Below are 56,461 nucleotides of genomic sequence, written 5' to 3' on the forward strand. Positions count from 1 at the left end.
TACTCGGAGCCATGATTCTCTGGCTCGGAAATACTGAACAGACCGAAAGCCTCTTGCGGACGTTACAACTGTGGGGACTTGTTCTTGTAATCGATGGTGTCATCTCGATGAGTTACACCGTATTTCCAGCTCGTTCCAAATAAAAACGAACCTTGGCTGTCAGCGGTCGACAGTGAAGGTTCGTTCCCGAATCGTATTCGTATGTACTTGTTTCCGGGCGTCGATCGAATCCCGAATGTGGATGATGTAGCGACGTCCTTTTTTGTATCCTGTGCGCGGTGGTTTGATTCGGATTTCTTTGCCGTCCAGAACTTCAATCTCTGTTTGCATCCGCTCACCATTTGAATCCGTCACGGTGACCGTACGGTTTGAGACCTGCTCCTTACGTAGTCCTTTCGCATATTCAATATCGAAGGTATGATACGAGGAGATCGAGCGGGCGCGGGATTTAAAGTGTGGCTCGTCCGTGCGTTCTTCAAGGGAGCAATAGCACCCCGTAAACAACAGACTCGCCGAGAGGAGTATCGAAAATAGATGTTTCACGAAAACGCTCCTTTATGTATTTGGTAATTTTAGTATAAGACAATTTTTAGGGTACGACAATCCTTCTTGAGACTGAATCATCACCTCTATTACATTTTAGGAGGTCCGTGCTATAATCGACCGAGAGAAAGGAAGCGATACACCATGCCAGTTCAACCAGACCAACGCGAGATCATCGTCTCGATTCGAACAAGCTATGACTTTAAAGCCGATACCGGTCGTGCGATCCGCGTCATCGAATTTCACGGACGCCGAACGACATTGTTCGATTCATTCGAAGCGTCATCACCGAAACGAATGATTTTGATTGAGATGATCCGTGCCGTTCAATCGTTTAAGGAGCCGTTCCATATCATCTTCAACGTTGAATGTAACTTCGGCTTCAAGTACTTGACGGATCAGCGGAAATGGGAAAACCGAGACGTCGGCAATACGTTCCTCGACTTGATCGAACAAGGCGGTCATACGTATGAATTACGCGATAGCTCATTTTATGAAGGTGGAAAAGCCCTCCAAAAATGGCTCGGTAACACATTGAAACAAAATAGCTAACAAAAAGGCTGATTCCATAGTGGAAATCAGCCTTTGTCTGTTGTATCGATCGTCTCACTCTCGAGATAACGATACAGTGTACTTTTACTAATGCCCGTCTGTTCACGTATGTCTGCGAGCGAATAGTTTTTACTTTGATACATCGCAATCGCGCGACGGACGTTCTCGTCTGCTTTCCGGGGACGCCCCGTCTGTTTCCCTTGTTCTTTCGCCTTTGTGATTCCGGCACGGGTCGACATACTGATGACGTCACTTTGTAACTGAACGAGATGCCTTGCTGTTTCAAGAAACGACAAGGATGCCCGCTCGTTCGTCCGAATCTGTTCGCGAAGTGACCAGATTGTTGCACCACGTGCCTCCATGTGCTCGAGCATCTCGATTAAATGCCGCGTCGAGTCTGCTAGGACATAGAGATGCGTGACGATGACTTCGTCGCCCGCCTGAAGCGTCTCAAGCATCTGTTCGAGTTCCGTTCGTCGTTTGGCCGAATCATGGGTCTCGATGACACGTGTCGTCACATCGATCCGGTCCGCTTCTGCTTGTTGCATAGAACAATCTGGATCATCCGGGTAGGGTCTCATGTAGAAATATTGCATGAAGTGAGCTCCTCTCTGTCGATCAAGATCGACGTCAGTTCCTCATCAGTATACCGTATTCTTGCCTTCGTGCCGCAAAAAACCGAAAACACGTCTTTCTTCTCATGTTCGGTTCGACTAATTTGTGGTAAATTGAGTGGAAGTATTGTTCTATCATTCATTCTTTTCTAAATGAGGTGCTCATCGTGAATAAAGAAGATCATCAACTCGCCCGTCAACTTTTGACGACGTATTTCATCGGTACACAGTTAGCAACGGTCCATGTCGCAGGATACGTCACGCTGGAGTTTATCAATCTATTCGATACGACAGCTCCTGAACTCCGACTCCGGATCGAGACGGATCGTTTGTTTTATGGGGATGTCGAGACGACGCAGGATTGGGTCGTCCGCCATGCAACGAAGGAAGAGATGTTGCACTTGATCGTCTCGCTTCACGCAGAACGGATCACAGGTGTCCGGATCGGAAAGACCGCACCGCATCTATTCTTGACGTTCAGCAACGGACAAACGCTCGTCTTGAATGGGTCGGATACATACTATGAATCGTGGGCAATTGATATCGGTCTCGCACCACACCGAGCTGACGCAACGATCGTTGCTGTGCCAGGTGACGAACTGGCCGTCTTCTCCGGCATTGGTGAACAAATTGAAGACTGAGTGGACACGTGATGAGTGGCAAGACTGGATCATGCAGCTCGTTGCGTCACGTTATCCGGATCACTGTGCCGTCTTATTCGCTGGAAGCCATGTAAGAGGGCAGGCGACCGCACAATCCGACGTCGATTTGATCATCTTTGAAGCAAGTCGACGACAAGCGTTTCGGGAGTCGTTCATCCATGACGGTGTACCGGTCGAAGCGTTCGTTCATTCGTTCGAGACAATCCAGCCTTTTTTCGAAAGTGACCGAGAGCGTGGACGCCCGTCATTGCAACGAATGATTGCGGACAGTTGGACGATCGAAGATCATCCGCACCTTGCGTTTATCCGCAAGGAAGCTGTTCAGCAATTGGCAGACGGACCAATCGCTTGGACGAATACAGAACAAGAGCGCGCACGGTATTTTTCAAGTGATTTGCTCGACGATTTCGAGAGTGTGACGAATCGCGCGGAAGGTCTTGCGATTGCGTCGCGTTTGTATGAACAAAGCATCGAATTCGTCCTTCGCGCCAATCGTCGCTACATCGGACAAGGGAAGTGGGCGATCCGTGCTCTTGCGGAGTTTGACGAAAACTATGCGAGTCGACACACAACAGCATTCGAGTTGTATTATCAATCGGGTGACCGAAGAGAAGTCGTCGCGTTAGTCGATGATTATCTCGCACCATTCGGCGGGCGTTATTTTGACGGCTTTACGCTAGGTAAAAGATAACAAGCACAAGCATTTAAAAGGAGGCACGCTTTCGGTCGTCAATCGAAAACGTGCCTCTTTATCATTCGTTGCTGTTTAACGCCAATGCGACGGACGGAGTAAGCGACGCGGTAACTGTGTCGCGGCATTGCCGATTGCCGAATTGATTTGTGCCTGTGTCAAAAAGAGCGCGTCTGTCAGATCCGCGTCTTTGACGTTACAGTCTCGCAAATCAGCTCCGAGAAAGTTGACCCCGCGCAGTCGGCTATTCGACAAGTTCGTCGCAAGCAACCACTGATTCTGAACACTGGCACCTGAGAAATCACGTCCTTGTAGCTGTTTTCCGACCCAGTCACGTGGTGTCTGATCGCGTCTTCCGCTATACTGAGCTTGAACACGCGATGCAATCGATTCAAGGAGCGGTCGGACGGTTTGACGAACAGACATTAAATCAATCCGTTCAAATTGATCGGCTGGTAATGCCGCATACCGGGTCATTGCGGCAAGCATCTCATCGAGTTGATCATGGATGTCACGCGTGATATCGCGTTTCCCGTCGGTTATGTACCACATCATTTCAAACAAATGAACCATCTTCGGGAAGGCAGCATAGATCGCTTGGCGTCGCTTGGGTGCATAATCGCCTTGAAACGTCTGCTGTGAGAGATGTTGTCCCGCACCGAAACAATCATAGACGGTACAGCCTTTGTAGCCGCTGTCACGTAACTGATCATGGATACGACAACTGTAATCCGCATCAAGATTACGACACGGTGTCGCTTCTGGTTTATCGTGACCAAAATCACTGGATTTCGAAAAAGCAAGTGCTGTACAACATAAACCAAAACACTTCGTACAATCAATCTGGAACGTGGGTTCCATCGTATTCACCTCCATTACTACTATATCAAGAAAGGAGTTTGGACATGCTGCAATTTCAACTTAAGGAAAATGAGGACGGACAGGATTGGCTCAGACAACAAGTCCGTCAATACAATGTCGAGCGTTCACCACTTCATGCGACAAAACGCTCTGAGGGAACACAAGCCGTCACATTACTTGCGACGCGTGACGATCAACCAATCGGTGGCATCTCAGGGGAAATGTACTGGGGCTGGTTACATATTGAATGGTTCTTCGTCGTCGAAGAGGAACGGGGAAGCGGGCTCGGTACTCAGTTACTCCGTCAACTGGAGGAATGGGCACGAGCAGCGGGTGTTCAGCGAATCCGCGTCGAGACGTTCTCATTTCAAGCGCTTCCGTTTTATGAGCGACAGGGATTCGTCGAAGTCGGACGAATCGATGACTATCCACCAGGGATGAGCAATCACCTGCTCGTCAAACAGGTCGACTGATGAAACGGCGTCTTTTCCTCATCTTATTGTTCGGTATCGTGCTCGGAACGCTGACGGGGATGCATCCACGTCAAGAGACCGTTTCCTTTACGGCGAAGCAAGTCGCCAAGTTATATACACAGATGACAAACACACCAGTCGAAGCGCGTGATGTCTACTTCGTCGAACGACTATCTGACCATTATGCCGTCGCATATCTTGAAGCGAAGCATGACCGCTTGTTTCTGCTCCTACAACAAACCGGTGAGGAACAGCGGATTGATCGAGTCATTCGCGCCAAGCAGACGACGGAGGCGGATTGGTTCGAGGGACGTTTACTTGCGACGCCGGAAGGTCGGTATCTCGTCGCCTACGGCATGAATGCCTCAAAACAAATGAAAACGATCCGGTTTGAGCCGTATAAGACGACGGCTGATGGGGAAGCACCATTGCGTCCGATGCAACGCTCATTGCCGGTAGCAGATCAGGAACGTTTCCATACCGTCCAACCGTTACCGGATGCCTTCCCGCATTCGCTCTATTTCGAGATGATCGCGACGAGCGTTGACGGAAAAGAGACGATCCAACGCTTGACGTTACCAAGCGATAACGCATCCGCGTTTTCAACGCGTGTTGACTTTTAGTATACTGAAGACGAAAAAAGGGGGAAGGTAACATGTGGATCGTCATGAACCAGTTACACGTCGTTAAAGGAGCTGCAGATCAGGTCGCAGCGCGTTTTAAGACAACGAAAGGAATCGAACGGATGGAAGGGTTCCACCGGATGCAAGTGCTCGTTGATATCAGTCAGGAGCATGAAGACATCGTCACGATCATGACGACATGGTCGAATCAAGCGGCGTTTCATGCATGGCAAGAGAGTCAAGCGTACAAAGGTGTGCACCATAAGCGGGATAACGGAACGTCCGAAGTCAAACCGCTCGTCACCTCAAATACCGTCACAGAATATGCGATCGTCGCCGATCACGGCGCCGTAACAGAATGAACACAACACCCCTTGGGAGGACGACTCTCAAGGGGTGTTGTATAGTACATTAAAATAGATTGTTTTTCCGTAATCTGGGTATATTCTAACAAACAGACGAAACGAGGTGGCACCGCATGGTATATCGTAAACCTGTCGTCTCTAGCCTATCCGTCCTCAGTGGCATGATCCTGCTCTTTGGTTTCTTGACGAGCGGTGGATTCATCTATCTCTACTTCTTCGTCTTACTGTTCGCTTGCGTTTCCTTCTTACGTGAACCGTTGACGCGTAAAGAATGGTTGCGCGAAGGGATTGCCTTCATCTTCTGGTGTTCCTTGATTTATTTGCTGCAACATCTCGTCTTCATGGCGTGAGTCATTTTTCGTATTGCTCGAACAAAGCAAGGAGGATGTCACGACCTGTCGCCGATAGGTGAATCGACACGTCACGCTTCGGATCTTTTAAATAAACATCGGTCTTTTTGACACGCTTATCGAGATAAACTTCGTATTGTTGTCCTTTCACTCCATCTCGGAATGTCAAGTATTTCCACTTCGCCCGTTTTCCTCGTACGTCAGCCTGTTCACTTGTCTTGATTGCTTTTTTTAATTTCCCGGATTCATCACTGGTCATCATGATCATATGGTCCCAATCGAGACCTTTCTCCGAAATACGATTTCCTTGATCATCTTCTTCAAAACGGACATGCGAGAACTGTCTTTGATGGATCAACGTCATTTCTTCATTATCCACAACAAGATCATCTGTTGTTTGATTCGGTTCTTGGAGTTCAGGTGGTTGTTCAGTCGTGTGTCGAATCGATAATTCGTAGCGGAATTCGCGTCCGTTTTTCTCCGTTGCGATGACCGTTCCATAATGCTCGGGTGTTCCGTCACCCGGAATGAACCGGACCTTTCCTGGATGTTTCATTGAATGGATCGGGTGTTCCGCACGCCGTCCACCATACAACTGTGGTATTCGAACCGAAACGTCGTATGTCGAACCGAATTGTTGATTGTAGACGAGATAGAGATTGACATCACGGGTGAACGGTGTCAGAGAATTCGCGTACGCAAAAGTCGTCGTCCGTGCCTCTTTTTTTGTGACATCCGTCGCCTCGATGACTAGGTAACCTGATCCTGGAAGTTCTAATGTTCGAGCAGAATGATCTGCGATCGTCTCATCAGGATTAAACCAGTCGTCTTTTTTTAATACAGTAGGCTTCATATTAAATTTCTTCCGCTGTGGAGTCAGAGCAGTCTTCTTGAAGACATCGTCTTTCTTTGGTAATGGATAGTACCCGCCTTTAAACGATGTCTGACAATATAAATACGTCTTTTTTCCAGCTTTCACGTAACGAACGGTTTGACCTTCATAATCCTCGAACGGATTCGTCATCATGACGGAATAGATATCGCCGACAGCGTAATCGGTAGGTGCATCGCTCACTTTAGACGCGCACGTTTTTTGGATGACAGTTCGTTCTTTAGCTGACAAGGTGCGAGATTCTTTTTCGTTGAATTGCCCTCCGTCATACATTTGCGATAAGTAATCCCATTTAAAATTTGGGGCGTCACTTTGGCAACCGCTTAATGCTAGTGTTGCTCCAAGTGTGAGTCCGATCCAGTAACGTTTGTTCATTTGTTAAGCACCTCACTGAGTGCTTCACTTGTCGTACCCGACAGCTTCGCACCGTTCTTTGATCCTGGTTTAACGACATAGATTTCAAGCTTTTTGGCGCGTTTGCGTTCAAATAGCTCGAACGTTTGGCTTTTTCCTTGGCGCATCAATGTTAATTTTTTCTGATTTAGTTTCGTGCCCTGTGGCTCCATGACGTCGGTCTCTTTTAATTCCTGAGCGATTTTTTTCGCTAATTTATCCGGTATTGCCGAGACAAACTTATAATCGCTCTCGACGAGCTGTTTCGGTGATTGATGGATAAAACCGACATAGCTGGTTGGCGATGTATCAAAGAATACGTATTTGTAATTCGCGGGTTTTTCGTAAGTCGGATTGAGACGCATATAAATCGATGTTTCCTGAATGATTTTGCCTTCTTCTTTCTTCCGAACAGTCGCAAAAGGAACCGTCTGTCCCACTGAAAGTGTATCAGGAAGTTGTTTTCGTTCGATTTGATACGATTGCCCCATCACATGATCTTGAATGACGGATGGAATTCCGATACGATCACCACTGGTCATTAGTTCGATTGATGTGTGCTGCAAACCACTATTCGGAATGACACGAAAAGCTAAATTCAATTCGGAACCGGATAGGGATTCGGTCGTCTCAAAAAGTGTTTGTTCGTCGTCCTTACTTTTGTCTTTCATGAAAAGAACGAATTGACCTTCCGGTGGTAAGGACAGCTGGTAGGACGGGAAGAGGTAATGTCCCATCTCTTTCGATTGCTTACTTTCTTCATTCTCCTGTTTTTGCTGATCCATTACTTTTTTTGGTACAGGTTTAAAGCGGACAATCGTCAATTTAGCTTTAACCGGTTGTTTTGACCAATCGACGAATGGATAATCACTTCGTTTAATCTGATGGACCGCATAATCCGCATGGCGTATCGGCTGACATGCCAGATAGTCTTTTTTTTCGTCTGATAGGAAACGAGCGTGTTGGAACTCACGCCCTTGGATATTTGCAGGTAGGAAATACAAATCGAATCCTTCGTGTTGCACGTATCGGTCAGGTAAGCGCTTCATGTCAGATTTTTGCTGACAACCCTTCAACAAAGCAGCAGTTTGTTTTTTCGGGATATCCGGTATCTCTTGACCATCAAAGGTAGTCGAAATACCGCCCCAGTAATTGGCATCGTATGTAAGATCTAAGTATTGTTCTTTACCGCATCCGGCAAGTAGGACTACGCCTGCGAGAATACCGGTATGTATATAGCGTCTCATGGAAAACCTCCTTTATCCTAGTGACTATATTTTACCATAATTTCTAGAATAGACAGAATTTTCTATAATACTTTAGCATCAAGATGTTTGACATCTCTTGACTCGGGAATAATAGATGCATGCACGGTCAATCTATTACTATGGGGGTTTTATGATGGGTACATTCATTCAATCAGTTGATGGCACGAAGATTTACGTCGAGGATGTCGGATCGGGTCAACCGGTCGTCTTTTTACACGGCTGGCCTGCAAACAACAACATGTTCGAGTATCAAAAGAATCTGCTCGTCGAAGAAGGGTACCGTTACGTTGGGATCGATTATCGTGGTTATGGCAAATCAGATGCACCAGCAACGGGATACGATTATAAGACGATGGCGTCCGATATCAATGAAGTCATCGAACAGCTGAAATTATCGAATGTCACGTTGCTCGGTTTCTCGATGGGAGGAGGAATTGCCTTGTCCTATCTCTTGCAATACGGGGATTCAAAAGTCAGCAAGCTTGTTCTCGCCGGAGCCGCAGCCCCTGTCTTTACACAACGCGACGGCTATCCATACGGGATGACAAAAGAAGAAGTTGATGCATTGATTGCCGACACGAAACAAGATCGTCCGTCGATGCTCAAAGGATTCGGGGAAATCTTCTTTGCGAAGGAACATCCAGAACCACTCCAACAATGGTTCCATGGTCTTAGCATTGCCGCTTCGTCACACGGTACGATTCAGTCAGCAATTGCATTACGTGATGAAGACTTACGTGGAAAACTCGGGAACATCAAAGTCGATACGTTGATCATCCACGGTAAAAAAGACCAAGTTTGTCCGTTCGAGTTCGCGGAAGAAATGCAAAAGGAAATTCCACATGCACGACTCGAAGTCTTCGAAGAGAGTGGGCACGGGATGTTGCTCGACGAACAAGACAAGTTCAACGAGACGTTGCTGTCGTATGTCAAAGGAAACCAAACGGTCTAATCCAAAAACAAGCAGTGGACAGTGTCCATTGCTTGTTTTTTGCATAAAAAAGTGTGCGCCGGCGCATACTTTTAAGAACGATACTTCCGCATGAACCGTTGATCAATCCAGCGCTTGAGGTACCAACCGAACGGATGAATTGAGAAATATTTGCCATACAGGGAAACCGCATGACGTGGTCCCATCGATAAAATCGTTAAATAGTGTTTCTGAGGACGATACGACTGAAGTGGTTCCTCCTGTAAGAAGTGAAGAAGATTTTTAAGTAATATCGGAGCTTGCCGGACCGCTGTGACGCCATTTTTCGGAATCTCGGGATAGGAGACAAGTGTTGCTGCGTCACCCGCTGCAAATAGACCCGGATGATCGAGCGCTTGCAACTGTTCATTGACGAGTAGGAATCCGTCTTCCGTGTAAAGATTGCTACCTGCAAATAATGCCGGTGCTTTGGCACCCGTTAAGCGGATGATCGCATCCGAATTAATTGGTGAGTGATGTGAAAAGTGAAGAGGAGACACCTCGTTCAGTGGTCGTTCCCGAATCCAGTACACATCGAGTTCTATTAACCGTCGTGAAACAGCTTTTGCTGATGGATGTCCTGAAAGTAACTCTGGATCCGTGATCAGAGTGATCGGTACACCCGCTGCTTTCAAGGACGCTGCCATCTCGACGGCAGCTGCGCCGCTTCCAATGACGACCGGACACTTTGCTTGTTGCAGACGCTTTAATGTATCCGGTAAGCGATAATTCGGCTTGATCGATAAACGCGTCGTATCTTCTGTCCAGTCAAACGAGCCAATGTTCGTTGAAGCGACATCATACGTGTAGTGTCTGCCAGATGCACCGAAGACAACTTTTTCAACAGGATCAATCTTTACGACAGTCTCTTCTATGAATTGTTTATCATGGGCATGACATAAAGCGGCAACGTCGACACGAATTTCATCGATATCGTATGTTCCGTCAGCAAGTCCTGAGTACATACCCGAGTAGTATTGATACGTCGATGCGTTCAAGATCAACCACTCGACGTCTTCTGTTGGTCCCTCTGTAATGCAATGCAGATGGGCATGACCTGCACCAATCAAGATGATTCGTTTCATGTCGTTCTCCTTCAGTCTGTCTTGCTAAAGTGTACCCGGATACGGGTGGTGGTAATCATAGCAAAAAGATGAGACAAATGAACGACACGATGGCGAGTAGATACATGATATCCCGACGACTAACCTCCGGAATTTCATAATACGTCCGCTCTGCTGAGAAGTGCCGTGCTTCCATGGCGATGGCCATCCGTTCTGCTCGCTGGATTGAACGTGTAAAGAGAGGTAAACCGATCGACAGAAAGGCGTCACCTGGGAAGCGACTGTGAACGTTGCGGATCATCCGGACTTGTCGTAAGACTCGCACCTCTTCGATTAATTGCGGAAGAAAGCGGATCCCAGCGAGAAAGCCATAGGCGAAGCGGGGCGATAACTTCGTCTGATGAATTAAGCTCATTACAAACTGTGTCGCATCAGTCGTTGTGACGAAGGCGAGGCTCAAGCAGACGAACGCTGCCATTCGTAAGGCGAGCAACCAGCCATGCATGGTGCTCTCTGTCGTGACATGGAACCAACCGAATGACCAGATGGTGTCTGTTCCTTTACCGAAAGCAGCCATCATCCAGAATGTCAGCACGAACAACAAACTGTAAGGCGCGAGCCGTTTCAAGAAATCGATGGGACCCCAGCCGGACAGAAGTAACAAACCAATTGCCAATCCAAGGAACACGAGCGTCTTGACCCAATCGGTTGTTGCAATCAGGGCAAACATGATCAAAAATAATCCGCTTCCTTTGATGACAGGATTGAGCTTAGCGAACAGGGATGCGTTCGTTTGCAATGTGATGCACCTCCTGACGTTGGTAACAAAGCGGACGTTGGAGCTGACAGCGCGTAAGTAAGGCAATATCAGCGAACAATTCGTTCGGACGACCATCAAAAACGATACGTCCTTGCTCCATGACGAGAACACGATGGGCGTAACGGGCGACGAGCTCCATATCATGCGTTGCCATGACGAGCGTCGTCCCATGCTGTTGTTCCGTTTGCAATTGCTCGATGAGACGCTCGGTCGTCAATCCGTCCTGTCCGAAGGTCGGCTCATCAAGTAATAACAAATCTTTCGCCTGTCCGAGCATCGTTGCGACACTGAGCCGTCTTTGTTGCCCGGTACTGAGAGCAAGCGGCGATTGTTGTTTGACAGATGTCAGTTCCAAGCGATCGAGTAACGCCTTCCGTTCGTCGCTCGTCGCTACCCGGTGACTCCAGTCGATTTCCGCTTCGACTGTCAGCTTGAGAAACTGCAGATCCGGTTGTTGAAAGATGTAGCCGACTTGTTCGTAAAAACGACGCTTGGAATACCGGTGAGCCGGACGATTGCGGAATTGATACGTTCCGCGCTGAGGTAGCAACCGACCGAGTGTCGCGAGTAGCGTACTTTTTCCGGAACCATTTGCTCCAAGTACCATGACCCATTCACCCGTTTGAAGTGAAAACGTCGCACGGGTCAGCGGATAAGGTGCTTTTGTCGACAATTCAGAAACGTGCAACAAGGGAGTTCCTGCTGTAACGACAGGGGGAGGCGCAAAAAGTCGTGCCGCTTGTGGTCCAGCTGGTAATGTCTCGATTGTATAAGGAAAGAGCGACGGAACGGCGATGCCTTTCGCTTGAAGCCGCACGTAGGCATGCGGGAACAGATCCCGTGGATGCGCTGTCTCGGTAATCGCTCCGTCTTCAAGTAAGACGACTTGGTCGACATACGGTAAACAGACATCGAGTTGGTGCTCGATTAAGACGATCGTTAAATCGTGTTCTTTCTGGATTTGAAAGATCAATGCCATCAGTTCGTGTTGCCCGATTGGATCAATCTGCGCCGTTGGTTCATCGAGCAGTAGAATGGTTGGTTCGAGTGCTAGGACTGCGGCGAGCGCGAGGCGCTGTTTCATCCCCCCGGATAGACTCGCGATCGGTGTCGAGAAGGGGAGAGGGAGACCGACGAGTGCGAGTAAGCGTTCAATTCGTTCCTCCATCTCCGCACTTGGAATCGACCGGTTTTCTAAACTAAAAGCGATTTCGCGTCCGATCGTTTCCATGCAGAACTGTTCTTCTGGATTTTGAAATAAGACTCCGACCGAACCGGACCGGGTAACGGTACCAGTCTGTTCGACTTCAATCGTCTCCGGTGTCAGTCCGGCTAGGGCATGAAGCAGTGTCGTCTTGCCACTCCCACTGCGTCCAAGCAAAAGGGTCGTTCCTTGTTCGATCGTCAGCGATACATGATCGAGCACCGATTTCATCTGACCCGGATAGCGGATGCTGAGGTCGTCGACAGTAATCATGCGACTTCCCGTTTCGCACGTCCGGCTGCAAAACCACTTAACACACCAGTCGCAACGAGGCGACGGACGAGAATCCATGCGAGTAAGCCCCCAAGTAACGCACCGCTGATCAATTGTAAGCCAATCGTCGCGAGTAACGTCGTCGTCGTATAATAACTGAATCCGTTTGCAATCAGACTGTAGACGATACTTCCGACGGCTGCTCCGACACCAGACAACATCAGTGTCCATGCGTCATAACGACGGTAACGCGTCATCGCAAAGACGAGTTCCGCACCAAGACCTTGGCAGACACCAATTAACAGTGCCGATAAACCGAAGTGACTCCCCGTGAACAGCTCAACGGCTGCCGCGACGACTTCCGCAATTAAAGCGGCTCCTGGCTTTTGGATGATCGCTGCGACAAGTGGACTTGCGATGATCCAAATTCCGAACATCCAGTTAGCACCGACGGGACCGAAGATCGCAGACATCGGTAACCACAGTGTCGACCAACCGAGATAGATGACACCGCAAGCGACGGCGAGCATCATCATGACCATGATTTCTTTCATTTTCCAGTGTTGCATTAGATACGTCCTCCTTAGAATGGGGGAGACAACAAAAAAGACCGCCCTCCGTAAAAAAGAGAGCGGTCCTCAGAAAAACTGCGCGCAGCAGGAGTCATTGGATGTGATCGCTCCACTTTCCTACGCTAGTATGAACTAGATCAGGTTCGAAGGGTCCGAAGTGAATCGTCTCAGCCAATGGGCTCCCCTAGTGGATATAGTGAATAGTTGATACGCTGTTCACTTTAGGCAATCTTCTGTCTATTGTCAAGACACAAAAAAACGATACGCCACGAGAGGCGTATCGTTGAAGAACTTATTTGTTGTCTTCGTTGTCTTCTTTTGTTTCTTCTGAAGACTCTTCTGGTGCTTCCGCTTCGTTGTCTGCGCCAGCTTCAGCTTGTGCCTCAGCTTCTGCTTCTTCGATTTCTTCAAGCTCTTGCTCAAGTGTCGACTCAACGACTGCTGCGACTTGAATGTCGCCTTCAGTGACGATACGGAAATCTTTTTGCTCTGGAAGATCGGCTACAGAGATCGAATCTCCGATTTCGAGGTTCGTGACGTCAACTTCGACGTTCTCTGGTAATTTATCTGGTGTAGCTGCAACTGTTACTTTAAAGAGTGTTTGTGAGAGGAATCCGCCAACTTTTGCACCGGCTGCTTCTCCAACGAGTACAACGTCTGCTTCCACTTCTGTTTCTTCATCCATTTTCACAGCGATGAATTCAACGTGATCGACGGTTGGTGTGAAGACATCCATGTCACGACGGTTAATCAAGACGTTGATGTTTTTACCGTCGAGTTTAAGTGAAATCAAGACGTTCTCACCGTTTTCTCGGACGATTTTAAGCAATTCTTTTTCTTCAAATGCGATTGGTGTACTTTCCACTTTGTAACCATACACGACACCAAGAGCTTTTCCTTCATGACGTAATTGTTTACGGAGTGAGCGTGGACGTACCTCGCGTTTTTCGGCTGTTAATTTAACTGACATGTTCATTTCCCCCTTGAATTTGGTATAGCCCTCAAAAGGTAATGAATGCTGGAGCAGGACAAGTCCTGAACAATTTAAGTATGCTAAGACAATCGGTTTCAGACTCTCTTGAATCTGACGCTTTCGTGACTTTGCATTTCTCTCCCAGGTCATTACGCTGATATTGAGAAACATGTGTGAGTAAGTCACCGGTTTGATGCGGTGCTAGTGAGTTTATACCCCTAAGTTTTAAAACCTTAAACATCTTTTTTTATTTTTTTAAAGTCGAAAGACCTCAAAACCCCTTGAAATCAAGGGTTGAGAGGTCTTTCGTTTTTTTCGTTTTTTATGGTGATTCGTTGATTTTCACGGACTAAAACACGAACGAGACGTTCAATTTGCCGCATCGTCGTCTGTCCCATCGTCGAAATTTGGAGCCACTGATTGCGAACAAGATAGTCGCTTTCGTATTGGACATGATAACCCTGAATCCGGAGAGTATCGCCTACATCAGTTGCTGACGGATGGACGATCGTTAGGATGCCTGGTGCTTGTGCTTCTTGTTGCGCGAGCAGTTGGAAGCCAGTTGCGCGGACGGCTTGTTCAAGATAGGTCATCTTGATTGCGGCTTGATCGAGATCGAGAGCATCCAGTGCTGCCTGACAAGCGAGCAACAGATTCGAGGACCCAGAAAAAGCAATCCCATCCGCATAGAGACCGAGATCCAGATAACGTGGAATAGAGGGAGAAGGTAAGACGCTATCTACGTGCCCGATGAACGCAAGACCTGGTAATCCCCCAATCGCTTTTCCAGAGACGGTCGTGACGAAAGTGCAGCCAGCGTATGAAAAACGCCCAGTCCCAACGGCGCTGATCGCATCGACGACGAGTTCAGTTCGTTGAGGTAACAACTCTTTTACTGCATCAAGGTCATAGAGGACACCCGTCGACGTCTCGCAATGCGTTAACCAGACCCAGTCATACGTCGTCTCATTCAATTGATGTGCAAGTTGTTCCACGTTGATTGGATGACCAAGCGGAAGTAGATGGATGTCAAATGACTTTCCGGCACGTGACGCGTGATCGATCAAGCGTTGACCAAACTCACCTCCGTTTAGGATTAACCCATGCCCGCTGAGTTGTTGCGCCACGATATCGTTCGCAAGGGTACCGCTACCGACAGCCATCGAGACATGCGGAAGATCCAGCAAGTGACACATACGACCTCGTAAGTCTCGATCAAGTTGTCGCATCGATGCTGTTCGGTGTGGGCGTGGTGCTTGTTGCGCCGCCTGGCGAACTGTCGGCGCGACTTCGACTGGTCCCGCTAGAAAATGCAAAGGACGTAAGACGTCCGCGATGACGGAGCGTTCGTATGTCGCGCGCGACAACAACATCGGTACGAATTGAGCTTCACCACTGCCGAGCGTCGGTGCAAATGGTATGAAACCGAACCGTGCATATAGTTTCGCTTCTCGTGTCGTCCCACTGATATAGACGTAGTCAATCGTTTCCCGCTCTAAGAAAACCATCAAAAAACGCATCAGTTGCATGAATGTACGGCTATTGCGGTATTCTGGTCGAACGCTGAGTAAGCGGATCTCTGCTGGGGCTGTCAGTGTCTCATCTAACGTCACGCCTTTTTCTTCAAGCGAAAAGGGACGATTCGTTCGAATGGCGATCATGGCAACGAGTCGATCGTCTTCCTTACCAATTAAGTAAGTGTTCTGATCATGGAAACGATCAATTCGCTTTCGTTCGATGTTCGGTTGATGCTGCGGAATCTCTTCCGTGAAGGTGAGGTAGTTCAATTCATGGATTGCTTCCGCGTCGTCCGCAGTTGCAATAGAAAAGTCGATCATCGAGACGTCCTCCTTATGTAATGACTGGCTTGTGAAGTGCATCATGAGCCCATAGGACAAGTAGACTCACAGCGACTGTACACAAGATATTGATTGGTCCCGCATTAAAGGAGACTGGTAGTAATGGGAATAGAATAACCGGAATCAGCCCCGCTTTGACGCTATCTTTCGTTACGAGATAAGAAAGTCCGAGTATGCCTAATCCACCTAGGTATGCCCATGGTGTAATGGAAAAGACGATTCCCGAAAAAACAGCGTACCCTTTGCCACCGCTTCGCGGATGAAACAGCGGAAACAAGTGACCGATGAGCACGGCAAGAGCGACGGGGTAAAACGCGTCGGTTAGATGCAAGGCAAGGACTGTCTTCGCAGCATCAAACAAGTAGACGAATAAAAAGGCCGGAATCCCACCGGCGCGATGGGCGTTACGGGCTCCGATGTTTCCCGAGCCGACTTGTGCCAAATCAGTGCGGCTGATGTACTTCCAAAGTGTCCCGCCAAGGATGCTGCCGATGAGATAACCAAGTAGGAGATCAAGGATCACCGTTGTTCCTCCTTTGTCGTTACGAGATGAACGAGTTCCTTAACGGTCAAAGCATCACTGTCCGGTGCCGTTAAGACAGCATCAATCATTTGTGCTTTTCGATCTTGTAATTCTGTCATTTTCTCTTCGATCGTACCGCGAGTCAGCAATTTGATGACCGTCACGTCAGACTGTTGTCCGAGACGATGAGCACGGTCAGCTGCCTGTTGTTCGACGGCCGGATTCCACCAACTATCAAAGAGAATGACGGTATCAGCGGACGCGAGATTGAGTCCCGTTCCACCAGCTTTAAGGGAAATCAAGAAGAGATCGACTTCACCATCATTGAACCGATCGCATAATGCAACCCGATCTTCAAGCGGTGTCTCACCCGTCAAGAGGAAGTGGGGAAGGTGACGTTGTGCGAGATCCGAGCGAATACGTTCAAGCATCTGCGTATACTGCGAAAATATTAAAATCCGCTTCCCGGCCGCTCGTTTTTCAGCAATCAACGACAGCAGTCGCGTTCGTTTTGTCGCTTCCCCCGTATACCCCTCGACAAATAATCCCGGATCGTTACAAATTTGTCGTAACCGCGTTAAGCCAGCCAGTAACTTCAAGCGATCTTCGCGTTTCGTCTCGTCTAAATGCTGTAACGTCTCGAGTTGCAGTTTGGCGAGATACGACGCATATAACCGTTTTTGATTCGGTCCGAGCTCAACATAATGATGCTCGATCTGTTTCTTCGGTAAGTCCTGTAAGACATCTTGTTTCTCACGTCGCAATAAGAACGGTTGGATGAACTGTTGCATGTCATCAAACGACCACTTCTCAAACGTCGCTAAATCCGGGAGTAACTCCGGGAATAAGACATGAAAGATCGACCAGATATCACGCGGACGATTCTCGAGCGGCGTTCCCGTTAAGGCAAACCGACGTTTTGCTTGTAGATGTCGCAGTTGACTGACCGTTTGTGCCTGCGGGTTCTTTAAGTGCTGGGCTTCGTCAAAAAAGACGACGTCATACATAGGATGGCGGCGGACGTCGCTTCGAAGCGTTGTATAGGAGACGATCGTCACCGTATCTTCAGGTAAGTGCTCCAGTTCGCGGAGTCGGACGGCTTGAGAGCCTGTCACGACATGAACCGGTCGATCGGGTAAAAAGCGCTTCAGTTCTGCCTCCCAGTTGCGCAGTAGTGACGCTGGTGCGACGACGAGTGCACGACACTCAGGGATCGTTGCTATATAACCAATCGCTTGAATCGTCTTCCCGAGCCCCATCTCATCGGCTAAAATCCCGTGACACCCTGTTGCCTCTAAATTCTTCAGAAATTGAACGCCCGTCCGTTGATACGGATAGAGTCGTGATTCTAACGAATTCGGCAATTTGAGCCGGATTCCTTGTCCCGATTTTAATTCGAGCCATTTCTCGAGCAAATCGGCATGCAGATGCAGGACAGAGGCGCCGATCAGATGCTTCATGTTCCGGACGGCAGGTAAGACGATTCGCCCGTCACGTAAGTCTCGTTCACTTGCTTCCATCTGGGCGAGGACCCGTTGCAACTGCCGGAAGGCACGTGTCTCAAGGGAAACGAACTGTCCGGATTTCAAGCGGTGATAGCGTTTTTGTAAGACGAGCGACTTCAGGACACGTTTCAACTCATTTTCTGGAATCCCGTCCATCGAAAAGTTGAAGACGAGCCAGTCGAGTCGGTCCGTCACGTCGACGTCGATCCGCGGATGAAATGGTCCTTTCGGTAATGTCGTCCGAATCGCTTGCGTCGCGAATAACTCTAAGTGACCGAGTGCAACCCGCTCGTCGAGCAGACTCCGTAGAAAGGAATACTGCGCGGCGTCACTCATGATGATGTAGCGTGAGTCCTGAGCCGTCGCTTGAAATTCTCGTAAGAAGCGTAAGACACTCTGCTCCGTTACTTGATCCCGTCCCGCGTAGATTGTCTCGTCTAAAGGGTTGAGTTGAATGCCACCGTAATCGAATATCACGCGGACTTCGACTTCCTGAGCCGTTCGGTCGAGGTGGAGCTTAACGGTCGGTGTTCCGGAAACGATCCGTTCTTGTAAATCCGGGCTAAACGAGACATCCGCTACCCGTTGCAAATACTGCGTCTGTCCCAGTAACCGATCGAAGTAGGGTAGGGACAGCTGATGCTGCTGATTGTCTGCCAAGCGCTTGAGCGTGACGACGGGTCCGGTCAGTTCAAAATGGATTGCCACCCGACGGTCGGGTGTGAGACTGCGCAAATAATTGCGTGCACCGGCGTCATCGACTTGAATTGCCGTGAAGGGACGGATTTGCGGCGATAGCGGGGTCGGTGTCCCGTGTGCCTGTACATGATGCATTGCCAGTAAAACGGCGACAATATGTCCGCAAAACGATGTATCCATTGCAAGCGACGGACAGTTGCAACCAGCGTCGACACCGTGTGCTTTAACGCGGACCGTCACTGTGAATCGTTCCTCACCGTCGACGCTTGCCTCGATCAGTTCGTCGCCCATCCGGTAATTGTGCAACGTAACCTTTCGAGCAGCGACATATTTCTTACCACGTCGAAAGGCATAGGCATCAGACATTTGTTTAATTTTGCGTTCACTAAGTCCGTAATTCACGATAGCCCTCCTTTAGTTGACATAATAAAATTATCGTTCACCATCAAATAGATCGACAGCGCGTTTTTTCTCAGAATCACCGATATGGGCATAGACTTGTGTCGTCGCGACGGATTCATGACCCAGCAATTGCTGAATCGTCAGTACATCGACACCGCCGGTCGCAAGCCGCGTCGCAAACGTATGCCGCAACTTATGTGGTGTAATTTTTTTGCGTTCTAAAAAGGGGAGAACTGGTTTTAGGCGTTCGGTATGCCGTTGCAGAATGTGTTGGACGGCTCGCGGACTGAGTGGTTTTCCATGTTTTTGAAAGACGGGTACGGCGCCACTCGTTGGCATCTGATAATGAATCGCGTATTTGCGCAAGGCGATCCGCGCTGGTTTCGCGAGTGGAATTAAGCGTTCTTTATTGCCTTTTCCGATGACGCGGAGCGTATTTTCATGGAAATCGACATCGTTCCAGACGAGTTGTGTCATCTCACTCAAACGCATTCCACTATAACCAAGTAACTGGAATAAAGTCACGTCGCGGACACGATCGCGTTCATAATGCGATGCTTCACGCGCGTTCATCTCGACGTTTGATGGTAATAATTGAATCAATTCGTCCCATTCACGTTTCGTTAGGTAAACCGGTTCCCGCTTCGCTTGTTTCGGTCGATTGACTTTAGCGACTGGATTTTCCGACAATAAACCTGTATCAACCAAATACCGGAATAACGATTGTAGTGCTGATAATTTCCGATTGATGACGCTTGGTGCATTTTGTTTTGTTAAGGCGAGGTATTCGGCGTACGCTTCGATCCCTGCTGCGTCAATCTCAACGAATGCTTCAAGTGGAATATCTCGCGCGGTTACCTCTTCACCAGACGCTGCCGCAACGAATTGAAAGAATGCTTCGTAGTCATAGACGTACCGACGCATCGTTGCTAACGAGAAATGTTTGGCTGCCAATTGATCCAAATAGGACTGAATGAAGCGTGGCATCCGCTCATAACCAGGAATCGCTGGTGCTGTAGCCGAAACAGTCGTTTTATGTATCGTTTTTCCTAGATTTTTAAATAAACTCATCCGACAATCACCCCTTTAGTAGTAGTATATCAAACGTTGGTACAACAGACACTTGTTTGCGTGAAATAGTTATTTCACGCAATGTTAAATTGTCAGACAGGGAGCTCTCAGTTGCATCGACAAGGTGCCAGACGGGTCATTGGTCAACTCGATGCACGTGAGATTTTATAGAGAATTTAAGTGTTTTTAACCTAATAAAATGCGTATAACAACAATAATAATATTATGTAAACTAATTCATCAAAAAATAATGAATATTCAATTTCGCTCTCAGTTGCATCGAGAACTTGTTCGACGGGCCATCGGTCGACTCATTTGATTTCAAGACGATTTCTGAAAAACGTCGAAAACGTGCTCGATTTCGCATACTTCATCTTGGTTCGGGTATAGACTGTTAGGCAAGAGTTATTTTCATAAGGGGGAGTTCTAGATGATTACCGATCAACAAGCACGCCAATATTTGAAGGATGCAAAACGAATTGCCGTTGTTGGTGTCTCGAGTGATTCCGGAAAGACAGCAAACTGGATCGCTGACTACTTAGTCCAGCATGGATACGAAGTCATTCCGGTCAATCCGACGTTAAACGAATGGAACGGTCAAAAGGTCTATCCAACCGTCGCAAGTATTCCAGGACACATCGATATCGTTGATGTCTTCCGTCGCTCAGAGTTTTTAGCGGATGTTGCAAAAGATGCTGTCGCTCATGGTGATGTCGGAATGATTTGGAATCAACTCGGACTATCGAGTGTCGAAGCAGAGAGTCTTGCACTCGGTGCTGGCATTCCATATATTGAGAATCGTTGTATCAAGATTGAGCATCAATATCTGTGAGTTATCGCACGATTGTGGGCATCTTCACCTGTTCGTGAAGGTGTCTTTTTTCATGCGCTTTACAGGTTATGCTTGTCAGGAAGCAAGAAGATGCCTACAATTAGAGACAGACTACTCGAAATAACGAACGAACGTTTGTAAAAACGACGTCGTAATTTTGAATTTTGAGGTGAAATGAATGGCGACAGACTTAAATAACTACAATGATGATGCCATACAGGTGCTCGAAGGACTCGAAGCAGTCCGGAAGCGCCCAGGTATGTATATCGGTTCAACCGATCACCGCGGACTTCACCATCTCGTCTACGAGATCGTCGATAACGCGATCGATGAGGCGCTTGCAGGATTCGGGGAACAAATTGATGTAACGATTCATAAAGATAATGCGATTACGGTGCGTGACCATGGACGCGGAATGCCGACGGGGATGCATGCGTCTGGTAAACCAACAGCAGAAGTCATCTTCACTGTGTTACATGCCGGTGGTAAGTTCGGTCAAGGCGGTTACAAGACGTCCGGTGGTTTGCACGGCGTTGGGGCGTCAGTTGTTAACGCCTTATCAACGGACTTGAAAGTAACGATCTTCCGTGATGGGAAACAATATGATCAAACGTTCGAAAACGGCGGGATGCCGAAGACGACATTGCTTGAAACGGGTACGACGCGTCAAAAAGGAACGAGCGTTTATTTCAAACCAGACGGCTCGATCTTCAGTACGTTGACGTATAACTACGATACGCTCGCAGAACGCTTGCGTGAATCCGCCTTCTTGCTAAAAGGTCTGAAGATCACGTTGACGGACGAACGGTCCGATAAACAGGATATCTTCCAGTATCAAGATGGTGTCAGTGAATTCGTTCAGTACTTGAATGATGATAAAGATACGCTTCATCCGACAGTCGCATTCGAAGGAACAGAAAATGAGATCGAAGTCGATATCGCCTTCCAGTTCACGGATGCCTACTCGGAAAACGTTCTTTCATTCGTCAATAACGTCCGGACACGCGACGGTGGCACGCACGAAGTTGGTGCGAAAACCGCGATGACCCGGGTTATGAATGAATATGCCCGGAAGAACACGCTCTTGAAAGAAAAGGATAAGAACCTTGACGGAAACGACATCCGTGAAGGGTTGACGATGATCGTCTCGATCCGGATTCCGGAAGAATTCCTCCAGTTCGAAGGACAAACAAAGTCGAAACTCGGTTCACCGGAAGCACGGACGAGCTGTGATGCTGTTATTAGCCGTCGTCTCTCGACGTACTTGGAAGAGAACCCGCAAACGGCGACGCTCTTGATCAAAAAAGCGATTCGCGCCGCGCAAGCTCGTGAAGCAGCGCGCAAAGCGCGCGAAGAAGCACGCAACGGGAAAAAGAAGAAACGTTCAAGTATCTTGAACGGAAAACTGACACCTGCGGCTTCGAAAAACGCGGACAAAAACGAATTGTTCCTCGTCGAGGGTGACTCTGCTGGTGGTTCTGCGAAACAAGGACGGAACCGGACGTTCCAAGCGATCCTTCCACTGCGTGGCAAGGTCTTGAACACAGAGAAAGCGAAACTGGCCGATATCATGAAGAATGAAGAAATCAACACAATCATTCATGCGATTGGCGGCGGTGTCGGCGCTGATTTCGACTTATCGGATTGTAATTTCGATAAAGTCATCATCATGACCGATGCCGATACGGATGGCGCGCATATTCAAGTCTTATTGCTGACATTCTTCTTCCGCTACATGCGCCCATTGATTGACGCTGGGAAAGTCTTCGTTGCTTTACCACCGCTCTATCGTGTCTCAAAAGGAAAAGGCAAATCAGAGAAGTTTGAATACGTCTGGGACGAAGAAACCCTCAAGAAAACGACGAAGAAGTTCGGTAAAGGCTATATGATTCAGCGTTACAAAGGACTCGGTGAGATGAATGCACCGCAGCTCTGGGAAACAACGATGGATCCCGAGACACGGACATTGATTCGGGTCACGATTGACGATGCTGCGGTTGCTGAAAAACGCGTATCTGTCCTAATGGGCGATAACGTCGGACACCGCCGGACGTGGATCGAAGACAATGTCGCCTTCGGTCTTGCAGAAGACCTCTCGATCATCGAGAACGAGCACGTGACGAAAGAGAGTGTGAACGAACATGTCTAATCTACAAAACATCCTGAACCTGTCGCTCGAGCAAGTCGTCGGCGACCGGTTTGGTCGTTATTCGAAATATATCATTCAAGATCGTGCCTTACCGGATGCCCGGGATGGTCTGAAACCGGTCCAACGCCGTATCTTGTATGCGATGCATACGGAAGGCAACCTGTTTGACCGCGCTTACCGGAAATCAGCCAAAACGGTCGGTGTCGTCATCGGTAACTACCACCCACACGGTGACTCGTCGGTCTATGAAGCGATGGTTCGTCTGAGCCAGGAGTGGAAGTTGCGTTATCCGTTGATTGATATGCAAGGAAACAACGGGTCGATCGACGGCGATAGTGCGGCAGCGATGCGATATACGGAAGCCCGCCTGTCGAAAGTCTCCAGTCTGATTCTCGACGGGATCAACAAACAGACCGTCGATTACACGCTCAACTTCGATGATACGACAGAAGAACCACTTGTCTTACCGTCACTATTGCCGAACTTGCTGATGAACGGTTCGACAGGAATCTCAGCTGGTTACGCAACCGAGATTCCACCGCACCACGCGGGAGAAGTCCTCGATGCTGCGATCGGTCGGATCTCTGGTACGGTCCAGAACGTTGATGATCTATTGACGCATATGCAAGGGCCTGATTTCCCGACCGGTGGTGTCGTCCAAGGTCTTGATGGCATCAAGAAAGCCTTTGAAACAGGACGTGGTAAGGTCATCATCCGTTCGCGCTCAACGATCGAGACACTGCGTGGCGGTCGTCAACAAATCGTCATCACCGAACTGCCGTATGAGGTCAACAAAGCGAACCTTGTCAAACGGATGGAAGAACTCCGTCTCGATAAAAAGGTCGAAGGGGTTGCCGAAGTTCGTGACGAGACCGATCGCGACGGGTTACGTGTCGTCATCGAGTTGAAGAAGGAAGCAGACGCAGAAGGTGTCTTGCACTTCTACCTGAAACAAACGGATCTACAAATTGCCTATAACTACAATATGGTCGCAATCCACGAGCGGACACCGCGGCAAATGGGCGTCTTGACGCTGCTCGATGCTTACCTTGCACACGTTAAGGAAGTCGTCATTCGCCGGACAGCGTTTGATCTCGAACAAGCAAAACGCCGTCAGGAAGTCGTCTCTGCCTTAATGACAGCGATCTCTGTCCTCGATGAGACACTTGCCTTGATCCGTTCTGCGTCAAACAAAGCGGATGCGAAGGACAAGCTGATTGCGCGGTTCAACTTCACGGACCGTCAAGCGGAAGCTGTCGTCATGCTCCAACTGTACCGGTTAACGAATACCGATATCGTCGAGTTGCAGGAAGAAGCGGCGAAACTCGAGAAGGAAATTGCTCGTCTCGAGAAGATCCTCAACGATGAAAAGACCCGTAATCGTCTCATCATCAAGGAATTGACGGTCTTGAAGGAACAGGTCGCAGACAAACGTCGTTCGACGATCGAAGCGGAAGTCGAAGAACTGAAGCTGAAGACGGAAGTCATGATCGCTGTCGAGGAAACGATGGTCTTCTTATCGAAAAACGGCTATGTCAAACGCTCGTCACTCCGTTCATTCGGTGCCTCGAACGACTTGCCGGACTTGAAGGAACAGGACCGCCCGTTACTCCAAGGACAAGCGATGACAACCGATCACTTGATCGTCTGGACCGTTCGCGGCAACTACTTGCTGATTCCGGTTCACCAATTGCCGGATACGAAATGGAAAGATGGCGGTCAACACGTCGCGAACCTCGTGCCACTCGAACCGGGTGATCGGGTTCTGTCAGCGGATCTCGTCCGTTCGTTCGATGAAGCACAGCATTGCTTGTTCGTCACCCGTCAAGGGATGGTTAAACGCTCGAAACTGAGTGACTACAATGCCCAGCGGAAGTCAAAACCGCTCCAAGGCGTCCGTCTGAAGGCAGACGACGAAGTCTTGTATGCGCAGGTCTCGACGGGTCAAACCGACTTGTTCCTCGCGACACAGAACGGCTTCGGTCTCTGGTTCACGGAAGATGACGTCCCAGTCGTTGGTGTCCGGGCTGCCGGTGTCAAAGCGATCAACCTGAAGGATCAGGATGTTGTCGCGGGTGCAATTGGCTTTAAGGAAGCACCACAGATCGTTCTCTTGACGCAACGGGGTGCTTTGAAGAAGATGCGCCTCGCGGATCAGTTCCAAGTCTCAAGCCGTGCGCTCCGTGGCTTACAGTTGCTCCGTGATTTGAAATCAAAACCACACCAAGTCGCTGCATTGATTGACGTCACGCAAGCGAAAGAATTGGTTCTCAGCGGGAAAGAGCAGGAGAAAGCGATCCAAATCGGCTCGTTATCGTTCCTCGACCGCCTGTCGAACGGTTCATTCGCCTATGACGAAGATAAATTCGGTCCATTGCTCGATTGGTATACACGATAAAATACAGCTCCTCCGATTAACGGGGGAGCTTTTTTGCATCTAGCGGGGCAGGAGAGGGGGATTTTGAGACGAATGCTCGGAATTTTGAGATTTATCACGAGAAATATCGTTTACAAATTGAAACACCGACCAATAACGGCTACAATAGAAGAAATAGTCAGGTCACGATTCGTCACAATCAAGCGTCGGGTCACGCGTCTCCGCAGCTTTGCTTATAGCGTCAATCGATCAAGCAGCTACGGGACCGTCCCTTTAGCTGCTTGTTGTGCAATCTGCCGACCTTGGAGAGGTGATGAAGATGAAATTCAGACGTCGCGAAAAAGTAGCAATCTATATCACTCGGGAAAAACCTAACGGATGGGAACTACTTGTTTTTCATCCACAATCGGCTCCTGAGAGTGATTGGCAGATCCCCGCAGGTACGATCGAAGATGCAGAAATCGCAAAAGAAGCGGCTGTTCGTGAGACGCTTGAAGAAAGTGGTCTTTCGTTAGCATCCGTCCAGTATGTCGGCGAAGAAGAGATGCGGTACCCAGAGCGAATGCGGGTCCATTACACGTATTTCTACCATGCACACATCGAATGCCAAGAGAATCGCTGGACACATTGTGTTGCTGGTGACGGTCAGGATTGCGGTGATTTCTTTGATTTCGCGTGGTTGCCGCTCGAACGGATAACGCAACTCGAACGCCGCCATCATATTTTCTTAGATCGTTTGATTCATCGATTGGAACGGACACGTCCGTATGATTGTCGAAAACACGGTTAATCCCGTGTTTTTTTGTTTTGTCTCACTATCTTAAGTTTACCTTGAATATGAGACAGATTCTTATAACTATTGATAATATATGTTATGTTAACTTGAATGAAAAAATGAGAATTGAGTCTTATTCATCAATCCCCCTGTCATTAAAAAATCGGTCCATCGTACTGTTGGTCTTCCCCGTCTTTTTTTGTTACTCTAATAACAGTAACACTGTAAATGTTACCTGTTTATCGGTAACAAACGAAATGTTGCTGTTTTAGTGGTAACATTTAGACTGGAGGAATTGCTATGCAAGCTGTTGCCTTATCATTTGATGTTAAAGGCTCCCGCGATTATTCAAGCAAAGAAGCGTTATTGCAGACACTCCGAACACTCGCTGATGAGTTAAACACGGCATTTCCAGCAAGTATCGTTCCGTTCCAAATCAAATCTGGTGACAGTTTATTGGCTGTATTTGCGGATTATCCAGTGAGTTATCCGATCATCCTTCAACTGTTGAATCAAGACTTACCGGGCTACATCGGGATTGGTTTTGGACAATATGAGACGATCTCGACGATTCATGCCGAAGAAGCCAATGGTAGTGCGATCATTCATGCGTTTGAAGCACAGGAGCAAGCGAAGACGCTCTCGTCACGGATTGCGTTTGCTGGACCGCCCTACTTACCAACCGCCCTGCTGAACGGTTATCTTGAGATGCTTTATCCGGCGTATTTCGGGAAAACGGATCGACAGATTGAACTGCACCGGTTGATGGATCAATATCCGGATGATACGTATGAAGAGATTGGTCTGAAGATGGGCTTTAAGGAACAAGACGCCCGCGCGAATGTCGCGAAGCTCGTTTCCCGCTCACAGCGTAAGCAACGTAAGCGTCTGGAAACCGCCTTAACACAGGCGCTAGAGCAATTCCAATTGTGGGAGGCGATTCGGTGACTGTCTTACTTAGTCTATTGCTTGTCCATCTACTTGCTGACTTTCCATTGCAGACGAAACGGATGGCGCTGCATAAACATCGAAATCGCCGGATTTTAGTCCAACATCTCGCTGTCCACGGTGCTTTGATGCTACTTGTCCTCACGTTCTTCGTCATAAGAGGGACGTTAAGCTTAGAAGGTGCCGGGTTGCTTGGCGGGAGTATTCTCGCGTTTCACGCCCTACTCGACGCCTCCCCGCTCAAACGCCGCGTGAAGCAAGCCGCTGCTTACTGGATCGATCAAGCGTTACATATCGCTGCCATCATTGCCTTAACGTGGTTGTTCGTCCCGATTGATTGGTCACTATCGTTCTCGCGACCCGAGCAAGTCCTCTGGATTCTCTGCTTCAGCTTAGTGACAACAGAACTACTTGGTCACGGGATCGCTTTGATGCTCGCGCCATTTGCCCCGCGATTGATCGAAGCGCATTTTGAGCGGAAAGTGACACGTAAGGAGCAATTAGACGGCGTCTCGCGGACCGTCACACATGAAGTCGAAGACTCTGCCCGCAGTTATACAACGGAATTGAACGGGATTGGGCGTTATATCGGTCTCGTCGAACGGGCAATCATCACCCTGCTCGTCGTCACGAACGCAACCGGCGCCATCGGCTTCATCATCGCCTTGAAGGCACTAGCCCGTTTTAAACAGTTTGAAGATCGCCGCTTTGCGGAATATTACATCATCGGGAGCTTGCTTAGTATTTTAGGGGCGATTTTATGTGGACTTGCGATACGTATCGCACTCTAAACGATGAATGAAAGTGAGGGAGACGGTCTTGACCGTCGCATCAAGTATGAAACAAATTGGATTAGTGAGACATCACCGGGTGACGGAAGGATATCCGACAAAAGGCTGGATTAGTGCCAGTGACATTGAAAAATGGATTGAACGCTATGATACGTCAGACATCGATATTCAGCCTGTAGAGCTCGGTCAGATCGATTGGACGGTCTGTTATGCCAGTAGCATGCCGCGTGCCGTCCAGACGGCTCAGAGCGTCTACGATAAAGAGATCATTGTGACCGATCTGTTGCGGGAGGTACCATTTCCGACGATTCGGTCGAATCTACGGTTGCCATTCCTCGGCTGGGCGGTCCTTGGTCGACTTGCTGCCCCATTCAGTAAACGGATTCAAGCAGAGATCAAAGAGGCAAATGAACGAATCGAGGTTCTGTTGAATCAATTGATGTTTGAAGACGATGAACGGGTCTTACTCGTCGGTCATGGTGGCATGATGATTTTGATGCGTGCTGCCTTGAAGCGTCGCGGTTACCGCGGACCACGGTTCGGTCATCCGCGCAACGGTATGCTTTATTTGTTTGAGAAAGAAGAACCGACATGTTGAAGTGGGGATCAACGATTTTACTAGCACTTTGCTTGATCGTCATTTTCTATACGACACGGGACGATGAGACATCCCCTTCCCCAACGGCAGGACAGATGGAGGTCTATGGTTTTGATGTCGGTCAAGGCGATAGCACCTTTATTCGAACGAAAGAAGATGCAATTTTGATTGATGGCGGGAATAACGGAAAAGGGGAAGATGTCGTCCGCTATCTACGAGAACTTGGTGTGAAACGCTTGACGGCGATTGTTGCAACACACCCTGACGCCGATCATATCGGTGGGCTTGATACCGTCCTCGATGCGTTTCCGGTTGAGAGTGTCTATGCCCCGCGCGTCACGCATACGACGGAGACGTATCGCGACTTCCTCCTTGCCGTCAAACGCGAAGGCGTAACGATCAAGTCGGTCAAAGCAGGTCTTGAGATCCCGAGTAAGGCGGCACGTTTTACGTTCCTTGCTCCACTGACGGACGGAACACAGGATCTCAACAGTTGGAGCGCCGTCCTTCGCGTCGAGAACGGACAGGACCGCTTCCTCTTCATGGGGGATGCACCGATCCGGACCGAGCAACAATTGCTTGAGTCGGCTGAAGAGCTTCGCGCCGATGTTCTGAAACTGGGTCATCACGGAGCAGAGACATCGTCCTCCCTGCCCTTCTTACAAGCCGTCGCCCCAAAACGAGCCTTGATCTCAGCTGGTAAGGACAACGCCTACCGTCATCCGCGCCCCTCTGTCTTACAAGCATTGAAGACGGAACGGATTACGGTTGATCGAACGGATCAAACCGGAACGATTCAGTATATCTCAAGCGGTAACGGGATCAAGGAATCCAACCGGACCGATTTACGACCGGACTAATCGAATGCGGAGGTGTATCAGATGCGACTTACCCTATCTGATTTTGAAGATGATTTAGCCATTTGTGAGACGGACGAACGCGAGACGATCACGTTACCGAAAAGTCGCTTACCGAGCCAAGCAACGATTGGTGATCGACTCGATTGGACGGGGCGATCGATTCGCATCTTGCGCGATGAGACGGATGCACGCAAAAAAGAGATCACCGCGTTGATGGATGACCTCTTTGAAGATTGAAACGACTTCCTCAGGACACTGAGGGAGTCTTTTTTAGCCGAGTAGACTGATGACAAGCCCGGCGATGATACCTGCTGTGAATAAGGAACCTAGCGTATAAGTGAGTATTCGTAATCCGATTGGTAGTCGACGAATCGCTGCAAACGCTCGTCGATTCGGGGGACCTCCGGCAACAGCACGTTGATACGCATCGATCGGACTATGAGCCACGTCGTGTTGTTCGGCTGGAGTAGTATTGGATTCCGTCGTATGTTGTTTCATCTCTTTACCCTCCCTAATCTAATAACTATATCTCTTGTATTCGCTAAGTGACTTCATCATCCTGCTTCAATTTTTTTGATATTTCACGAAACTTTTGGATGAAACTGGTAGTATAGATAAGAGACGTATTTCTAGATATTCGTTTTTAGAAAACCACTAGCGGTTTTTTCTGAATTTTCGTACACTTTAGAAATACGATGCATCTTAAAGGGGGAATCATCCATGTTTCAAACGTTACGAACATCACTCAAACAATCTGTCCTTGGTCAGGACGATGTGATTGATCATTTATTGATGGGTTTGCTCGCTGAAGGGCATGTATTACTAGAAGACCGTCCGGGGACCGGTAAAACAACGCTAGCAAAAGCACTAGCGCAGACACTTGACGCCAAATTCTCACGTGTTCAATGTACAGCGGACACGTTACCGACCGATCTACTCGGGATGGAGCTGTTCAATCCGCTGACAGGGTCGTTCGAACAACGCTTTGGTCCGCTGTTTGCAAATATCGTCCTCGTCGATGAGATTAACCGGACGACACCACGGACTCAATCCGCGCTCCTTGAAGCAATGGCAGAAGCGCAAGTCACGATTGGGGATACGTCTTATACGCTACCCCAACACTTTCTTGTCATTGCGACGCAAAACCCGTTCGACGGACACGGGACGTTCCCGCTACCCCATGCGCAACTTGACCGTTTCTTGTTCAAGTTGTCGTTTGCTCCCCTGACGCGTCAGGCGGAGAAAGCATTATTACGCGGAGCGCACCTAACAGCAGCCGAACTGCAAATCCCGCTCGAACAGTTGAATGACTGGAAAGAAGAGGTCGTTGCTGTCTCGATTGAGGATAGCGTCGAAAACTACTTACTCGACGTCTGTGACGCCCTCCGTGCCCATCGTGACGTTGAGATCGGACCGAGTCCACGGGCAACACTTGCGCTCTTGAAAGCGGCAAAAGCACGCGCTTGGATGCAGGAACGAACATATGTGACTCCTGAAGACGTCAAACACTTAGCGACGCCACTCCTCGCTCACCGTCTGGTCCTGACACTCGAAGCGACGCTGAAGCTGTCGAACGAACGCCTCGTCGAGCAGGTCCTTGATTCATTGACTGTTCCGACTGAGGTGTAAACGATGCAGTTGATCATACCAAAAGCGTTTAACCTTATCATTCTTACGATGACGGGTGTAAGTGGGATCATCGTTGGCCTCTACGGTCCGGTCTGGATCGCGGCTTTATTACTCGCCTATACGTTATATGGTTGGGTGATGCCCTATTATCTTGAATATGTCGCGAAGCGGATCCGTGTCAAACTGCTTGAAACGGTTCGGGCGTTTCGGGAAGAAACGATCCAGATACCATTCGAACTGTCGAACACGACGAAGTTACCGCTTGGTCGGATCACGATCTCCGGGTTGCTCGGAGATCAAATCAAATTTCCTGATGCGAGTAGTCAGTTTTGGCGTCAACATTTGTATGTCGGTAAACAGACGACCGTTCCGTTTTCAATCGATGTCATCGCTGCCCATCGGGGAACGATCCGGATTCAATCGTTTGACGTCATGATCTCGGATCCGTTTCATCTAACGACGATCTATGTAACGCTTGATATCCATGAGCTCGGTCACGTCTTCCCCGACTTTGCACCAGCATCCGTTGAGTGGAATGAGCGGATGATTCCAGGTGAGACGATTGATCGGTCGAGTCCGTTCACCGATCGATCGAGTTTTCATTCCGTCGTTCCGTACTCTGGAGATGCGAAGTCGATCTATTGGTCCGCCTATGCGAAGACGAACGAACTGTACTCGTATCAATACGACCGCAAACGCAATCATGATTATGCCGTGATCGTCGATGGCTTGTCTGCAGACGGACTTGCCCTTCGCTCAGACTTCGAGAAACTCTTATCTCGCGCTGCGACGATCATTCGTGAACTCGAGAAACAAGGCGCGTCCTACAGTCTCTGGATCTCGATGGTCAATCGGTCGGGTCAGTGGTACCATGTGCCATCTGGTACGGGAAAACATCAATTCTTACGAACGATGGAATGCCTTGCCCGGATTTCAGAGTACGATTTACCGCTTGAGCGCCGTTACTTCACGAAACGATTGCAGCGTAGCGTGCCGTCGACGACAGCGGAAATCCATCTCGGTCACCGGCAGAAAGGAGTGAGCGCATGATGTTCTGGTGGATGTTCCTTGCGAGTCTGTTACCCGTTCCGTTCTACCTAGCGCTTGTTTTCCCGGCACTTACCTTCGTGCCACACCGTTCGCTCCGGATTGGACTCCAATTACTCGCAGCTGGGTTATTATTTTTCCTATCTCCCCTAGCGAGCGTCTTAGCTCTTGTCTTCGTCGCGTGGTCTGCGTTTCTCGATACAGTCGATTCTGCCTGGCGTTATGCTGCGAGTGCGATGATCATCGGTGTCGCGACGGTTCTATTCCCAGGCATGACACCGCCGATTGGAGCCTTTGTCCTCCTGCTCTTTGTCGTCGCTTATCCATTTGTCGTCACCTACATGACAGAATGGAGACGCATCTTCCCGACGATTGCGATTGTACTTAGCGCGGGACTCATCATTGCTTTCATTTTTCGACTCACGAAAGAAGCGCTCGTCGGATCCGTCACAAGTGCGATTCGTCCGCTCTTTGAAGCCTTCGGTTCGCTGTTCCTTTGGACGGAACCGCTTGGTCGAAAAGCGGATACGATGACGAATCGGGCGATGGGATTAGAAAATATCAAAGGTGTCAAAGAAGTGCAACAAACAACTGTCCAAGCAGGACCACCGGATTGGCTTTGGATCGCGATGACACTCCTGGCCGTCATCTTTGTCGCCATCACCCTCTATGTCATCCGGAAGCGAAAAGTCGTCGCAATCGAAAAAGAACAAACCGTCAAGCAGTCCAAACAAGTACGGACACGTGCTCCCAAGCGTCACAGTCATCATCCCTTACTGAAGATTGCTTCTCAGCTCGAGCAAGCCTTCCCTAGACGGCAAGAGGAGACGACGCTTGAGTGGTTGACGCGAATCGAGTTCCCAGACACGGTCCAAAACGCGCGTCTGATTGACGGGATCGAGTTTAGCCCAAGTGAACCTGCCTACGATATTCAGACCTTCCGTCGGCAAGTACGTGAACAAATCGAACGCTAACAAAAAGCCCTTGCTCATGGAGCAGGGGCTTCGTCGTCGCATAACGTCCGCATCAATTGGTTTCGGGGAGTCGTCGCAAGTCCCCAGTCGCAGATTGCATCGAGTAGTGGAATCAAGGACATCCCTTTAGCGCTCAAGGCATATTCGACGCGTGGTGGCACTTCCGGATAGACCGTTCGTGTGATTAGTCCATCTTGTTCGAGTTGCTTTAATTGCTGCGTCAGCGTCTTCGGTGAGACGTCCTGGATATAACGCTCGAGCGTATTGAAGCGTACCGTTCCTTCTTCATGTAGTTCATATAAGATCATCACTTTCCACTTGCCTTGTATCTGTCGCATCGTCGCGTCGAACTCATTTAAATACACCGTACACTCACTCCCTTACCAAAAGGTAACTCACTGACTAAAAAGTGCGTACTTTTCGGAACGACCTCCCTCTGTTATCTTCAATCTATCATATCAAATAAGGAGACGATATCATGAAAACAGGATTCATCGCGATCACCGGTGCTACATCAGGAATCGGACATGCCATTGCTCACACGTTCATTCAGAAAGGGTACCGTGTCTTATTACTCGGACGTCGAATTGACCGTCTTGCGAGTCTTGCCTCGGACGATGTTTTGATCCGCCAAGTCGCAGCAACTGACCGCGCTGCTCTCGATGCTGCGTTAGCAGAAGCGACGGAAGCATTCGGTCCGGTCGAAGCAATCATCAATAATGCCGGACGGATGCTCCTCGGTCAAATCGAGTCGCAAGACCCAACAGAATGGGAAGAGATGTTTGATGTCAATGCGCTTGGTGTCTTACACGGCATGCAAGCTGTCCTTCCATCGATGGTGAAGCGCAAGACCGGTACGATCATTAACATCAGTTCAATTGCCGGGAAAAAGACGTTCACGGATCATGCGGCATATGTCGGGACGAAATTCGCCGTTCATGCGATGAGTGAGAACGTCCGGGGAGAAGTTGCATTGCACGGCGTCCGCGTCATGACGATTGCCCCAGGTGTTGTCGAGACGGAATTACTCGGTCACACGACAAGTGACGCAATCAAAGATGGTTATAACGAATGGAAACAGTCGATCGACGGCGGACTCGATCCGCAGGTCGTCGCGGATACCGTCCTATTTGCTTTCGAACAGCCCCAACATGTTAATATCCGGGAAATTGTCTTAGCACCGACGAAACAACTCGATTAACGCAAAACAGACCGAAGCGCACAGAAGTGGATATACTTCCTTTTGCTTCGGTCTGTTCTTTATTTCGGGTACACTACTCTGCCAGGCGACGCTGTTCAATCGTTTGAAAGATCGATTGATAGATCTGGAGTTGCTCCGAACGATTCGGTCGTTTGATCCCCTCACCGAACAACCAGGTCGTCTCATGCGTATCGTCATATAACATACCGGCCGCAAACGTCGGATTCGGTACCGAAATACTCTCCTCGTAAGAGAGGTTAGGGTCAAGAAACGGTTCGACTGATTTTTGAGAACCGATGAAGAAAAATGGAATATGCGCTTTTCTGTAAACGGTGGCATACTCACGTCCTGCTGCCGCTTTTAAATAGTCGGGCATAATCATAACGGCATCGTAACGTTGTAAATCTCCTTTGATCTCCTGCAACTCAATCGAATGGAAGTCCGGTGATTGCGCTAGTACCGGAGCCGTTCCGACGACGGCGATGGTGAGATCGATGGAACTTGCTTTTGGCGTCAACTCCGGTTTTTTCATTAGACACACCGTAAATAATATACTGAGTGCAAGTAAAGTCATGACGGTTCTCTGTCTCATCTGCCCCTCCATGATTTCCTGATATTAGGTCTTTTACCTATTTTATTTATACCATAGAAACGCATGACGCTATGTTTTTGTACAAAAGGGAAATCGTATGAATAAAGTATCAAAAATAATCAATTAAAAGTGCCTGGGACATAATTAGCTGAATTTAACAAAAAGAAGGAATTGCCATCACTCAGGATGTGCAATTCCTTCTTTTCTCATTTGTGAAACTGAGTTATGTCCCAGCCTCTTTACTTTTCAGCATCGATTTTCGAAGCTTTTTTCGCAATGATGACAATAAAGACGATGGCACCGACAGGAATCACGAGCGGCATCCAGTCGAGGATATACTGTGCGTTCATCGTATCCCCCCTTACCTTAGCAAACTATAAGCGTAGCATATGCCAATTGCTTAGGAGTTGCAAGTCACAGTCGGGGCAGAAGCGCGTTAGCAACCGAATAATAAATCAGTACACTTGTCGAAAGGGTATATCCGATGAATAAAAGTGGTGCAAATTTAGGCTTCATGCGCCGTTCAATCAGACGTAACGAGGCGATGGTAACAACAAGAGCAATGACCGGACTAAATCCGAACACGACGATGTCTAGTGATGTCACGACATCTTCAGGGAACACGAGATGAAAGACAAAAAGTGAGAATAAGTACCAAGACGTATAGGATAAACAAACGAAGAAGAGGAAAGCACCTAGCTTTCGCCACCCGTTTTGCTGACTTTTTTCCATCTGTTGCATGTCGTTCCTCCTACATAAGTATCAGATACTCTTAATAGTAACTGGAACTTTTAGCTTAAAATATTCAAATATGAATATCCGACAAAAAACGACAAAAATTTTGCTAACAAGATTAGAAAAAAGCAAGATCCACGGTCAAGTGAACCTTGCTTCATATTCTATAAGGCAGGAGTTTCGACTTGATACATCGTCGCAAGACCAACCACCTTTTGTTTGAATGTCTCCCGTCGCTCGACAGGTGCAATGATTTCAGCTTGATTGCCGAACTGGATCAGCCACATCATGAAACCATCTGAGAAGAGTGCATCGACTTTAACTTCGAACCAGACGTCATCAAGACGACGGCATCGGATGTCCGTTCCGAACCGATCGACGACGGTCGGCATTAGACTCTCCTGGAATTTGAGCGTCAATTGCTCATTTTCGCCTCCATACATATTGAACATATTACTTAAGTAATTCGGTTCGACCTGAACGGGTTCTTCCACCGGTTCGAACGCCTTACAATCGACGATTCGGTCGACCCGGTATGTTCGGATCTCTTTAATCCGCTCGTCGCGTCCAATCAAATAGTAGTTCCCGTTATCCATCAACAGGTGAGCCGGAGAAACGAGATAATGCTCGCCATCCTTCCGTAACTCGAACTTCCGCGTCCGTTCATTGAACTTCCCTTGGTACTGAAAGCTGATGACGAAACCGTCACTAATCGCTTTTTGGATCGTATCGATCGAGCGAGATGTCATGCCTTTTGGTTTTTTGACGGTATGGAGGACCGGCTGGAGGGATTCCGCCATCTTGTCACTCGTCAATGACTGGATCGTCTGGACGAGCGCCGTCGTCTCACTTTCTGAGATGAATTTCGCGCTCGCAATCGCATCGACAAGCAGTCGAAGCTGGTGATGCTCAAAGGGACGACTGACGAGATGATACGGAATGGCAAGTCCATTCTTCGTCTCTTCTGCGACGACGTCAAAACCTGATTTGGCAAGTGCCGCAATATCATCCTTCAACGATTTTCGGGATAGCTTCTCGATTAGTCCTCGTTTCGAGAGTTCCATGCTCAATTCCTCAAGCGTCAAGGTATGGTCTTCATCCGATTGACGTTCGAAGATTTCTCGTACAGCAAGTAAGCGGTCACGGTTCGTTAATTTTTCGTTTGACACTACGCATCCTCATTTCCTAAGTCACAATGGTTTGGTTATACTTTACAGTATACATGAAAATAAATTTGATATTAACAATAAAATGGTAAATATTAAGAGATAGGAGAATTTGGATGCATTATATCGCAGAATGGAACGGTCAGCGCTTTGATTATCGGGATAGCGGAAGTGGCCCCGTCATCCTGTTGATCCATGGAACACAGTCGGATTACCGGGAAGTCTACCATGTCGAAAAGTTAATCGAGGCAGGATATCGTGTCATCGTTCCATCACGTCCCGGGTACGGGCGAACGCCGCTTCAACTAGCGGACAGTCCGGAGGCACTTGCCACGTTTTACGCAGGGTGGCTTGCGTCCCGTCAAATTGATCGTTACACCGTTTACGGGATTTCAGCAGGTGGACCGACAGCCATTGCGCTTGCTGGGCAGGACACAGCCGTTCAAGCACTCGTCTTAGCTTGTGCGATGACACACCGAATCTCCCTACCCTATCATCGCCTTCTCGTTCAACCGGTCTTACAGCGTCCCTTACAGTTCATTCAGTGGGGGCTTTGGACATACGTGAAGGATAAGATTCGCAAGTTTCCCGAAGAAGCAGCTGTCCGGATGGTAGAGATGACGAGTCTGTTACCACGCGAAACAATCCGTACCCACATTAGTGAGACGGATGCATCGTTGTTATATGAAGTAGGGCTCCAAAACGGCCCAGGTCGGGGTGTCTTGTTCGATATTACGCAAGACTTAGAACGCGAACGACTCGAAGCCGTCGCTTGTCCCGTTTTAATCGTCCATTCGAAATCAGACCGTGCTGTTCCGTTCGAGCATGCAGAACATGCGCGACGGGTCATCCGTCATGCGCAGTTCATTGAATCGAGGAGTCCAGGGCATCTCATTTGGATCGGTCCATCCGCTCGCCGTGATGAACGGATGATCGAGCGGTTCATCGCCATGAATCAGATGACTTGAAGCCGGAGTCGCATTTTCAGCTTCTCATCGTCTTCTTCGATTGCAATTAGACCGCGACTCGTCAGTTCACCAATTGCACGGCGCGTTCGGTCTTGGTTGAGTCGGGCGCAACGTGCGATTTCTGCGATGCCCATTCGACATGACAGTTGGTTCGCCTTGATTTTTGAAGAAGGCTTTGCGACAGAACGTTGTAGAAGACGCCAAAAGACGTGTCGAGCATCCTCTGATAAGGCATAGGCGTTCTTTTCGATTACGGGTGGCATGTAACGGACATCTTCTCGAATCCGGCGAATCAGATAAAGACTGAGCCATTCTTCGAGTTCGGCTTGAATGCGGGAGAACTCGAACCACCACAGTTGCTCGAGTGCCTCTTCTTCTTTTGTCGCAAGTTGCCAGCTCGCAGGAATCTCATCAAACTCTTCATCGAGCCAGTCTTCGTAATCTAGTGCCGTCTCATACAAGACTTGTGACGGAATTTGATCGAGTGACGTTCGATGTTTATAAATATCAAAGCTCATCCGTCGAAAATGTTCGACGGATGCAGCCACTTGGCTTAAGTGGATCAATTGTTTCGTAATGAGGCGCGCTAGTCCATCCATCTCGAGGTGGATAGCATATAAATGTTTTTCTAACGCAATGAGCGTACTTCTCTCCATTCGACCGTTCCTCCCCTATTCGTTTTTCGTCTTCTTGTCTTTTTCCGCAAAACCCTTATTCAAAACCAGTTGTGAGCATATCGGTGTATTGACAGTGCAGTTTGTCATAGAATAAGACAATCGAAATTAAAAGGAGATGCACGTTATGTATACGATTTTTGGAAGCTCCCGCAAAGGAAACAGTGAATGGCTTGGAGAAGAGGCGCTAAGAGGTATCGCACACACTGCGGTTGATTTAGCGAACGTTTCCATTCAGCCGGTTGAAGACCGACGTCACCATGGTGGGTTCTTGCCAATTGGAGATGACTATCGTCAGATCGTCGAAGAGATGCTTCTTCACGACGACATCCTGTTCATCACGCCGATCTACTGGTACTCGATGTCGACAAAGATGAAATTGTTCATCGACCGCTTCAGTGAGTCACTCCGCGATGAAGAACTCGACTTCAAACGTCGGATGCAGGGGAAACGATTCCACTTGATCGCGGTTGGTGGAGACAATCCACGCGTCAAAGGACAGGCACTCGTCACGCAGTTCGAGCACATTGCGTCGTTCCTCGGCGCGACGCTTGAGACAGCGATCCTTGCTGAAGGGAATGCACCGGGTGAAGTCGAACAAGATGAGCAAGCCCTTGCAGCCATTACAGCGTTCCGCGAAAAAATGTCAGCGGCACGTGTTTAAGCGTTATTCGTGAAGGGAAATACCTGAAGAGAGCGCACAACGATATAGTGTACGACTCAATTCAGGAGGTGGTCAGCCATGTTCGCATCTAAAAAACGATCGAATCGTAAGTGGAAACAACTGACTTCACGCCAGCACATCCTTCATCTCGAACATTTGTATCAATCACGCGAAGAGACACTTATTCGTGATCGTCTCTCTTTGCAGCACATCATGGAACGTGCCGTCCGGACAGGACAAACGGTCCAGGTCCGATTAAAACAACTCGATACGATATCCGGATCGATTCAAGCGATTTTCCACGATCGTGGAACGATCGAACTCATCACATTGACCGGTATGCGCCGGATGGTTCGAGCGTCGGACGTCATTGATATCGAATGGACAACGCCTTAAACGATTCAACCCCTTCTTTCGTGTAAGAAGGGGTTTTTGTTTACCGTTATAAGCCTTTTCCTCCAATGGGACGATCCTCGAGAACACGTTCGACGTGTAGAAGCAATGGTCGTGCTTGCGCAATCAATTGCCGTGTCAGAGGTAACTCTAAAGACGCAAGGTGCGCCCTCGCATCCGTCCAGATTTCGCGGACATATAAAACATCGGGCTCATCAGAAATACTAATGATGTACTGGTAACAGTCTGGATGTGTTTCTAAAGCAGTTGCTGCTTCAAGTAGTAAATGGGTAACTTGATCGCGTTGCTCAGGTTGGGTCGTAAATGTCGTTAATAATCCGTACATCAGGATTCCTCCGATAACGGCCGGATTTCAGCGCGCCAGCCGTAAGTTTCCCCTTCAGCGACTTGAGTCGTCGGGTGAAGAGAGGCGAGTTCCATAGCCTGATCCAGATCCCGTGCTTCAAAGACAATCAAACTACCAATCTGTTCTCCCTTTGAGCGATCCGGTTCTACTTTCGTCTGTACGACCCCATCTCGCCAATAAAACGCTTGTGTCGCTAGACCCGGATGCCAGTCTGAAATGACGTTGACTTGTTCATTGAATGTCTCCATTAGGGAGTCACATCGAGCCATCAACGTATTGATTTCGTCTTTCGATAAGGCGTCCATCTGTTCCGCATTGTAGTAGCCGATATACAAGAAATGCATCATTCTTCCTCCTCTCAGTTTTCCCATTCCCTTCCAAGAGAAGACTAAACAAAAACCTCCTGTCTCTAAACTGAGAAACAGGAGGTCTACGTATCATTCATCTTTTAATTTCACATTTTGATCCGCGGGTAACGTCGTCGTCGTTTCTTCATCTTCAAGCTTAGGTACTCCAGCACCATAATCTGTTGCTTCATCTGTCACATAAGACGCTGCAAACGCTGGGTTCAATAAGTCGGATTTCGATCCAACGATGACGATTCGACCGTGACGGACTTCGTCCTCTAGCCCTTCCGCGACATCCTTCGTCATGCCGAGTTCGGATAATTGCGCAATCCGGTCTTTTCGGTTGCTCCGGACGGCTGACAATAAGGTATCGAAGAACGACTTTTTCGTTACGCGGTATGGTAACGTCTGTGTATCATTCGCGATTCGTTCTGCGAGTTCTTCGTCTTTTGCAAAGATATAAATCTGTTTATTCGAATAGCCACTTGATTTGAGGCTCGTCACTTCTGCGTCGACAGCGGTCATGTTTCGCACGATGCGTGTTTCAAGCATAAAAATCCCTCTCCTTCATGCAGCAAGCTGCTGATAGGAAGTTATACCCGAAACATAATAGATGAAACCTAATATTGAAAAATCGATCAAGCTGCTGTCTGGATCGATTTTGTGCGTCGCTTTTGCCACGTCGTGAACAATGCGATCAGAATGATTAGAATCACTTGTGGCATGAGCGTCTCTAGTGTCGGATAAAAACCGATCCAGCCAACCGTTCCAAGTCCATTGATCGGATCAATCGGTAAGACGTTCGTCAGTTGCAACGCGTGTAGACTCGTCCCAAGAATCTTAAACGCCATCAGATAAATCAACCATGACGCGACTTGGAACAAACGATGAATCGGTAAGCGGACACCGATTTGGATGACGACATATGAGACAAGACCGATGATAACGATGGCGAGCCCAATTCCCGACAGTAAGGCAGTCTTTGTCATCGCTGGTGCCATTCCGATATAGAATAACAACGTCTCAGCGCCTTCTCGGAAAATCGTCAAAAAACTAACGAAGAACAAGGATGTCGTTGAAAGCGTCGATAAAAAGTGTTTTCGTTTGGCGACGGCGCTTTTTGAATGCAACCAGTAGCCGACGAACAACATGACGACGACCGCGGCGATCCCCGTATAGCCTTCGATTTGTTCCCGACCTGTTGCTGCAAACGAAGCCTTAAAGACTGTCTGTAAGATTAGCGCTAACAAACCACTCGCTATCAAACCAAGACCAGCACCTGCCCAGACCTTGCCTTCTTGTTTCGTTCGACTTTTCCGCGCGAAAGCAACGAGTGCGCTGACGATCAGTAATGCTTCCAAACCTTCGCGCAACATGACAAGCATCGCATCGACGAACGTATAGTGGGTCTTCGTTTGTAATTGTGCAATAGCATTTTCGAATGACTGGAGTTCTTGTGCAGTCGCTTTCCGTGTTTCAGGAGTCAATCGAGCGAGTAACAGCGGAACGTCCGACTCTAGCTGGGAATAGAGCCCTTCATTGCGAGTTCGGACCTCCCCTTCTGCGCGCGGCCATATTTTTAGAAATGCTTCAAGCGCGGCCTTCGCTTCCGGCAAATCATTCGCTGCAAGTGCGGTTTGCGTCTCTTCAAGCGGTGTCAGTAACGACTGAAGTCCTGTTTTCTTCACTTGAATCTGTTCCCCGTCGAGGAAAGACTGAACGGCAGCATCAAACTGATCAAGTGCCGCTGTCCATTCTTGCGTATCCGCGGGCTTTCGCGCCGCTGCAATCCGGATTGAAGCTAGCGCCATCTCGATGTTGCCATAGTGACCGACACTGTCATTCCGGACAAGACTCTCGTGCGTCGTCCAAGCGGTTAGCAACCGTTGTTCCGCTGCCGGACGTTCGCTAGCTTTGACTTGTCGCAGCTCCTCGGTCAATTGCAAAAGTTGTTTCACTTTTGCCTTCGCAACCGGATCCGTCTTCGGTTTCGTTGCTTCTTCCTGTTTGCGAACAGCGGCAGAAAGTGTTGTCAGCTGCTGACGGACTTCCGGAAAGGCTGCCGTCCGATTGGTCTCGACCTGTTTGACGGCTTTTGTGATGGCTGTTTGTTGCTCAGGTAAGCTTTGAGCGGCTTGACCCAGTTCATCAATCGCTTGATCGAGTGCCGTGCGATCTTCACTTGCGACAGCAGACAGCGCTTGTCCGATCGCGACATAAAGATCATCCGTCGAAGCAGCATGTACAGGCACCGCGTGTTGACCGGCTACAAGGAGTACAAATAAAAGGATAAGATTACGCAAATAAGGCATCACCGATGTAACCTCCTTTCGAGATTCCACCAAAGCAAGCGAAGATGGCACTTCCACGGTGCGTGATGTATTCATTCAGGCGATCCTGTGCGGCAAGCCGGCGCTGAATCTCGATGAATTGTTTCGGTGAACGCTGATACGATAAAAAGAGTAATCCGGCGTCGAGCGCGCCCGTTTTTTCATCGATGCCGTCTTGATACGAGTAAGAACGGCGTAAAATGGCTGTCTTCCCGTCACCGTGTGCAACGGCTGTATGAGAATCCGCCGGTAAGGCAGCTTCGCCACGGGCTTGTCGTTTTGCCGGTGTAACAGATGCGAACTCATCCTGTGAACCGAGTGGTGCACCAGAAGTGCGTTCGCGTCCGAAGGTCCGTTCTTGTTCCTTCAGAATCGTCCGGTCCCAGACTTCAAGATGCATCTGAATGCGACGGACGACGAGGAATGATCCGTTCGTCAGCCATGGCGTTCCGTCCTGCCACTGACAAAAGAGTGCGTCTTTTCGGACTTGTTTCTTTGAGACGTCGGGATTACCAGTCCCGTCTTTAAAGCCGAATAAATTGCGCGGTGTGCCGCCAGATGCATCTGCTGCTTTACTACGCTGGAAGCCAGCTTGTGACCAACGCATCGCGACGGTTCCGCGTCCGACACGGACGAGGTTACGGATCGCATGAAAGACAACTTGAGCATCGTCCCCACACACTTGGACGACAAGATCGCCGCCGCTCCATTTTTCATCTAAGCGGTCGAGGTCAAACGTCGGTAACGGTTTCAGGGCATCCGGTCGTTTATGCTTAATTCCGAAACGACCATCGAACAGACTCGGACCGCAACCGAACGTAAACGTCAGGTGACCGGCAGATAGTCCATCCGCTTCCCCTGTGTCTTCCGGTGGAACGTAACGGGAGTCAGAGTCTCCGTAAGGTAACCCTGCTGCAAGTCGGGCACATAACCGCGTCCAGCGTTTTAGTAAATCAACGAGTTCATCGCGTCGCTCCGTCTTGATATCAAACGCCACGACTTGAACATGATTTTGCGGTGGCGTCAGAATTCCCGCTTGATACGTACCGTAGAACGGCTCTTGATCACTCGCTTCTACGGTCAACGTCCGGGGAAGAAATTTCTCAAGACCACTGGCGTACAGGGCAGCGCCGAGGCTCGTCAATCCGGCGACTTTTAGGACGTCACGTCGTGTGACGCCTTCTTGTATCGGTTTCATGCTTATCCCTCCAGTACGATGCCCATCTTCGAGAGCGGTTCAGCGAGTTCATTGATCGCGACACTCATTTGCTTGACGTCTTGTTTCGAGAGACTCGTATAGAGGACATAACCGTCACCCTTTTTCTTGGCGTCGAGTAAAGTATGGACATCTTTGAAGCGAGCCGCAATCTCTTTAGATAATGCCGCGTCTTGTTTCTGAAGTGCTGGGTTCAACAGTTCATAGATTTTTTCAGCACCCTCGACGTTTGCTGCGAAGTCATATAAGTCCGTATGCGAATAACGGTCTTCTTCCCCTGTCACTTTTGATGTCGAGACCTCGTTTAATAGATCCGTCGCCCCCGTGACAAGTAACTCCGGCGTCACTTCGACCGTCTCGACCTTCGCCCGTAGTAAATGAACGTCTTTCATCAATTGCTTCGCATATGCTTCATAACCTTTCGTCGTTCCCTTTTCGAACAATCCTTGTTCGATCCGGTGATAGCCACCCCATTCAGATGCTTTAACGTCACCTGCTCGGGCATCGATCTTCGGATCGAGGTCTCCAAAGACTTCAGCAATTGGTTCTGCGCGTTCGTAGTACATCCGCGTTGGCGCGTACAACGCCTTTGCTTCTTCAAGCTTTCCAGCTTGAACAGCATCGGTAAATTTTTCTGTTTCACGGACGAATGTATCGATTTCGTTAATCGCATACGTCCGGTAGTCGGTGACGACCTGATCAAAGTTCGGTTTTTTCGGTGTCGGTGTCTCTGCTTGTTTCGCTTCGCTACAACCTGCTAAAACGACTGCGAGTGCCCCTGTCATCAGTAATGCTTGTTTCATGTATAGTTCCCCCTGTTACTAATTAAGTCAGTTCCTTAATTAGTATAGACGACAATGATAATCGTTATCAATAAAAACTTTTGCACGTAAAAAAAAGCTTGAACTGGTCATCTTTGACCAATCCAAGCGCTTTGTTAAGCTTGTTCTTTTCGTTTTTTGAAGTACGTCCGAGAAATGATGAACGTGACGATCCCGAAGCCAATGAAGACGAATGCTTTTTGGAACAAACTCAGGAACGACAAATCGAACAGCAAGAGTTTGACGGCACTGACCGTCAGTAACAATAATCCGGATAACCGCCACGTCGACGATGTCCGCATGCGTCCGATGGCGACGAGCACAAGTGCCAGGACGATATAGGCGGCGGACAATGTCGTACTGCGTGCCGTTTCCTCAAGTCCACGATAAAACGGTAGTTCCATAATGATCAACGTATAAGTCGTAAAGACGCCGATCGCAGCAAGGACGAGTACGAGTTGCCACGATCCCTTCCAGACAGGATCATGATGCGTTCGTACGAGGAGCAAGACGAATGCGGTCGACGCAAGAACCATCGCGAGCACCGTCAACGCATACGAAAGACCAAGTCGTTGGTACGTTTCATAGTCAGCGACAGCCGAGAAGATGAAGATGACATACAACCCGACATTGAACAATCGTTGATGCGGCATCCGCGCTCGCGGAACAAACCAAAATGCAGCAATCAAACCGGCAATCAGAAGATAACGCAGTTGATATGTCCAGCTGAGGGTGTCGGCTGGAATTAATAAGACAGCAACCAGTAACGCAGCATGACCGACTCCATTTTGAGCGGGATCCTTGAGTCGTTCAGCAAGCAAGTAAGCAACACCCGCAAATAGAATCGCAGCAAGTGCTCCGAACGACCAGTCGAGAATCAGTAACGTCAATATGACGACACCTCCAGCCAGCCAACTCGGAACATTTGGTTGAAACTTGATGCGTCGTCCGACGAACGAAGTCGCGCCGTAACCGAAGAATGTCGCAAGTAATAGAGACCATTCATCGAGTCGTGGTGCCTGTTCATCCAGCCAGTAGAGCTCTACTGAGAGTAGACCAAACGCGAGTGCAATCGTAAAGATCACCCAAGCAAAGACAAACGCCTTCTTTGCTTTCAGTCGATCAACGGCGAAGAAGATCGCTGCGAACAGGACAACTTCGTATAATAAGAAAAGTGGTAAATTTGGATCGTCCGATAGTTGTAAATACGGCAATAAGAAACCAGTGATGGACACAAGGACTAACAAGGCTTGCGATCGCATCCAGAGCATTAATCCATATGCAATGAAAACGACGACGAGCTCAAGTAAGAACGCTAAAGATGGTGGATAAAATTGATATAAGGCCATTCCAGCAAACAATGCCGCCAAGGCGACGATTGTTCCGGTTGCGACAAGTCCGACACCAAGCTCGCGCCGTTTTTTCTCATACTGATATTCTCCAAGAGCGATGACGAGTAGTCCGATCAAGACCCCACTCCCAATTCGGACCGGTGGACTGATCAAACCGGCAACAGATGCATAGGAGAAAAGGAACAAGGCACCGAGTGCCGCGAAGATCGCGCCGATACGTGGTAACCAGACGGTCGCAATGACCTGTTCCCATTCTTCGCGTGATCGCTTTTCTTTTATTGTCGGTTGTGGGACGACTGGTTTTCGTTTCGTATAAGCAGGACGCGGTTTCGGGCGTTCAACCGTACTCGACACTGGTTCGATTGGTTCAGGTGCGACGGGGGTGACACGCTGTTCTTCGAGCTTTGCAACCCGTTGTCGTAACGCTTCGACCTCCTGTTCGAGACGCGTGATCCGTGGATCTTCCATCTCTTCACTTCCTTTCATGGATACATTGTCATTCTTTTACACGCCTAGCAGGCGAATTCCTTTATTTTACGGTAGATTTTCGACCAAATACAGCCTTGACTTGGAAAACAACTAAAAAATCCGGTCGCAAGAGTGCGACCGGATAAACAGATTAACGAACTGATAACGCATATTGTCCTGTTTGATTAAACACGGACGTGAATTGTGTCCGGCTGACGCTGTATTTGCCACGGTATGGATCCGAGACATAAAATGCGCCGCTTGAAACACCTGTTACGAGCATGACGTGATAGTTGCGATAGCCTGTGAATTTCTTACCATCAGGTTTAGTCCAAGAGAAGTAGCCATATGGATTCTTGAAGTCAACGGTTGCCCAAACGATGACCGGGTTCCCGCTACGAATTTCACTTTCGATCTTTGAAACACCTTGTTTTGAGATATCAACTGCACCACTGCGGTATTTTTTTGCGAGTGGTAAGATTCCTTTCGGATAGATGCCCCAGTTCTTGTAATAATCGAGTGTACCAGCTGGATTTCCTGTGAACATTTTTTCCGGATCTGCCCAGTAGTATTTTCCGTTCTTATATGTCGCATTTTTCATGCTCTTTGGCATCTGATTGTAAAGCGACGCAGCAGAAACAGCTTTTTTCTTGTATTCGAGTGCCATCTTCAACGATACGAACTCACAGCCCGACGGATAACCAAGTGAATACTGGTTATAATACGGGACATTCAACTTCTTCGTTGATGTCGATGGTTTTGACTTTGACACGTATTGCGTCGAGATATAACGATAGCTTCCCTTATACAAAATCCGTGTCCAGCTACCTGACGTCCCGTATGTCGCAACAGCAACACCTTTATTCAGTTGCCCTACTACCTTATACTTCGTTCCCGCTCCCGTTCGGACGTTCAATGTTCCGACCGTCGTATACTTCGTACCCGTTGACGTGTATTTCGACGAAGACGATTTGACATAATCTTTGTGTATGTAGCCAGTGCGAGATTTGTAGCTGATTTTATACCAGCTGCCAGATGTTCCTTTTGATGTGTAGACATTGCCTTTGTAAATCTTTCCGAGTATTTTACTCGAAGTCGATGGTTTTTCACGGACGCGCAAGACATCTGTCGTTACCGTCAATTTTGTCGCCGCTTCAGCAATCAACGAAGGACTGAGTACGCCAACGATGATAAGTGCAACCAAGAATGTAGAAATAAAACGTTTCATGATAGACCCCCTGTACAGTAATATGGTGAGACACTCCTCTTTTCCCAACTTTTTGAAAAAATAATCAACATTTCTTTAGAAAAATCTGAAAAATTAGGAATGCACGTAATGGTTATATCAAAAAAACTCGACTATGCCTACGGGCACAGTCGAGTTGTCATCTTTCTGAAATCAAAATAAAATTTAATTTTTAATCGTTAAGATATATGGTGATGGTTGCGCAAAGGCTTGTTCGAGCAGATGAGAAACGAATAACGTATCCTCTTCCTTGACCGGAAGGGGTGCATCTTCGACGATACTACGATAAAAGGCGCGATACAGCTTGCCATAATCACCGACGGGACTCGGGATCCGGACGTCTTGCAAGTGACCATGTTCGTCATGATAGATCAGGCGACCATAATCGTCTTCGGAATCCTCACCGAAACCTTCTTCCCCTGGGAAGTAGTTCGCTTTTAGATCAAGTTCTTGCCGGTCGACGTGTTGTTTGATGAACGTACCGTTCGTCCCGTGCAGCATCCAGCGGGGAGACGGGGCAAGTGCAACGTGACTCGTACGGACGCTCACCTTCAGCTCCGGATAATAGAGATCAATTGCAAACGCATCGTCTGGATTATTCGGAAGTCTAACACTGCGCACGTCAAAAGCGACCTTGTCCGGTTTTCCGAATAAGGCGATGATTTGGTCGAGCGTATGGACGCCAAGCCCGTAGAGCGCTCCATTCTCATGACGAGCGTCCGCTGTTGCTGCTTCCGGTCGGAATAAGTCAAAATGCGAGACGACTTCAACGAGACGACCGAGTTTACCGGAACGGATGATTTGGGCAACGACTTGGAAATCGCTATCGTAACGTCGATTTTGATACGCGAGAATCTTAACGCCTTGCGCAGCTGCTTCCGCAAATAAACGTTGCGTCTCTTCTTCCGTCACAGTGAACGGTTTTTCGACAAGGACATGTTTTTGGTGCTGCAACGCATGTAACGCATACTCAAAATGAGTCGCCGGTGGTGTATTGATGACGACGACGTCAAGTGTCGGGTCAGCAAGCATCTCGGAGAGGTCCGTCGTAAAACGGGCATCCGGCAGTCGATCCTGATAGGATGCGAAAAGCTCCGGTTTTTCTTTCCGATTGTAAATCCAGGTGACGTGATAGTTGTCCTCAATCATCACGTACGGTAAATGGTAACGGGTCGTACTTTTGCCAAAGCCAATGAAGCCGATATTCAGTCGCATCCGATCACTCCTTGAACCGTTCTTTTTCTCTTACCATACCAAACGAAACGACCGTTGTCTTGATTAAACCGCCTCAGGCAGTCGCTTCGATGCGTTCGTACTCATAAATCGAGAATCCGTCCCGTGTTCCTTGATAGACAAATCCAAATGAAGCGTAATACGCATTGAGAAACTCGTTCGTTGCGACACAGTCGAGTCGAAGGATTTCCCCTTCATCCTCTGTCACAGCAATTGCGTGTTCCAGTAGTCTCCGACCGACGCCACGTCCTTTTGCGCGGTCACTGACGACGATTCGATGGATATACAGACCTTCTACATCATCCCACAAGGATTGATCCCATTCGAGCGAAGGAAGCAGGGCAACGGAACCAAGCAGCTCGTTCTGATCCTCAAAGACATATAGGCGACCTGCTTCTAAATCTCGCGCGACGAGTTGCTCGATGTCTTGTTCGAGATAAGCAGACCACTGGCTACTGCCACTGGCTTTGAGTGAGAGCGCTTTTTGCTCAAGTAGGGTTGCGATGTTTCGAACGTCTTTTGATGTAGCTTGTCGTATCATGTTATTCCTCCTGTTACAAAAAAATTCTTCTCTATCCTAACGAATGTGACGCGAGAAGAAAACCTTTTTGCTTCAAGATTTCATCGTTCCCCATTATTTTGTGATTTTTTTCATATTCCACAATTTTATTTCAATGTAACGTATTCTTAAGGAGTGATCTGACCCCCAGTCGTCACAACGGATAACGACCGGCTTCCCACGAGCCGGTCGTTTTTTTGCGTTTAGGCGAGTTCGACCCAGCGTCGTGATAGATTTCGTGCTTGTGCCCGGTACTCGTCATCTTCGACGATTGGATTGCTCAGACGGGGTGCGGAGTCAGCATAATAGCCACCGTTGTCAAGCGGCTCGTCGGTTGTTGCCAGATACAGGGCCGTCTTTGCACCGTATTCCGGTGTATAGAGCTTTCCGGTCCAGTACCCGACTTGTGCGACCGGTTTGAGTAACGTCTTCATCACCTTGCCGTACTTACCGCGGTAGAAGAGATCCGTATTGACGATCCCCGGATGAACGCTAACGAACGTGATTCGGTCCCCATGTTTTTCCGCAAGCTCACGCATGTGAATCATCTGTAAGAGTTTTGATTCACGGTACGATCGCATCGGGCTGTAATGCTCTTTTTTGACGTGGGCGATTGCTTCAAGTTCAACATCGGTCCGAATCAAGCCGCCTTCACCAGCAAGCGACGAAATCGAGATGACACGGGGATCGTTCCCTTTTTCCAGTAACGGCAATAAGCGTTCAATCAAATAGAAGTGACTCAAGTAATTGACTTGGAATTGTGATTCGAATCCATCCTTCGTGACGTGATACGGGGGTACCATGACGCCGGCGTTCAGGATTAATCGGTCGATTCGTCCGACCATGTCAAATAGTCGGTCCGCGAATTGACGGACAGAATCGAGTTGATCCAGCTGGACGATCTCGACTTCTAGTTGCGTGTGCGATACACCATGTTCCCGCAATAGTTGCACGAGTGCCGTCGCTTTTTTCTGAGAGCGGACGGTAGCGATGACCCGATCTCCTCGCTCTAATAACTCTTGAATCGTGACCATCCCCATACCGGAGTTGGCACCTGTGACGATACAGATGTTCATCCCTTTTCCTCCTTGATGTTCCGTTTTGAACGAAATGTTCTGTATCTAGTTTTCCTTTTTCTATTCGTTTATACACCTCGTTTTGACGTTATTTTTCGAAATTTTCAAAAAGTAACGTATACTTAAAGAAGAGGATATCATCAAAAAAGAGGTGGTCGGATGGAAGAAGGTACGATTTTATTTGTCGCAGGAACGTTATTACTGATTGCGATCATCACAACGAAGTTCGCCGTCCGATTGAACGTACCGACATTGATCTTATTCGTCGTCGTCGGAATCGTCGCTGGTTCTGACGTCACGGGCATTATCAACTTCGGTGATTTCGAGCAAGCCCGTCTCTTTGGGACGATGGCGCTCGTTCTGATCTTGTTTGACGGTGGTTTGCATACGAAGTGGACACACTTTCAAAAGATTTTACCTGCCGCCTTATCGCTCGCGACCGTCGGTGTACTCGCAACGACCGGTATCATCGCTGTCGTCGCGTATGTCCTCCTCGATTTTTCTTGGCCCGTCGCCCTACTGATTGGAGCCCTCGTCGGCTCAACTGATGCGGCCGCTGTCTTTTCCCTGCTCAGTGGACGCCCGGTCGATGCAAAAGTCAAACATACGCTCGAAGCAGAGTCGGGAACGAATGATCCGATGGCCGTCTTCCTGACGATTCTGTTTACGTCATTTGCGTTAGCGCCGGAATCATTTTCAATTGGTGCTGGTATCCTCTCCTTTATCTACGAGATGGGACTCGGAACACTTGTTGGTCTAGCGATTGGGTATGCTGTTACGCAGTTATTGAATCGAATCCAGTTACCGTCGTCTGCACTTTATCCGACACTCTTGTTTAGCGGTGCCCTCTTCTCGTATGGGCTCGCGACGATCTTACACGCTAGCGGCTTCCTTGCCGTCTATCTGACCGGGATCTGGATCAACAATCACGACATGATTTACCGTGAGACGCTGAAGCGATTTAGTGGCAGTTTGTCGCATTTAGCGGAGATTGGCATGTTCATCATGCTCGGGTTGCTCGTCTTTCCAAAACAATTGCTTGATCCACGCACATTGTTCGTCTCGGCTGTCATTGTCCTGACGCTGATTTTGCTCGCTCGTCCACTAGCCGTCGTGTTATCTCTACTACCGTTTCGTTATACGTTCAAAGAACAGAGTGTCATTACGGCAGCCGGTCTAAGGGGAGCTGTACCAATCATCCTCGCGACGTATCCGCTCTCAAGTGGTCTCACGGAAGCACCGCTTCTTTTCAATATCGTCTTCTTTACCGTCATGACATCCGCCCTTTTACAAGGGACGGCACTACCGTGGATCGTTCGCCGGATGGGGCTTGAGAATACACCCGATACGACGGTCGAACCGTTTCTGAAATTCATGACCGTGACTCATCCCCAAGCGGAAATCATCGAGGTTCAGGTTTCGGCAAAAAGTGTGATTGCCGATAAGACACTGCAGGATATCGAGATGCCCCAAGATGTACTTGTCGTTGCTATCATTCGAGAAGACGAGATCTTGACACCGCGCGGACAGACACGTGTCCTAGTAGACGATCAACTGTTGATTTTGACGCCAAAACAGGCGGATCAGGATGTTCGGCGACTGATTCAGTCGCTTGGACTATAGGTTGCGTTAAACACATCCTTGAACAGGGTGTGTTTTTTCATTCTGGATTGGTATACTCAAAAAGGAAAATAAAGGAGGAACCTTTATGCTGAAACGAATACTTGCTGTCATCTTGACCACCGCTCTGATTTGCATCATCCTGACGTACATATCCTATACACCACTCGAAAAAAGGGAATCGAATACGATGTATGAATCACTCGGTTCAACATTTTTGTCATACGTCCTGTTTGCTTTGCCGATCATATTGCTATCTGGCTTCTTACTCGACTTTCTCATCGGCATGATCATCAATCGGTCATCGACGACACTCGCTTTTTTTCCGACAGTCCTTGGTTACGGAATGTACGGTATCTTGATCGCAGGTCTTTTAATTATATTTGCGACGAAAGATGCGTTTGATCTGCCACTTTCTTTTGGAATTTCCGGATTAACAGCCATGCTCTATTACAGCTTGTCAGTCTTGTTCAATCGAATGGCGCGATCCACACATTAAAAATGACCCGGCACGTCTGCTTGATAGCGGACGTGCCGGGTCATTTTATTCTACTTCCATTCGTTCAATCGTGACGACGCCCGGTGGACGATGCGGAAACGTCAACGTCAAGCCGGCAAAGCGGCAGACATCATTTTCGTTCGGTGCTCGGTGCACCCAATTAATCGTCTCTTGCCGCGCTAACGCGTGACGGATTCGATTATCGGCTTGCGTGCGTGAGATGCCACGGCAGTCGACCTGCGTGATATACGTCGCCTCATCCGACTCGATCTGTTGCCAAACCCCGAGAATCAGTTGACCAATCGGACTGACCGGTTGACCGTCCGGTTCACCGCTACTAATGGCATCATCGAGCATCTCGATGACAGCGTCACAGGTCTCACCGGAAGCAAGTAACCGTGTCGAACCTTGTTGTAGGATTCGGTAACGGGTGACACCGTTCTCGAGCCACAACCGTTGCGCGAACGGATTGACCGGAACACCGTGGAAAAACGTCTGTGTCCCGCGCCAAGCAAAACCGAAAGACGGATCGTACACGCGGATCGTATTCATCGCCCGTTCATGGAACGCAGCAATCGTTTGTCGCTCCTTCTCAAGCAAGTGACGGATAGATTGACCGTCTTCAAGAGGCGCCGTCAGTGGTGTCATCGTGAACAGTTCAGATTCCGGTAGCCGATGTGGTGCTAGAATCGTTCCGTCGAAACGGTAGTCGTTCGCCGGTCGTCCAGTGCGTCCGACAGATAAGCGCCATGTCCGTTCTTCCGGCATGAAGGCATAACTTTGGTGCGCAAAAGGTGGGGCGACGAATAGTCCTGGAAACGGATCAAACGTTTCGACCCGAAGGACGTCACCGTCATACCAACACTCTTCAATCAAACGAACGAGCCGTCCGACGGGTGCATTACGGTCTGTCAGGTAACGGCCGGTATTGGCGTGGAAGCCAAGTAAGAACTCGCGCTCTTCTTCTTGAAACGTCACCATCAAGAGTTGAAACAAAGAGGCAATCTGTTGCTCGACGAGTTGCGGATCCTCCTGCGTCTCTGCTTCAAACGCGATCATCTTCCAACCGGATCGTTCATAGAGATGGATCGTCACCGGAAAGAACAGGAACGCACCGTGTGTCGCTTCGAGCTTAACCATGTCCTGCGATGCTAAGCGTTCCGTCAGTAGGGAGAACCCCATACGTTCGAAATGATCTTGCAGTCGTCGTTTCCAATGTGTGAACTCCACGCAACCATCCCCTCTCGCGAATTACGCGCCGCGTTTTCGTAACGGATTCTTCGACCAGTAGATGTAAAGACCGACGAGTCCCGCGATGCCGATGATATAAGACGGCGTTCCACTGACTTGGATCAAGACGTCTGGTGCCGGGAAGACCGTTACGAGCAGTGCCTTGTAGGTTGAGAATAAAATGAAGCTGATGACGAATTGAATCCATACCCTCGGCTTGACTTGCTTGAGCTTTGGTGCCGTGATGACTTGTGACATCGCGTCAATCAAGAACAAGGCGATGATCGAGAAGAACAAGTAATCGATCAAGGCGAATTGGAACAATCCATCGATCCCTTCGATGAAGATGAACATTAAAATCGATGAGACATAGTTTCGTGTCCAGCGCTTTTGCGTTTCTATTCGGTGTCGTTGCGGTAACTCGGCGATCATCTGATCGAGTCGCGCTTCGACGGATACACCGTGCATCTCTTCAAACGGTCGTTGTTTGCGCTGCGCTTCGTAGATATCTGCCCGCAGGCGGTCTTCAATCTCCGTTCGGTCTGGTTCTGCAACATTCAGATTCAATCGCGGTAAAACAGTTTCTAATAGACGTGTGTTGGCTTTCGTTAATTTCAATCGATTTCCCCCTTTTTCATGTTTAAGTATACTGGGTTTTTGGGAAAAATACGTAGTGGAAGTAAAAGATTGCTTGACGAAACGATGAAGAATGTTCAGAATTATTAAAATATAGTGTCGGAATCAGACAGAAAGGACGTGTCGGACTATGCGTCAAACTTTAACGAGCGCCGCCTTGATCACCTTGCTGACAAGCGCGGGCATCGCCTTCCCGTTGGCTGAAGCGAAGCCACCCATTGATCAAGAACCGATCGAACTCGATCAGCAACAGGAACAAACGCCTGAAACAGAATAACAACAACCCGCGCTTAATCAAGAGCGCGGGTTGTTTTCATGTATCACTAGGTTGGGTGACCGTCTCTTCAATCGTGACCGTCCATGTGACGACCGTCGTGCTATCGCGAACGCCATGCGTTTCAATTGTTGAGAGTAGATCAACGACACCACCTGATTGTAAAGTTTCCTCAATCTGCTTTGGTTCAGCGAACGGTGTCCCGGGGCATTCAAGCAGACCGTCCGTCGTTACGAACAATCGATTAATTCGCGGACGCCACGAGTATAACTCGGGACCGGTAAAGCAAATGTATTGGCGCGTCCGATCCATTCGTAGAACTGTCGCTGGTTCAAAGCGGCTTGTTCCATCTTCATTAACTCTGGATGAAACAGATACAAGACGACGTCGCCGACCGATAACCACCAGATGAAGCGTCCTTTTCGAACAGCGATCAGACATGCCGTTTCGCCTTGCAACGTTGTGCAGGCTGCTAAAAAATCTGGGTCTTGAAACAAATCCAACACGGTCGTCTCGATCCGTCCGAATGCTTCAGCAAGTGGGGCATCTAAATCATCTCGGATCCGCGACTCATGTTGTGCCAATTGCTGTAAGACAAGTGCTGCGCTATCTGCTGTCTTGTGGGCATCTAAAACGACGGTCATCTCCCAGTCTTCGCCAATCAAGATGGCAGCACCGTCTTCGTTTTTATACTGACCACTGCTTGAGCAACCACCGAAACGTCCAAGGGTGATTGGACCAAACTGGTCGATTTGTTGTTGATCGACGAACGGTTCGTCGGAACCGACCCAGTAATGGGATACTTGTGTAGTGTGCATGACGACGTCTCCTCTGCTTTACATATCCCGCAAGTATGGCTGCAAGAATAAGCGTAATCGTTTTTCGTAGTTGTTTGGGTCTAGCGTATACGTCTCATCATGCCCGGCATTACGGACCGGGTACAATTGTTTGAGACCGGTTTTTGCTTGATACAGTTCATACATCATCCGGACCGGAACGAGTTCGTCCTTCAGTCCGTGGATGAACATCGTCGGAACACGACTCTTCGTCGCTTGGCGTGTCACGGAGACGTCGCCATAAAAGAAGTCCTGTTCGCCCTTATTCCACATGCTTGCGACTGTCAATGACGGTAGCGCCGGGTAACGAATCTGTTCGTCTGCGAGTAGGCTGAACCAGTCATCAAGCCGGGCGTAAGCTCCTTCAGCGACGACGGCACGGACTTGAGTCGGTAAAGTCTCACCAGTAGCGAGTAAGACAGTCGCAGCGCCAACACCTAGTCCGTGATAGACGATCCGAGTTTCATCTCCGTTTTCAGCAAGCAGTCGCTGCGTCCACTCCAAGACATCGAGTCGATCGAGCCAACCGTAGTTTCGGACCCCACCACTTCGTTCCTGTCCACGTCGTTCAATGAGTAGGACGTTAAACTTAGCATCATGATAATAGCGAGCCAGTGCATAGGCACCAGTCTGCGAAAAGCCGATCTCGTCTGGTACGAGAAGGACGGTCTGTTTGCTACCGGTAGCAGGTAGATAACGACCGAAACGGACGACTCCGTCCTTTGACCATTGTTGTGTCTCGCTCGTTTGTTTGAA

At 48.7% G+C, this 56,461-nt stretch carries 64 protein-coding genes and 1 riboswitch (2 of these 65 only partly in view); of the genes, 28 read left to right on the forward strand and 36 right to left on the reverse strand.

Going from position 1 to position 56,461, the window contains the following annotated elements:
• A protein-coding gene (locus tag ACV3PA_RS10325) for a hypothetical protein (protein ID WP_290786835.1) crosses the window boundary here: on the forward strand, positions 1-143 show its 3' portion. The gene continues 385 nt to the left of window position 1, outside the view; the window shows 143 of its 528 coding nt (coding positions 386-528); its start codon lies off the left edge, out of view; its stop codon occupies positions 141-143.
• A gap of 16 nt (positions 144-159) precedes the next feature.
• Here the strand turns inward: ACV3PA_RS10325 and ACV3PA_RS10330 are convergent, their stop codons facing one another.
• Entirely contained in the window at positions 160-543 is a 384-nt protein-coding gene (locus tag ACV3PA_RS10330) for a hypothetical protein (protein WP_238236181.1), read from the reverse strand.
• A 144-nt stretch (positions 544-687) separates the two neighbouring features.
• Here ACV3PA_RS10330 and ACV3PA_RS10335 point away from each other — a divergent pair, with 144 nt between their 5' ends.
• Entirely contained in the window at positions 688-1,095 is a 408-nt protein-coding gene (locus ACV3PA_RS10335; protein ID WP_456124610.1) for a hypothetical protein, read from the forward strand.
• 26 nt (positions 1,096-1,121) lie between these two features.
• Here the strand turns inward: ACV3PA_RS10335 and ACV3PA_RS10340 are convergent, their stop codons facing one another.
• On the reverse strand, positions 1,122-1,691 hold the full coding sequence (locus ACV3PA_RS10340; RefSeq protein ID WP_238236180.1) for a recombinase family protein: 570 nt from the start codon (positions 1,689-1,691) through the stop codon (positions 1,122-1,124).
• Positions 1,692-1,876: 185 nt separating this feature from the next.
• On the opposite strand from ACV3PA_RS10340, the gene ACV3PA_RS10345 reads away from it, so the two are divergent.
• A complete protein-coding gene (locus ACV3PA_RS10345; RefSeq protein ID WP_195865025.1) occupies positions 1,877-2,350 on the forward strand; it encodes a hypothetical protein in 474 nt (157 codons plus the stop codon).
• Positions 2,340-3,062, forward strand: a complete 723-nt coding sequence (locus tag ACV3PA_RS10350; RefSeq protein WP_456124611.1) for a nucleotidyltransferase domain-containing protein — start codon at positions 2,340-2,342, stop codon at positions 3,060-3,062. Before ACV3PA_RS10345 ends, ACV3PA_RS10350 begins: the two co-directional genes overlap by 11 nt.
• Positions 3,063-3,137: 75 nt before the next feature.
• Here ACV3PA_RS10350 and ACV3PA_RS10355 read toward each other — a convergent pair whose 3' ends face one another.
• Positions 3,138-3,923: a pentapeptide repeat-containing protein gene (locus ACV3PA_RS10355; RefSeq protein ID WP_456124612.1), complete on the reverse strand. Its 786-nt coding sequence runs from the start codon at positions 3,921-3,923 to the stop codon at positions 3,138-3,140.
• A 44-nt stretch (positions 3,924-3,967) separates the two neighbouring features.
• On the opposite strand from ACV3PA_RS10355, the gene ACV3PA_RS10360 reads away from it, so the two are divergent.
• From ACV3PA_RS10360 to ACV3PA_RS10375, 4 genes are all read left to right on the forward strand, one after another.
• Positions 3,968-4,396 (forward strand): GNAT family N-acetyltransferase, encoded by a 429-nt coding sequence (locus ACV3PA_RS10360; protein ID WP_456124613.1) that lies wholly within the window; start codon positions 3,968-3,970, stop codon positions 4,394-4,396.
• Positions 4,396-5,019, forward strand: coding sequence for a hypothetical protein (locus ACV3PA_RS10365; protein WP_456124614.1), 624 nt, complete (start codon positions 4,396-4,398; stop codon positions 5,017-5,019). Before ACV3PA_RS10360 ends, ACV3PA_RS10365 begins: the two co-directional genes overlap by 1 nt.
• A gap of 32 nt (positions 5,020-5,051) precedes the next feature.
• Positions 5,052-5,381, forward strand: coding sequence for an antibiotic biosynthesis monooxygenase (locus ACV3PA_RS10370; RefSeq protein ID WP_456124615.1), 330 nt, complete (start codon positions 5,052-5,054; stop codon positions 5,379-5,381).
• Between the two features lie 116 nt (positions 5,382-5,497).
• Positions 5,498-5,734, forward strand: a complete 237-nt coding sequence (locus ACV3PA_RS10375; protein ID WP_406747775.1) for a hypothetical protein — start codon at positions 5,498-5,500, stop codon at positions 5,732-5,734.
• A gap of 1 nt (position 5,735) precedes the next feature.
• Here the strand turns inward: ACV3PA_RS10375 and ACV3PA_RS10380 are convergent, their stop codons facing one another.
• Together ACV3PA_RS10380 and ACV3PA_RS10385 are read right to left on the reverse strand one after the other, a co-directional pair.
• Positions 5,736-7,001, reverse strand: a complete 1,266-nt coding sequence (locus tag ACV3PA_RS10380; protein WP_456124616.1) for a hypothetical protein — start codon at positions 6,999-7,001, stop codon at positions 5,736-5,738.
• Entirely contained in the window at positions 6,998-8,266 is a 1,269-nt protein-coding gene (locus ACV3PA_RS10385) for a hypothetical protein (RefSeq protein WP_456124617.1), read from the reverse strand. Before ACV3PA_RS10385 ends, ACV3PA_RS10380 begins: the two co-directional genes overlap by 4 nt.
• A 154-nt stretch (positions 8,267-8,420) precedes the next feature.
• Here ACV3PA_RS10385 and ACV3PA_RS10390 point away from each other — a divergent pair, with 154 nt between their 5' ends.
• Entirely contained in the window at positions 8,421-9,239 is an 819-nt protein-coding gene (locus ACV3PA_RS10390; protein WP_456124618.1) for an alpha/beta fold hydrolase, read from the forward strand.
• A gap of 71 nt (positions 9,240-9,310) precedes the next feature.
• On the opposite strand, the gene ACV3PA_RS10395 is transcribed toward ACV3PA_RS10390, so the two are convergent.
• The 9 genes from ACV3PA_RS10395 to ACV3PA_RS10435 all read right to left on the reverse strand — a co-directional run bounded on the left by ACV3PA_RS10395 (position 9,311) and on the right by ACV3PA_RS10435 (position 20,222).
• A complete protein-coding gene (locus tag ACV3PA_RS10395; protein WP_456124619.1) occupies positions 9,311-10,342 on the reverse strand; it encodes an NAD(P)/FAD-dependent oxidoreductase in 1,032 nt (343 codons plus the stop codon).
• A 55-nt stretch (positions 10,343-10,397) separates the two neighbouring features.
• Complete coding sequence (locus ACV3PA_RS10400) at positions 10,398-11,120, reverse strand: energy-coupling factor transporter transmembrane component T family protein (protein ID WP_456124620.1); 723 nt, start codon at positions 11,118-11,120, stop codon at positions 10,398-10,400.
• Complete coding sequence (locus tag ACV3PA_RS10405) at positions 11,092-12,618, reverse strand: ABC transporter ATP-binding protein (protein WP_456124621.1); 1,527 nt, start codon at positions 12,616-12,618, stop codon at positions 11,092-11,094. Before ACV3PA_RS10405 ends, ACV3PA_RS10400 begins: the two co-directional genes overlap by 29 nt.
• Positions 12,615-13,187 (reverse strand): ECF transporter S component, encoded by a 573-nt coding sequence (locus ACV3PA_RS10410; RefSeq protein ID WP_456124622.1) that lies wholly within the window; start codon positions 13,185-13,187, stop codon positions 12,615-12,617. The genes ACV3PA_RS10405 and ACV3PA_RS10410 overlap by 4 nt, the downstream gene beginning before the upstream one ends.
• Before the next feature lie 100 nt (positions 13,188-13,287).
• A riboswitch (TPP riboswitch) is annotated at positions 13,288-13,386 on the reverse strand.
• A gap of 96 nt (positions 13,387-13,482) precedes the next feature.
• On the reverse strand, positions 13,483-14,160 hold the full coding sequence (locus tag ACV3PA_RS10415; RefSeq protein WP_456124623.1) for a 50S ribosomal protein L25/general stress protein Ctc: 678 nt from the start codon (positions 14,158-14,160) through the stop codon (positions 13,483-13,485).
• Between the two features lie 290 nt (positions 14,161-14,450).
• Positions 14,451-16,001 carry a GNAT family N-acetyltransferase gene (locus ACV3PA_RS10420; protein WP_456124624.1) on the reverse strand — a complete coding sequence of 517 codons (1,551 nt, stop codon included), beginning with the start codon at positions 15,999-16,001 and terminating at the stop codon, positions 14,451-14,453.
• A 13-nt stretch (positions 16,002-16,014) separates the two neighbouring features.
• Positions 16,015-16,545 carry a glycerol-3-phosphate acyltransferase gene (locus ACV3PA_RS10425; RefSeq protein ID WP_456124625.1) on the reverse strand — a complete coding sequence of 177 codons (531 nt, stop codon included), beginning with the start codon at positions 16,543-16,545 and terminating at the stop codon, positions 16,015-16,017.
• The gene (locus ACV3PA_RS10430) at positions 16,542-19,151 is read right to left on the reverse strand and encodes a DEAD/DEAH box helicase (RefSeq protein ID WP_456124626.1); all 2,610 of its coding nucleotides are present in this window, start codon (positions 19,149-19,151) and stop codon (positions 16,542-16,544) included. The genes ACV3PA_RS10425 and ACV3PA_RS10430 overlap by 4 nt, the downstream gene beginning before the upstream one ends.
• 30 nt (positions 19,152-19,181) lie before the next feature.
• Positions 19,182-20,222, reverse strand: a complete 1,041-nt coding sequence (locus ACV3PA_RS10435) for a tyrosine-type recombinase/integrase (protein WP_456124627.1) — start codon at positions 20,220-20,222, stop codon at positions 19,182-19,184.
• 430 nt (positions 20,223-20,652) lie between these two features.
• Between ACV3PA_RS10435 and ACV3PA_RS10440 the strand changes: the two genes are divergently transcribed.
• From ACV3PA_RS10440 to ACV3PA_RS10480, 9 genes are all read left to right on the forward strand, one after another.
• Positions 20,653-21,054 carry a CoA-binding protein gene (locus ACV3PA_RS10440; protein ID WP_238236129.1) on the forward strand — a complete coding sequence of 134 codons (402 nt, stop codon included), beginning with the start codon at positions 20,653-20,655 and terminating at the stop codon, positions 21,052-21,054.
• Between the two features lie 178 nt (positions 21,055-21,232).
• Positions 21,233-23,203, forward strand: coding sequence for a DNA topoisomerase IV subunit B (gene parE / locus ACV3PA_RS10445; protein WP_456124628.1), 1,971 nt, complete (start codon positions 21,233-21,235; stop codon positions 23,201-23,203).
• Positions 23,196-25,601: a DNA topoisomerase IV subunit A gene (parC, locus tag ACV3PA_RS10450; protein ID WP_456124629.1), complete on the forward strand. Its 2,406-nt coding sequence runs from the start codon at positions 23,196-23,198 to the stop codon at positions 25,599-25,601. The genes parE and parC overlap by 8 nt, the downstream gene beginning before the upstream one ends.
• 298 nt (positions 25,602-25,899) lie before the next feature.
• Positions 25,900-26,370: an NUDIX domain-containing protein gene (locus ACV3PA_RS10455; protein ID WP_235504877.1), complete on the forward strand. Its 471-nt coding sequence runs from the start codon at positions 25,900-25,902 to the stop codon at positions 26,368-26,370.
• 285 nt (positions 26,371-26,655) lie between these two features.
• Positions 26,656-27,303 (forward strand): hypothetical protein, encoded by a 648-nt coding sequence (locus ACV3PA_RS10460; RefSeq protein WP_456124630.1) that lies wholly within the window; start codon positions 26,656-26,658, stop codon positions 27,301-27,303.
• Complete coding sequence (locus ACV3PA_RS10465; RefSeq protein ID WP_456124631.1) at positions 27,300-28,094, forward strand: DUF3307 domain-containing protein; 795 nt, start codon at positions 27,300-27,302, stop codon at positions 28,092-28,094. Before ACV3PA_RS10460 ends, ACV3PA_RS10465 begins: the two co-directional genes overlap by 4 nt.
• 28 nt (positions 28,095-28,122) lie before the next feature.
• On the forward strand, positions 28,123-28,692 hold the full coding sequence (locus ACV3PA_RS10470) for a histidine phosphatase family protein (RefSeq protein WP_456124632.1): 570 nt from the start codon (positions 28,123-28,125) through the stop codon (positions 28,690-28,692).
• Complete coding sequence (locus ACV3PA_RS10475) at positions 28,689-29,552, forward strand: ComEC/Rec2 family competence protein (protein WP_456125963.1); 864 nt, start codon at positions 28,689-28,691, stop codon at positions 29,550-29,552. Before ACV3PA_RS10470 ends, ACV3PA_RS10475 begins: the two co-directional genes overlap by 4 nt.
• 21 nt (positions 29,553-29,573) lie before the next feature.
• Entirely contained in the window at positions 29,574-29,789 is a 216-nt protein-coding gene (locus tag ACV3PA_RS10480; RefSeq protein WP_456124633.1) for a DUF3006 domain-containing protein, read from the forward strand.
• Positions 29,790-29,822: 33 nt separating this feature from the next.
• Here ACV3PA_RS10480 and ACV3PA_RS10485 read toward each other — a convergent pair whose 3' ends face one another.
• Positions 29,823-30,050, reverse strand: coding sequence for a hypothetical protein (locus ACV3PA_RS10485; protein WP_456124634.1), 228 nt, complete (start codon positions 30,048-30,050; stop codon positions 29,823-29,825).
• A 222-nt stretch (positions 30,051-30,272) separates the two neighbouring features.
• Here ACV3PA_RS10485 and ACV3PA_RS10490 point away from each other — a divergent pair, with 222 nt between their 5' ends.
• From ACV3PA_RS10490 to ACV3PA_RS10500, 3 genes are read left to right on the forward strand one after another with little or no spacing between them, the layout of a single operon-like run.
• The gene (locus tag ACV3PA_RS10490; protein ID WP_053453378.1) at positions 30,273-31,181 is read left to right on the forward strand and encodes an AAA family ATPase; all 909 of its coding nucleotides are present in this window, start codon (positions 30,273-30,275) and stop codon (positions 31,179-31,181) included.
• Positions 31,182-31,184: 3 nt separating this feature from the next.
• A complete protein-coding gene (locus ACV3PA_RS10495) occupies positions 31,185-32,231 on the forward strand; it encodes a DUF58 domain-containing protein (RefSeq protein ID WP_456124635.1) in 1,047 nt (348 codons plus the stop codon).
• Positions 32,228-33,202, forward strand: a complete 975-nt coding sequence (locus ACV3PA_RS10500; RefSeq protein ID WP_456124636.1) for a hypothetical protein — start codon at positions 32,228-32,230, stop codon at positions 33,200-33,202. Before ACV3PA_RS10495 ends, ACV3PA_RS10500 begins: the two co-directional genes overlap by 4 nt.
• A 14-nt stretch (positions 33,203-33,216) precedes the next feature.
• Here ACV3PA_RS10500 and ACV3PA_RS10505 read toward each other — a convergent pair whose 3' ends face one another.
• Entirely contained in the window at positions 33,217-33,567 is a 351-nt protein-coding gene (locus ACV3PA_RS10505; protein ID WP_456124637.1) for a winged helix-turn-helix transcriptional regulator, read from the reverse strand.
• 113 nt (positions 33,568-33,680) lie between these two features.
• On the opposite strand from ACV3PA_RS10505, the gene ACV3PA_RS10510 reads away from it, so the two are divergent.
• Positions 33,681-34,403: an SDR family oxidoreductase gene (locus ACV3PA_RS10510; RefSeq protein ID WP_456124638.1), complete on the forward strand. Its 723-nt coding sequence runs from the start codon at positions 33,681-33,683 to the stop codon at positions 34,401-34,403.
• 73 nt (positions 34,404-34,476) lie between these two features.
• Here the strand turns inward: ACV3PA_RS10510 and ACV3PA_RS10515 are convergent, their stop codons facing one another.
• From ACV3PA_RS10515 to ACV3PA_RS10525, 3 genes are all read right to left on the reverse strand, one after another.
• Positions 34,477-34,995 carry a hypothetical protein gene (locus ACV3PA_RS10515; RefSeq protein WP_456124639.1) on the reverse strand — a complete coding sequence of 173 codons (519 nt, stop codon included), beginning with the start codon at positions 34,993-34,995 and terminating at the stop codon, positions 34,477-34,479.
• 414 nt (positions 34,996-35,409) lie between these two features.
• Positions 35,410-35,736, reverse strand: a complete 327-nt coding sequence (locus tag ACV3PA_RS10520) for a hypothetical protein (RefSeq protein WP_456124640.1) — start codon at positions 35,734-35,736, stop codon at positions 35,410-35,412.
• Between the two features lie 158 nt (positions 35,737-35,894).
• Positions 35,895-36,899, reverse strand: a complete 1,005-nt coding sequence (locus tag ACV3PA_RS10525; protein ID WP_456124641.1) for a helix-turn-helix transcriptional regulator — start codon at positions 36,897-36,899, stop codon at positions 35,895-35,897.
• 113 nt (positions 36,900-37,012) lie between these two features.
• Between ACV3PA_RS10525 and ACV3PA_RS10530 the strand changes: the two genes are divergently transcribed.
• Complete coding sequence (locus ACV3PA_RS10530) at positions 37,013-37,864, forward strand: alpha/beta fold hydrolase (protein WP_456124642.1); 852 nt, start codon at positions 37,013-37,015, stop codon at positions 37,862-37,864.
• Here the strand turns inward: ACV3PA_RS10530 and ACV3PA_RS10535 are convergent.
• Positions 37,852-38,520 (reverse strand): hypothetical protein, encoded by a 669-nt coding sequence (locus ACV3PA_RS10535; RefSeq protein WP_456124643.1) that lies wholly within the window; start codon positions 38,518-38,520, stop codon positions 37,852-37,854. The two genes, ACV3PA_RS10530 and ACV3PA_RS10535, sit on opposite strands and share 13 nt — an antisense overlap.
• Before the next feature lie 145 nt (positions 38,521-38,665).
• Here ACV3PA_RS10535 and ACV3PA_RS10540 point away from each other — a divergent pair, with 145 nt between their 5' ends.
• A complete protein-coding gene (locus tag ACV3PA_RS10540) occupies positions 38,666-39,202 on the forward strand; it encodes a flavodoxin family protein (RefSeq protein ID WP_456124644.1) in 537 nt (178 codons plus the stop codon).
• Between the two features lie 78 nt (positions 39,203-39,280).
• Positions 39,281-39,598: a hypothetical protein gene (locus tag ACV3PA_RS10545; RefSeq protein ID WP_456124645.1), complete on the forward strand. Its 318-nt coding sequence runs from the start codon at positions 39,281-39,283 to the stop codon at positions 39,596-39,598.
• Positions 39,599-39,644: 46 nt separating this feature from the next.
• On the opposite strand, the gene ACV3PA_RS10550 is transcribed toward ACV3PA_RS10545, so the two are convergent.
• The 11 genes from ACV3PA_RS10550 to ACV3PA_RS10600 all read right to left on the reverse strand — a co-directional run bounded on the left by ACV3PA_RS10550 (position 39,645) and on the right by ACV3PA_RS10600 (position 50,610).
• Entirely contained in the window at positions 39,645-39,941 is a 297-nt protein-coding gene (locus ACV3PA_RS10550; protein WP_456124646.1) for a putative quinol monooxygenase, read from the reverse strand.
• A complete protein-coding gene (locus tag ACV3PA_RS10555) occupies positions 39,941-40,306 on the reverse strand; it encodes a YciI family protein (protein ID WP_456124647.1) in 366 nt (121 codons plus the stop codon). Before ACV3PA_RS10555 ends, ACV3PA_RS10550 begins: the two co-directional genes overlap by 1 nt.
• 93 nt (positions 40,307-40,399) lie before the next feature.
• Positions 40,400-40,861 carry a YflT domain-containing protein gene (locus ACV3PA_RS10560; protein WP_053453365.1) on the reverse strand — a complete coding sequence of 154 codons (462 nt, stop codon included), beginning with the start codon at positions 40,859-40,861 and terminating at the stop codon, positions 40,400-40,402.
• Positions 40,862-40,947: 86 nt separating this feature from the next.
• Positions 40,948-42,621 carry an FTR1 family protein gene (locus tag ACV3PA_RS10565; protein WP_456125964.1) on the reverse strand — a complete coding sequence of 558 codons (1,674 nt, stop codon included), beginning with the start codon at positions 42,619-42,621 and terminating at the stop codon, positions 40,948-40,950.
• Positions 42,605-43,837, reverse strand: coding sequence for an iron uptake transporter deferrochelatase/peroxidase subunit (gene efeB, locus ACV3PA_RS10570; protein ID WP_456124648.1), 1,233 nt, complete (start codon positions 43,835-43,837; stop codon positions 42,605-42,607). The genes ACV3PA_RS10565 and efeB overlap by 17 nt, the downstream gene beginning before the upstream one ends.
• A 2-nt stretch (positions 43,838-43,839) precedes the next feature.
• Positions 43,840-44,658 carry an iron uptake system protein EfeO gene (efeO, locus tag ACV3PA_RS10575; protein WP_456124649.1) on the reverse strand — a complete coding sequence of 273 codons (819 nt, stop codon included), beginning with the start codon at positions 44,656-44,658 and terminating at the stop codon, positions 43,840-43,842.
• Between the two features lie 134 nt (positions 44,659-44,792).
• Complete coding sequence (locus ACV3PA_RS10580) at positions 44,793-46,496, reverse strand: DUF2339 domain-containing protein (protein ID WP_456124650.1); 1,704 nt, start codon at positions 46,494-46,496, stop codon at positions 44,793-44,795.
• Positions 46,497-46,647: 151 nt separating this feature from the next.
• Entirely contained in the window at positions 46,648-47,724 is a 1,077-nt protein-coding gene (locus tag ACV3PA_RS10585) for an SH3 domain-containing protein (protein WP_456124651.1), read from the reverse strand.
• Between the two features lie 183 nt (positions 47,725-47,907).
• Complete coding sequence (locus ACV3PA_RS10590) at positions 47,908-48,957, reverse strand: oxidoreductase (protein WP_456124652.1); 1,050 nt, start codon at positions 48,955-48,957, stop codon at positions 47,908-47,910.
• A gap of 73 nt (positions 48,958-49,030) precedes the next feature.
• Positions 49,031-49,516: a GNAT family N-acetyltransferase gene (locus tag ACV3PA_RS10595; RefSeq protein ID WP_456124653.1), complete on the reverse strand. Its 486-nt coding sequence runs from the start codon at positions 49,514-49,516 to the stop codon at positions 49,031-49,033.
• 221 nt (positions 49,517-49,737) lie between these two features.
• Entirely contained in the window at positions 49,738-50,610 is an 873-nt protein-coding gene (locus ACV3PA_RS10600) for an SDR family NAD(P)-dependent oxidoreductase (RefSeq protein WP_456124654.1), read from the reverse strand.
• 159 nt (positions 50,611-50,769) lie between these two features.
• Between ACV3PA_RS10600 and ACV3PA_RS10605 the strand changes: the two genes are divergently transcribed.
• Both ACV3PA_RS10605 and ACV3PA_RS10610 read left to right on the forward strand, forming a co-directional pair.
• Positions 50,770-52,233, forward strand: coding sequence for a potassium/proton antiporter (locus ACV3PA_RS10605; protein ID WP_456124655.1), 1,464 nt, complete (start codon positions 50,770-50,772; stop codon positions 52,231-52,233).
• Positions 52,234-52,318: 85 nt separating this feature from the next.
• Positions 52,319-52,729, forward strand: a complete 411-nt coding sequence (locus tag ACV3PA_RS10610) for a hypothetical protein (RefSeq protein WP_456124656.1) — start codon at positions 52,319-52,321, stop codon at positions 52,727-52,729.
• A gap of 45 nt (positions 52,730-52,774) precedes the next feature.
• Here ACV3PA_RS10610 and ACV3PA_RS10615 read toward each other — a convergent pair whose 3' ends face one another.
• Positions 52,775-53,959: a hypothetical protein gene (locus ACV3PA_RS10615; protein ID WP_456124657.1), complete on the reverse strand. Its 1,185-nt coding sequence runs from the start codon at positions 53,957-53,959 to the stop codon at positions 52,775-52,777.
• 21 nt (positions 53,960-53,980) lie between these two features.
• Positions 53,981-54,577, reverse strand: coding sequence for a hypothetical protein (locus ACV3PA_RS10620; RefSeq protein ID WP_456124658.1), 597 nt, complete (start codon positions 54,575-54,577; stop codon positions 53,981-53,983).
• Between the two features lie 148 nt (positions 54,578-54,725).
• Between ACV3PA_RS10620 and ACV3PA_RS10625 the strand changes: the two genes are divergently transcribed.
• Entirely contained in the window at positions 54,726-54,872 is a 147-nt protein-coding gene (locus ACV3PA_RS10625) for a hypothetical protein (protein WP_456124659.1), read from the forward strand.
• A gap of 36 nt (positions 54,873-54,908) precedes the next feature.
• Here ACV3PA_RS10625 and ACV3PA_RS10630 read toward each other — a convergent pair whose 3' ends face one another.
• The 3 genes in view from ACV3PA_RS10630 to ACV3PA_RS10640 are tightly spaced (at most 18 nt apart) and all read right to left on the reverse strand, a layout consistent with a single transcriptional unit that may run on beyond the window.
• The gene (locus ACV3PA_RS10630; protein ID WP_456124660.1) at positions 54,909-55,109 is read right to left on the reverse strand and encodes a hypothetical protein; all 201 of its coding nucleotides are present in this window, start codon (positions 55,107-55,109) and stop codon (positions 54,909-54,911) included.
• On the reverse strand, positions 55,100-55,687 hold the full coding sequence (locus tag ACV3PA_RS10635) for a PP2C family serine/threonine-protein phosphatase (RefSeq protein WP_456124661.1): 588 nt from the start codon (positions 55,685-55,687) through the stop codon (positions 55,100-55,102). The genes ACV3PA_RS10630 and ACV3PA_RS10635 overlap by 10 nt, the downstream gene beginning before the upstream one ends.
• 18 nt (positions 55,688-55,705) lie before the next feature.
• On the reverse strand, positions 55,706-56,461 hold the 3' portion of the coding sequence (locus ACV3PA_RS10640) for an alpha/beta hydrolase (protein WP_456124662.1). 162 nt of this gene lie beyond the right edge of the window; the window shows 756 of its 918 coding nt (coding positions 163-918); the start codon falls outside the window, past its right edge — the gene reads right to left on this strand; it ends in the stop codon at positions 55,706-55,708.

The sequence above is a fragment of the Exiguobacterium sp. EA-TM-5 genome, assembly GCF_053878415.1.

Coding starts and splice junctions, on each gene's coding strand:
- ACV3PA_RS10335 (WP_456124610.1), top strand. CDS start 688: ATGCCAGTTCAACCAGACCAACGCGAGATCATCGTCTCGATTCGAACA.
- ACV3PA_RS10420 (WP_456124624.1), bottom strand. CDS start 16,001: ATGATCGACTTTTCTATTGCAACTGCGGACGACGCGGAAGCAATCCAT.
- ACV3PA_RS10635 (WP_456124661.1), bottom strand. CDS start 55,687: ATGCACACTACACAAGTATCCCATTACTGGGTCGGTTCCGACGAACCG.
- ACV3PA_RS10410 (WP_456124622.1), bottom strand. CDS start 13,187: ATGCAACACTGGAAAATGAAAGAAATCATGGTCATGATGATGCTCGCC.
- parC (WP_456124629.1), top strand. CDS start 23,196: ATGTCTAATCTACAAAACATCCTGAACCTGTCGCTCGAGCAAGTCGTC.
- ACV3PA_RS10585 (WP_456124651.1), bottom strand. CDS start 47,724: ATGAAACGTTTTATTTCTACATTCTTGGTTGCACTTATCATCGTTGGC.
- ACV3PA_RS10370 (WP_456124615.1), top strand. CDS start 5,052: ATGTGGATCGTCATGAACCAGTTACACGTCGTTAAAGGAGCTGCAGAT.
- ACV3PA_RS10555 (WP_456124647.1), bottom strand. CDS start 40,306: ATGCATTTCTTGTATATCGGCTACTACAATGCGGAACAGATGGACGCC.
- ACV3PA_RS10380 (WP_456124616.1), bottom strand. CDS start 7,001: ATGAACAAACGTTACTGGATCGGACTCACACTTGGAGCAACACTAGCA.
- ACV3PA_RS10415 (WP_456124623.1), bottom strand. CDS start 14,160: ATGTCAGTTAAATTAACAGCCGAAAAACGCGAGGTACGTCCACGCTCA.
- ACV3PA_RS10375 (WP_406747775.1), top strand. CDS start 5,498: ATGGTATATCGTAAACCTGTCGTCTCTAGCCTATCCGTCCTCAGTGGC.
- ACV3PA_RS10385 (WP_456124617.1), bottom strand. CDS start 8,266: ATGAGACGCTATATACATACCGGTATTCTCGCAGGCGTAGTCCTACTT.
- efeO (WP_456124649.1), bottom strand. CDS start 44,658: ATGAAACAAGCATTACTGATGACAGGGGCACTCGCAGTCGTTTTAGCA.
- ACV3PA_RS10600 (WP_456124654.1), bottom strand. CDS start 50,610: ATGAACATCTGTATCGTCACAGGTGCCAACTCCGGTATGGGGATGGTC.
- ACV3PA_RS10405 (WP_456124621.1), bottom strand. CDS start 12,618: ATGATTACTGTCGACGACCTCAGCATCCGCTATCCGGGTCAGATGAAA.
- ACV3PA_RS10535 (WP_456124643.1), bottom strand. CDS start 38,520: ATGGAGAGAAGTACGCTCATTGCGTTAGAAAAACATTTATATGCTATC.
- ACV3PA_RS10460 (WP_456124630.1), top strand. CDS start 26,656: ATGCAAGCTGTTGCCTTATCATTTGATGTTAAAGGCTCCCGCGATTAT.
- ACV3PA_RS10590 (WP_456124652.1), bottom strand. CDS start 48,957: ATGCGACTGAATATCGGCTTCATTGGCTTTGGCAAAAGTACGACCCGT.
- ACV3PA_RS10515 (WP_456124639.1), bottom strand. CDS start 34,995: ATGAGACAGAGAACCGTCATGACTTTACTTGCACTCAGTATATTATTT.
- ACV3PA_RS10390 (WP_456124618.1), top strand. CDS start 8,421: ATGGGTACATTCATTCAATCAGTTGATGGCACGAAGATTTACGTCGAG.
- ACV3PA_RS10625 (WP_456124659.1), top strand. CDS start 54,726: ATGCGTCAAACTTTAACGAGCGCCGCCTTGATCACCTTGCTGACAAGC.
- ACV3PA_RS10360 (WP_456124613.1), top strand. CDS start 3,968: ATGCTGCAATTTCAACTTAAGGAAAATGAGGACGGACAGGATTGGCTC.
- ACV3PA_RS10480 (WP_456124633.1), top strand. CDS start 29,574: ATGCGACTTACCCTATCTGATTTTGAAGATGATTTAGCCATTTGTGAG.
- ACV3PA_RS10530 (WP_456124642.1), top strand. CDS start 37,013: ATGCATTATATCGCAGAATGGAACGGTCAGCGCTTTGATTATCGGGAT.
- ACV3PA_RS10540 (WP_456124644.1), top strand. CDS start 38,666: ATGTATACGATTTTTGGAAGCTCCCGCAAAGGAAACAGTGAATGGCTT.
- ACV3PA_RS10485 (WP_456124634.1), bottom strand. CDS start 30,050: ATGAAACAACATACGACGGAATCCAATACTACTCCAGCCGAACAACAC.
- ACV3PA_RS10340 (WP_238236180.1), bottom strand. CDS start 1,691: ATGCAATATTTCTACATGAGACCCTACCCGGATGATCCAGATTGTTCT.
- ACV3PA_RS10490 (WP_053453378.1), top strand. CDS start 30,273: ATGTTTCAAACGTTACGAACATCACTCAAACAATCTGTCCTTGGTCAG.
- ACV3PA_RS10580 (WP_456124650.1), bottom strand. CDS start 46,496: ATGGAAGATCCACGGATCACGCGTCTCGAACAGGAGGTCGAAGCGTTA.
- ACV3PA_RS10500 (WP_456124636.1), top strand. CDS start 32,228: ATGATGTTCTGGTGGATGTTCCTTGCGAGTCTGTTACCCGTTCCGTTC.
- parE (WP_456124628.1), top strand. CDS start 21,233: ATGGCGACAGACTTAAATAACTACAATGATGATGCCATACAGGTGCTC.
- ACV3PA_RS10395 (WP_456124619.1), bottom strand. CDS start 10,342: ATGAAACGAATCATCTTGATTGGTGCAGGTCATGCCCATCTGCATTGC.
- ACV3PA_RS10565 (WP_456125964.1), bottom strand. CDS start 42,621: ATGCCTTATTTGCGTAATCTTATCCTTTTATTTGTACTCCTTGTAGCC.
- ACV3PA_RS10365 (WP_456124614.1), top strand. CDS start 4,396: ATGAAACGGCGTCTTTTCCTCATCTTATTGTTCGGTATCGTGCTCGGA.
- ACV3PA_RS10455 (WP_235504877.1), top strand. CDS start 25,900: ATGAAATTCAGACGTCGCGAAAAAGTAGCAATCTATATCACTCGGGAA.
- ACV3PA_RS10355 (WP_456124612.1), bottom strand. CDS start 3,923: ATGGAACCCACGTTCCAGATTGATTGTACGAAGTGTTTTGGTTTATGT.
- ACV3PA_RS10520 (WP_456124640.1), bottom strand. CDS start 35,736: ATGCAACAGATGGAAAAAAGTCAGCAAAACGGGTGGCGAAAGCTAGGT.
- ACV3PA_RS10595 (WP_456124653.1), bottom strand. CDS start 49,516: ATGATACGACAAGCTACATCAAAAGACGTTCGAAACATCGCAACCCTA.
- ACV3PA_RS10495 (WP_456124635.1), top strand. CDS start 31,185: ATGCAGTTGATCATACCAAAAGCGTTTAACCTTATCATTCTTACGATG.
- ACV3PA_RS10510 (WP_456124638.1), top strand. CDS start 33,681: ATGAAAACAGGATTCATCGCGATCACCGGTGCTACATCAGGAATCGGA.
- ACV3PA_RS10610 (WP_456124656.1), top strand. CDS start 52,319: ATGCTGAAACGAATACTTGCTGTCATCTTGACCACCGCTCTGATTTGC.
- efeB (WP_456124648.1), bottom strand. CDS start 43,837: ATGAAACCGATACAAGAAGGCGTCACACGACGTGACGTCCTAAAAGTC.
- ACV3PA_RS10545 (WP_456124645.1), top strand. CDS start 39,281: ATGTTCGCATCTAAAAAACGATCGAATCGTAAGTGGAAACAACTGACT.
- ACV3PA_RS10435 (WP_456124627.1), bottom strand. CDS start 20,222: ATGAGTTTATTTAAAAATCTAGGAAAAACGATACATAAAACGACTGTT.
- ACV3PA_RS10605 (WP_456124655.1), top strand. CDS start 50,770: ATGGAAGAAGGTACGATTTTATTTGTCGCAGGAACGTTATTACTGATT.
- ACV3PA_RS10440 (WP_238236129.1), top strand. CDS start 20,653: ATGATTACCGATCAACAAGCACGCCAATATTTGAAGGATGCAAAACGA.
- ACV3PA_RS10560 (WP_053453365.1), bottom strand. CDS start 40,861: ATGCTTGAAACACGCATCGTGCGAAACATGACCGCTGTCGACGCAGAA.
- ACV3PA_RS10550 (WP_456124646.1), bottom strand. CDS start 39,941: ATGTACGGATTATTAACGACATTTACGACCCAACCTGAGCAACGCGAT.